The sequence below is a fragment of the Pseudomonas sp. DD1 genome, from assembly GCF_044510355.1.
Classification (GTDB): domain Bacteria; phylum Pseudomonadota; class Gammaproteobacteria; order Pseudomonadales; family Pseudomonadaceae; genus Aquipseudomonas; species Aquipseudomonas shahriarae.
The window spans coordinates 56,717-111,967 of sequence record NZ_MSAJ01000005.1 but is presented as its reverse complement, the minus strand read 5'-3'; the positions used below and the strand labels follow the sequence as shown (position 1 = coordinate 111,967).

The 55,251-nt window shown below is 60.4% G+C and carries 59 protein-coding genes (2 of these 59 only partly in view); 27 read left to right on the top strand and 32 right to left on the bottom strand.

From position 1 onward, the window contains the following. The 7 genes from modB to PSFL_RS04580 form a co-directional block, all read right to left on the bottom strand. Window positions 1–58 carry the 5' end (the start) of a molybdate ABC transporter permease subunit gene (gene modB / locus PSFL_RS04610; protein WP_057440041.1) on the bottom strand. 623 nt of this gene lie to the left of the window's left edge, so only the first 58 of its 681 coding nucleotides appear in the window; its start codon is at window positions 56–58; its stop codon lies off the left edge, out of view. Continuing rightward, the gene (modA, locus tag PSFL_RS04605) at window positions 59–811 is read right to left on the bottom strand and encodes a molybdate ABC transporter substrate-binding protein (protein WP_397469761.1); all 753 of its coding nucleotides are present in this window, start codon (window positions 809–811) and stop codon (window positions 59–61) included. Between the two features lie 110 nt (window positions 812–921). Then, entirely contained in the window at window positions 922–1,986 is a 1,065-nt protein-coding gene (locus PSFL_RS04600) for a nitronate monooxygenase family protein (protein ID WP_271043430.1), read from the bottom strand. An 83-nt stretch (window positions 1,987–2,069) separates the two neighbouring features. Next, on the bottom strand, window positions 2,070–3,146 hold the full coding sequence (ada, locus tag PSFL_RS04595) for a bifunctional DNA-binding transcriptional regulator/O6-methylguanine-DNA methyltransferase Ada (protein ID WP_397469760.1): 1,077 nt from the start codon (window positions 3,144–3,146) through the stop codon (window positions 2,070–2,072). A gap of 87 nt (window positions 3,147–3,233) precedes the next feature. Next, on the bottom strand, window positions 3,234–3,902 hold the full coding sequence (gene alkB, locus PSFL_RS04590) for a DNA oxidative demethylase AlkB (RefSeq protein WP_397469759.1): 669 nt from the start codon (window positions 3,900–3,902) through the stop codon (window positions 3,234–3,236). 31 nt (window positions 3,903–3,933) lie between these two features. After that, the gene (locus tag PSFL_RS04585; protein WP_162947682.1) at window positions 3,934–4,101 is read right to left on the bottom strand and encodes a hypothetical protein; all 168 of its coding nucleotides are present in this window, start codon (window positions 4,099–4,101) and stop codon (window positions 3,934–3,936) included. A 29-nt stretch (window positions 4,102–4,130) separates the two neighbouring features. After that, the gene (locus PSFL_RS04580) at window positions 4,131–4,433 is read right to left on the bottom strand and encodes a DUF1883 domain-containing protein (RefSeq protein ID WP_003173824.1); all 303 of its coding nucleotides are present in this window, start codon (window positions 4,431–4,433) and stop codon (window positions 4,131–4,133) included. A 213-nt stretch (window positions 4,434–4,646) separates the two neighbouring features. Here PSFL_RS04580 and PSFL_RS04575 point away from each other — a divergent pair, with 213 nt between their 5' ends. The 4 genes from PSFL_RS04575 to PSFL_RS04560 all read left to right on the top strand — a co-directional run bounded on the left by PSFL_RS04575 (window position 4,647) and on the right by PSFL_RS04560 (window position 7,054). Beyond that, entirely contained in the window at window positions 4,647–4,997 is a 351-nt protein-coding gene (locus PSFL_RS04575) for a hypothetical protein (RefSeq protein WP_057440046.1), read from the top strand. A 182-nt stretch (window positions 4,998–5,179) separates the two neighbouring features. Then, entirely contained in the window at window positions 5,180–5,830 is a 651-nt protein-coding gene (locus PSFL_RS04570) for a c-type cytochrome (RefSeq protein ID WP_397469758.1), read from the top strand. Continuing rightward, the gene (locus tag PSFL_RS04565) at window positions 5,827–6,750 is read left to right on the top strand and encodes a c-type cytochrome (protein ID WP_170060427.1); all 924 of its coding nucleotides are present in this window, start codon (window positions 5,827–5,829) and stop codon (window positions 6,748–6,750) included. The genes PSFL_RS04570 and PSFL_RS04565 overlap by 4 nt, the downstream gene beginning before the upstream one ends. 73 nt (window positions 6,751–6,823) lie before the next feature. Continuing rightward, window positions 6,824–7,054: a hypothetical protein gene (locus PSFL_RS04560; RefSeq protein ID WP_057440048.1), complete on the top strand. Its 231-nt coding sequence runs from the start codon at window positions 6,824–6,826 to the stop codon at window positions 7,052–7,054. A gap of 9 nt (window positions 7,055–7,063) precedes the next feature. Here the strand turns inward: PSFL_RS04560 and PSFL_RS04555 are convergent, their stop codons facing one another. The 11 genes from PSFL_RS04555 to PSFL_RS04505 form a co-directional block, all read right to left on the bottom strand. After that, the gene (locus PSFL_RS04555; RefSeq protein ID WP_057440049.1) at window positions 7,064–7,345 is read right to left on the bottom strand and encodes a hypothetical protein; all 282 of its coding nucleotides are present in this window, start codon (window positions 7,343–7,345) and stop codon (window positions 7,064–7,066) included. Between the two features lie 154 nt (window positions 7,346–7,499). Further along, window positions 7,500–8,453, bottom strand: coding sequence for a fimbrial protein (locus tag PSFL_RS04550; protein ID WP_397469757.1), 954 nt, complete (start codon window positions 8,451–8,453; stop codon window positions 7,500–7,502). Window positions 8,454–8,565: 112 nt separating this feature from the next. Next, window positions 8,566–9,114: a fimbrial protein gene (locus PSFL_RS04545; RefSeq protein WP_198849424.1), complete on the bottom strand. Its 549-nt coding sequence runs from the start codon at window positions 9,112–9,114 to the stop codon at window positions 8,566–8,568. An 11-nt stretch (window positions 9,115–9,125) separates the two neighbouring features. Continuing rightward, on the bottom strand, window positions 9,126–9,605 hold the full coding sequence (locus tag PSFL_RS04540; RefSeq protein WP_128593747.1) for a fimbrial protein: 480 nt from the start codon (window positions 9,603–9,605) through the stop codon (window positions 9,126–9,128). A gap of 13 nt (window positions 9,606–9,618) precedes the next feature. Further along, window positions 9,619–10,110, bottom strand: a complete 492-nt coding sequence (locus tag PSFL_RS04535; RefSeq protein WP_169990251.1) for a fimbrial protein — start codon at window positions 10,108–10,110, stop codon at window positions 9,619–9,621. Window positions 10,111–10,120: 10 nt separating this feature from the next. Further along, window positions 10,121–10,702 (bottom strand): fimbrial protein, encoded by a 582-nt coding sequence (locus tag PSFL_RS04530; protein ID WP_397469756.1) that lies wholly within the window; start codon window positions 10,700–10,702, stop codon window positions 10,121–10,123. A 25-nt stretch (window positions 10,703–10,727) separates the two neighbouring features. Beyond that, window positions 10,728–11,486: a fimbria/pilus periplasmic chaperone gene (locus tag PSFL_RS04525; RefSeq protein ID WP_169960844.1), complete on the bottom strand. Its 759-nt coding sequence runs from the start codon at window positions 11,484–11,486 to the stop codon at window positions 10,728–10,730. Further along, entirely contained in the window at window positions 11,483–14,092 is a 2,610-nt protein-coding gene (locus tag PSFL_RS04520) for an outer membrane usher protein (protein ID WP_397469755.1), read from the bottom strand. The genes PSFL_RS04525 and PSFL_RS04520 overlap by 4 nt, the downstream gene beginning before the upstream one ends. A 21-nt stretch (window positions 14,093–14,113) precedes the next feature. Next, a complete protein-coding gene (locus tag PSFL_RS04515) occupies window positions 14,114–14,674 on the bottom strand; it encodes a fimbrial protein (protein ID WP_057440056.1) in 561 nt (186 codons plus the stop codon). A gap of 50 nt (window positions 14,675–14,724) precedes the next feature. Beyond that, window positions 14,725–15,246, bottom strand: coding sequence for a fimbrial protein (locus PSFL_RS04510; protein WP_169960843.1), 522 nt, complete (start codon window positions 15,244–15,246; stop codon window positions 14,725–14,727). Between the two features lie 685 nt (window positions 15,247–15,931). Further along, window positions 15,932–16,117, bottom strand: a complete 186-nt coding sequence (locus tag PSFL_RS04505) for a hypothetical protein (protein WP_029294643.1) — start codon at window positions 16,115–16,117, stop codon at window positions 15,932–15,934. Window positions 16,118–16,426: 309 nt separating this feature from the next. Here PSFL_RS04505 and galU point away from each other — a divergent pair, with 309 nt between their 5' ends. Together galU and gorA are read left to right on the top strand one after the other, a co-directional pair. Further along, window positions 16,427–17,266 (top strand): UTP--glucose-1-phosphate uridylyltransferase GalU, encoded by an 840-nt coding sequence (galU, locus tag PSFL_RS04500; RefSeq protein ID WP_057440057.1) that lies wholly within the window; start codon window positions 16,427–16,429, stop codon window positions 17,264–17,266. Between the two features lie 100 nt (window positions 17,267–17,366). Then, a complete protein-coding gene (gene gorA / locus PSFL_RS04495) occupies window positions 17,367–18,725 on the top strand; it encodes a glutathione-disulfide reductase (protein ID WP_057959612.1) in 1,359 nt (452 codons plus the stop codon). Here gorA and PSFL_RS04490 read toward each other — a convergent pair whose 3' ends face one another. Continuing rightward, window positions 18,726–19,733: a DNA-binding protein gene (locus tag PSFL_RS04490; RefSeq protein ID WP_397469754.1), complete on the bottom strand. Its 1,008-nt coding sequence runs from the start codon at window positions 19,731–19,733 to the stop codon at window positions 18,726–18,728. Window positions 19,734–19,914: 181 nt separating this feature from the next. Between PSFL_RS04490 and PSFL_RS04485 the strand changes: the two genes are divergently transcribed. From PSFL_RS04485 to ahpF, 3 genes are all read left to right on the top strand, one after another. Next, window positions 19,915–20,847 carry a site-specific integrase gene (locus PSFL_RS04485; RefSeq protein ID WP_115128121.1) on the top strand — a complete coding sequence of 311 codons (933 nt, stop codon included), beginning with the start codon at window positions 19,915–19,917 and terminating at the stop codon, window positions 20,845–20,847. A 132-nt stretch (window positions 20,848–20,979) separates the two neighbouring features. Continuing rightward, entirely contained in the window at window positions 20,980–21,543 is a 564-nt protein-coding gene (gene ahpC, locus PSFL_RS04480) for an alkyl hydroperoxide reductase subunit C (RefSeq protein ID WP_010210361.1), read from the top strand. 125 nt (window positions 21,544–21,668) lie between these two features. After that, a complete protein-coding gene (ahpF, locus tag PSFL_RS04475) occupies window positions 21,669–23,222 on the top strand; it encodes an alkyl hydroperoxide reductase subunit F (RefSeq protein ID WP_397469753.1) in 1,554 nt (517 codons plus the stop codon). 138 nt (window positions 23,223–23,360) lie between these two features. Here ahpF and gloA read toward each other — a convergent pair whose 3' ends face one another. After that, complete coding sequence (gene gloA / locus PSFL_RS04470; protein WP_057440061.1) at window positions 23,361–23,882, bottom strand: lactoylglutathione lyase; 522 nt, start codon at window positions 23,880–23,882, stop codon at window positions 23,361–23,363. 192 nt (window positions 23,883–24,074) lie between these two features. Between gloA and PSFL_RS04465 the strand changes: the two genes are divergently transcribed. Then, on the top strand, window positions 24,075–24,611 hold the full coding sequence (locus PSFL_RS04465; RefSeq protein WP_120732894.1) for a DUF4946 domain-containing protein: 537 nt from the start codon (window positions 24,075–24,077) through the stop codon (window positions 24,609–24,611). A 202-nt stretch (window positions 24,612–24,813) separates the two neighbouring features. On the opposite strand, the gene PSFL_RS04460 is transcribed toward PSFL_RS04465, so the two are convergent. Together PSFL_RS04460 and PSFL_RS04455 are read right to left on the bottom strand one after the other, a co-directional pair. Continuing rightward, a complete protein-coding gene (locus PSFL_RS04460) occupies window positions 24,814–25,179 on the bottom strand; it encodes a histone-like nucleoid-structuring protein, MvaT/MvaU family (RefSeq protein WP_029294664.1) in 366 nt (121 codons plus the stop codon). A 197-nt stretch (window positions 25,180–25,376) separates the two neighbouring features. After that, entirely contained in the window at window positions 25,377–26,918 is a 1,542-nt protein-coding gene (locus PSFL_RS04455) for an EAL domain-containing protein (RefSeq protein WP_120732897.1), read from the bottom strand. 353 nt (window positions 26,919–27,271) lie between these two features. Between PSFL_RS04455 and PSFL_RS04450 the strand changes: the two genes are divergently transcribed. The 3 genes from PSFL_RS04450 to hppD all read left to right on the top strand — a co-directional run bounded on the left by PSFL_RS04450 (window position 27,272) and on the right by hppD (window position 29,942). Next, a complete protein-coding gene (locus PSFL_RS04450) occupies window positions 27,272–27,835 on the top strand; it encodes a fimbrial protein (protein WP_169960838.1) in 564 nt (187 codons plus the stop codon). A 27-nt stretch (window positions 27,836–27,862) separates the two neighbouring features. Then, window positions 27,863–28,570 (top strand): molecular chaperone, encoded by a 708-nt coding sequence (locus PSFL_RS04445; protein ID WP_397469752.1) that lies wholly within the window; start codon window positions 27,863–27,865, stop codon window positions 28,568–28,570. Between the two features lie 295 nt (window positions 28,571–28,865). Then, a complete protein-coding gene (gene hppD / locus PSFL_RS04440) occupies window positions 28,866–29,942 on the top strand; it encodes a 4-hydroxyphenylpyruvate dioxygenase (RefSeq protein WP_057440066.1) in 1,077 nt (358 codons plus the stop codon). Between the two features lie 49 nt (window positions 29,943–29,991). Here the strand turns inward: hppD and rarD are convergent, their stop codons facing one another. Continuing rightward, window positions 29,992–30,873, bottom strand: coding sequence for an EamA family transporter RarD (gene rarD / locus PSFL_RS04435; protein ID WP_057440120.1), 882 nt, complete (start codon window positions 30,871–30,873; stop codon window positions 29,992–29,994). A gap of 134 nt (window positions 30,874–31,007) precedes the next feature. Between rarD and PSFL_RS04430 the strand changes: the two genes are divergently transcribed. Continuing rightward, entirely contained in the window at window positions 31,008–31,484 is a 477-nt protein-coding gene (locus PSFL_RS04430) for an Lrp/AsnC family transcriptional regulator (protein ID WP_120732899.1), read from the top strand. Between the two features lie 33 nt (window positions 31,485–31,517). On the opposite strand, the gene PSFL_RS04425 is transcribed toward PSFL_RS04430, so the two are convergent. Together PSFL_RS04425 and PSFL_RS04420 are read right to left on the bottom strand one after the other, a co-directional pair. Continuing rightward, a complete protein-coding gene (locus PSFL_RS04425; RefSeq protein ID WP_169960835.1) occupies window positions 31,518–32,528 on the bottom strand; it encodes an aldo/keto reductase in 1,011 nt (336 codons plus the stop codon). A 128-nt stretch (window positions 32,529–32,656) separates the two neighbouring features. Beyond that, on the bottom strand, window positions 32,657–33,559 hold the full coding sequence (locus PSFL_RS04420) for a LysR family transcriptional regulator (protein WP_120732901.1): 903 nt from the start codon (window positions 33,557–33,559) through the stop codon (window positions 32,657–32,659). A gap of 101 nt (window positions 33,560–33,660) precedes the next feature. Here PSFL_RS04420 and PSFL_RS04415 point away from each other — a divergent pair, with 101 nt between their 5' ends. Then, window positions 33,661–34,365 (top strand): SDR family oxidoreductase, encoded by a 705-nt coding sequence (locus PSFL_RS04415; protein ID WP_169990260.1) that lies wholly within the window; start codon window positions 33,661–33,663, stop codon window positions 34,363–34,365. A 114-nt stretch (window positions 34,366–34,479) separates the two neighbouring features. On the opposite strand, the gene PSFL_RS04410 is transcribed toward PSFL_RS04415, so the two are convergent. Further along, window positions 34,480–35,790: an MFS transporter gene (locus PSFL_RS04410; protein ID WP_397469751.1), complete on the bottom strand. Its 1,311-nt coding sequence runs from the start codon at window positions 35,788–35,790 to the stop codon at window positions 34,480–34,482. A gap of 170 nt (window positions 35,791–35,960) precedes the next feature. Here PSFL_RS04410 and PSFL_RS04405 point away from each other — a divergent pair, with 170 nt between their 5' ends. From PSFL_RS04405 to PSFL_RS04395, 3 genes are all read left to right on the top strand, one after another. After that, window positions 35,961–37,061 carry a sugar diacid recognition domain-containing protein gene (locus PSFL_RS04405; RefSeq protein ID WP_120732906.1) on the top strand — a complete coding sequence of 367 codons (1,101 nt, stop codon included), beginning with the start codon at window positions 35,961–35,963 and terminating at the stop codon, window positions 37,059–37,061. Window positions 37,062–37,173: 112 nt separating this feature from the next. Next, window positions 37,174–38,322: a glycerate kinase gene (locus tag PSFL_RS04400; protein WP_397469750.1), complete on the top strand. Its 1,149-nt coding sequence runs from the start codon at window positions 37,174–37,176 to the stop codon at window positions 38,320–38,322. Between the two features lie 60 nt (window positions 38,323–38,382). After that, complete coding sequence (locus PSFL_RS04395) at window positions 38,383–38,895, top strand: GNAT family N-acetyltransferase (RefSeq protein ID WP_057440072.1); 513 nt, start codon at window positions 38,383–38,385, stop codon at window positions 38,893–38,895. Here PSFL_RS04395 and PSFL_RS04390 read toward each other — a convergent pair. Continuing rightward, entirely contained in the window at window positions 38,883–39,584 is a 702-nt protein-coding gene (locus PSFL_RS04390) for an aspartate/glutamate racemase family protein (RefSeq protein WP_057440073.1), read from the bottom strand. The genes PSFL_RS04395 and PSFL_RS04390 overlap by 13 nt on opposite strands. Window positions 39,585–39,703: 119 nt before the next feature. Here PSFL_RS04390 and PSFL_RS04385 point away from each other — a divergent pair, with 119 nt between their 5' ends. Continuing rightward, a complete protein-coding gene (locus PSFL_RS04385) occupies window positions 39,704–40,198 on the top strand; it encodes a hypothetical protein (RefSeq protein WP_397469749.1) in 495 nt (164 codons plus the stop codon). 1,002 nt (window positions 40,199–41,200) lie between these two features. Here the strand turns inward: PSFL_RS04385 and PSFL_RS04380 are convergent. Both PSFL_RS04380 and ccoN read right to left on the bottom strand, forming a co-directional pair. Further along, window positions 41,201–41,422 carry a cbb3-type cytochrome c oxidase subunit 3 gene (locus PSFL_RS04380; protein ID WP_115128136.1) on the bottom strand — a complete coding sequence of 74 codons (222 nt, stop codon included), beginning with the start codon at window positions 41,420–41,422 and terminating at the stop codon, window positions 41,201–41,203. Next, entirely contained in the window at window positions 41,422–42,849 is a 1,428-nt protein-coding gene (gene ccoN, locus PSFL_RS04375) for a cytochrome-c oxidase, cbb3-type subunit I (protein WP_057959768.1), read from the bottom strand. Before ccoN ends, PSFL_RS04380 begins: the two co-directional genes overlap by 1 nt. Window positions 42,850–43,088: 239 nt before the next feature. Between ccoN and PSFL_RS04370 the strand changes: the two genes are divergently transcribed. The 3 genes from PSFL_RS04370 to PSFL_RS04360 all read left to right on the top strand — a co-directional run bounded on the left by PSFL_RS04370 (window position 43,089) and on the right by PSFL_RS04360 (window position 46,063). Then, on the top strand, window positions 43,089–44,759 hold the full coding sequence (locus PSFL_RS04370) for a nitrite/sulfite reductase (protein ID WP_057440076.1): 1,671 nt from the start codon (window positions 43,089–43,091) through the stop codon (window positions 44,757–44,759). Further along, a complete protein-coding gene (locus PSFL_RS04365; RefSeq protein WP_057440077.1) occupies window positions 44,756–45,250 on the top strand; it encodes a DUF934 domain-containing protein in 495 nt (164 codons plus the stop codon). The genes PSFL_RS04370 and PSFL_RS04365 overlap by 4 nt, the downstream gene beginning before the upstream one ends. Before the next feature lie 141 nt (window positions 45,251–45,391). Further along, a complete protein-coding gene (locus PSFL_RS04360; RefSeq protein WP_115128137.1) occupies window positions 45,392–46,063 on the top strand; it encodes a DUF3313 domain-containing protein in 672 nt (223 codons plus the stop codon). A gap of 123 nt (window positions 46,064–46,186) precedes the next feature. Here the strand turns inward: PSFL_RS04360 and PSFL_RS04355 are convergent, their stop codons facing one another. Continuing rightward, on the bottom strand, window positions 46,187–46,549 hold the full coding sequence (locus tag PSFL_RS04355) for a response regulator (protein ID WP_057440079.1): 363 nt from the start codon (window positions 46,547–46,549) through the stop codon (window positions 46,187–46,189). Between the two features lie 223 nt (window positions 46,550–46,772). On the opposite strand from PSFL_RS04355, the gene PSFL_RS04350 reads away from it, so the two are divergent. The 5 genes from PSFL_RS04350 (at window position 46,773) to PSFL_RS04330 (ending at window position 53,349) form a co-directional block, all read left to right on the top strand. Beyond that, complete coding sequence (locus tag PSFL_RS04350) at window positions 46,773–50,273, top strand: response regulator (RefSeq protein WP_198848726.1); 3,501 nt, start codon at window positions 46,773–46,775, stop codon at window positions 50,271–50,273. A gap of 15 nt (window positions 50,274–50,288) precedes the next feature. Beyond that, window positions 50,289–51,104 carry a protein-glutamate O-methyltransferase CheR gene (locus PSFL_RS04345; RefSeq protein ID WP_057440081.1) on the top strand — a complete coding sequence of 272 codons (816 nt, stop codon included), beginning with the start codon at window positions 50,289–50,291 and terminating at the stop codon, window positions 51,102–51,104. After that, a complete protein-coding gene (locus PSFL_RS04340) occupies window positions 51,101–51,706 on the top strand; it encodes a chemotaxis protein CheB (RefSeq protein WP_057440082.1) in 606 nt (201 codons plus the stop codon). The genes PSFL_RS04345 and PSFL_RS04340 overlap by 4 nt, the downstream gene beginning before the upstream one ends. Further along, window positions 51,700–52,893, top strand: a complete 1,194-nt coding sequence (locus PSFL_RS04335; RefSeq protein WP_057440083.1) for a hybrid sensor histidine kinase/response regulator — start codon at window positions 51,700–51,702, stop codon at window positions 52,891–52,893. Before PSFL_RS04340 ends, PSFL_RS04335 begins: the two co-directional genes overlap by 7 nt. A gap of 78 nt (window positions 52,894–52,971) precedes the next feature. After that, window positions 52,972–53,349, top strand: a complete 378-nt coding sequence (locus tag PSFL_RS04330; protein ID WP_057440084.1) for a response regulator — start codon at window positions 52,972–52,974, stop codon at window positions 53,347–53,349. 130 nt (window positions 53,350–53,479) lie between these two features. Here PSFL_RS04330 and PSFL_RS04325 read toward each other — a convergent pair whose 3' ends face one another. Beyond that, entirely contained in the window at window positions 53,480–55,150 is a 1,671-nt protein-coding gene (locus PSFL_RS04325; RefSeq protein ID WP_170045617.1) for a response regulator, read from the bottom strand. Continuing rightward, window positions 55,147–55,251 carry the 3' portion of an ATPase domain-containing protein gene (locus tag PSFL_RS04320; protein WP_057440121.1) on the bottom strand. The gene runs 1,398 nt beyond the window's last position, so 105 of the gene's 1,503 nt are visible here — the last part of the coding sequence; its start codon lies beyond the right edge, outside the window; it ends in the stop codon at window positions 55,147–55,149. The genes PSFL_RS04325 and PSFL_RS04320 overlap by 4 nt, the downstream gene beginning before the upstream one ends.

The window sequence follows — 55,251 nt, the reverse complement described above, 5'->3', positions numbered from 1 at the left end:
GCGACGCCAGTTTCAGGGTCAACCAGATCGCAGAAAAATCGGCACTCGATAGGGGCATTTACAGTTGATAACCGTAGGATTTGATAACCGCGGCAGCTTTTGGCCCCTTGAGGTAGTCAACCAGCGCCTTGGCGGCCGGGTTGTCCTTTCCTTTATTGAGGATCACCGCGTCCTGTTTGATCGGGTCATGCATCTGGCCAGGAACGATCCACGCCGAGCCGCTGCTGACTTTGCCGTCTTTATAGATCTGCGACAAGGCGACAAAGCCCAACTCGGCATTGCCGGTGGACACAAACTGATAGGCCTGGGTGATGTTCTGGCCTTCGACCAGCTTGCTCTTGACCTGGTCGGTCAGGCCCAGTTTGGCCAGCACCTGGGTGGCTGCGAGGCCGTAGGGGGCGGCTTTCGGGTTGGCGATGGATAGGTGCTGGTATTGGTTTTTCTGCAGCACATCGCCCTTGGCATCCACATAACCTTCCTTGGCCGACCACAGCGCCAGGGTGCCGACGGCATAGGTGAAGCGCGAGCCCTTGACGGTGTCGCCTTCGCTCTCGAGCTTTTGCGGGGTGCTGTCGTCGGCACTGAGAAATACTTCAAACGGCGCGCCGTTCTTGATCTGGGCGTAGAACTGCCCGGTAGCCCCGTAGGCGGCGACCAGGGTGTGCCCGGTGTCTTGTTTGAAGTCGGCGGCGATGGCCTGTATAGGGGCGGTGAAGTTGGCGGCGACGGCTACCTGGACTTCATCGGCGTGGGCCGAGCCCAGGGTGAAGAGGGCAAGCAGGGTGGCCAGGCCTGGGGCGCGAATCATCATGCAGCAGCTCCTTGGGGTGCCGACGTGGCGGCTTGTTATAGGTAATCGCTATGTATGGGAATATATAGCGCTTCGCCATCGTCGGTACAGTGCAAAGTTGTCTCAGGGGCTCAGCGCTTGTTGAGCTGCGCCAGGGCCTGCCGGGCCAGGTTCAGCGTCAGCTCGCGGGTCGACAGGTCCTGCCCCAGGCGCAGCGCCTGGCCGGCCCACAGGCTACTGAAGTCGGCTTCATCCAGGGCGCGCAAAGGCATCAAGGCACCGCCGGCCAATGGAAACGCCGGCGCCGCTGGGTTGATCGGCCCCAGTTCGCGCATCACCCGATTGACGATCCCCCGCGCCGGGCGCCCGGTGAACAGGTTGGTCAGGGCCGTTTCGCTGGCCTGGGCGCTGTGCAATGCCTGATGGTGGGCGGGGGTGATAGTGGCTTCGGGCGTGAACAGATAGGCCGTGCCGATCTGCACCGCCGAGGCGCCAAGGGCGAACGCGGCAACCATGCCCCGTGCATCGCCAATCCCACCGGCCGCGATCACCGGCACACTGACCGCATCGACGATCTGCGGCACCAGGGCCATTGTGCCAATCTGGCTGGTGAGGCGATCGCTGAGAAACATCCCGCGATGCCCACCGGCTTCATAGCCCATGGCAATGATTGCATCGCAGCCGTGCTGCTCCAGCCAGATCGCTTCTTCGACGGTGGTGGCCGATGACAGCACTTTTGCCCCGGTGGCCTTGACCCGGTCCAGCAGGGCTTTTTCCGGCAGGCCGAAGTGGAAACTGACTACCTCGGGGCGGAACTCTTCCACCACTTCGCAACTGGCAGTGTCGAATGGGGCGCGGTTGGAGACCGGGGTCGGTGCGTCAAAATCGGCCCCCAGTTCACGGTAGTAGGGCTCCAGCATCGCCTTCCACTGACGGTCACGTTCGGGGGCAGGGACTGGTGGCTGATGGCAGAAGAAATTCACGTTCAACGGTCGGGCACTGGCCTGGCGAATGGTGCTCAGCGCCTGGCGCAGTTGCTCGAGACTCAAGGTGGCCGCCGGCATGGAGCCGAGGGCGCCGGCCTGGCTTGCGGCAATCACCATCTGCGGGCTGGTGCTGCCGGCCATGGGGGCCTGGATGATCGGCAGGTCAATGCCCAAGAGGTCAATAATCCGCGTATCTGGCCAGGTGCTCATGGTTCGCTTCTCCAGTGGTGGAACGCCCGGGGAGGGCTGCCCGGCATTTTTAACAGGGGCGGCCAGGGCAAGGCCAGTCTGTATTATTCACTGGACGCTGGCGCCTGTTCATGCACGGTGCGGCGTTCGCGCTGGAGCAATTGCTGCTTGCGCTCCACCCCCCAGCGGTAGCCCGAAAGATGACCATCGCTGCGTACCACGCGGTGACAGGGAATCGCCACGGCCAGGCGATTGGCGCCGCACGCCTGGGCCACGGCGCGAAAGGCGCTGGGCGCGCCGATGCGTTGGGCAATCTCGGCATAGCTGGCAGTGCTGCCTAACGGAATGTCGCGCAGCGCCTGCCAGACACGCTCCTGGAACGCGGTGCCGCGCAGGTCCAGGGGCAGGTTCAGGCCCAGGGCGGGCGCTTCGATAAAACCCACCACCTGGGCAATCAACTGTTCAAAACCGGGGTCGGCGCCGATTAGATTGGCCTGCGGGAACTGGTCCTGCAGGTCGCGCGCCAGTTGGTCCGGGTTGTCGCACAGGAGGATCGCGCAGACCCCGCGATTGCTTTGCGCCACCAGAATCGCCCCCAGGGAGCACTCGCCGATGGCAAAGTGGATATCGTTATGGATGCCGCCGGCCTTGTAGTCGCTGGGTGTCATGCCGAGCAACTGGTCGGCAGACGCATAGAAGCGGCTGTTGGAGTTGAAGCCTGCGTCGTACAGCGCGTCGGTCACCGACTGGTTGTCCTGCAGGTGAGCCCTGACCTTGCGTGAACGATGGGCCCGCGCATAGCCCCGCGGCGTCAGCCCGGTCAGGGTCTTGAATACCCGGTGGAAATGGAAGGGGCTCAGGCCGGCGCCGTTGGCCAGGTCTTCCAGGGCGGGCAGGGTCTCGGCCTGTTCGATATGGCGGCAGGCGGCGGCGACTAGGTGCGCATGGCGTTGCGCGACCTGGGTCTGATCGGCCGAGGTGCGTTTATTGGGGCGGTACCCGGCGGCTTCGGCTTGCTGCGGGGTGTCGAAGAACTCGACGTTCTTGCGCAGCGGCTGGCGTGCGCTGCTGCTGGGACGGCAATACACCCCGGTGGTCTTGACCCCATAGACGAAGGTCAGATCGGCCGTAGCGTCACGGGCAACAATGGCCGCCCAGCGCAGATCATCTTCAGTGCTCATGGCAATAGCTCGGCAATGGATCAGTGGCCAGGATAATCACCGGGGAGGGGCCGCACACTCCGTTGCTTGCGGTTGAATTCACCGGGGTCAGCCGGCCGTGCGAAACGTCAGGTTGATCCGTTGTGGCCCCATGCGCGGGTGCGCGCCTTCCTTGATCGGCAGCACCCCATGAAAACGCAGGCGGTCAACGCCGCCCCAGACCGCCACGTCGCCATGGAACAGTGAGATCTTCTGCGTCTTGTCACTGCGTTGATGGCCGCCAAACAGAAACACCGCCGGCAGGCCCAGGGACAGCGAGACCACCGGGGCGCTGTAGTCGCGCTCGTTTTTATCCTGGTGCAGGGACATCCTCGCACCCGGCACATAGCGGTTGATCAGGCAGGCGTCCGGCGCAAAACCGTCGAAACCCGCTGCGCTGGCCGCGTTGATCGCCAGTTCGCGCAACACCGCCGGCATGCTCGGCCAGGGCTGCTGGCGCTCGGGGTCGAGGGGGCTGTAGCGATAGCCCTGGGGGCTGGTGGTCCAGCCCAGTGCGCCGCAACTGCTCAGGGCCGCCGACATGGTAAAACCACCGGGGGTGACCATATGCCGGAGCGGGGACTGGACCAGGACGGCACGCAGCTCGGGCAAGACACGTTCAAGCCAGGGCAGGGCATAGCCCCTGAGGACGCAGGATTGTTCGCCGATTTGCTCGCGACGGGCCGGTTGCTGCAAGGCCTCGTCGCTGAACAGGTCGCCGGTGGAATGAGGGTCCATGTTGCACAATCACTCCGCTGCTGGGGATGGTTTACAGGGCCTTGCTCACGGTGATCTCAGTGATTTCGTCACTGGCATCGTGGATTTTCGCCAAGGCCGCCTGGGCTTCTTCGGTGCTGGCCGACTGCAGTTGGGCAAATTCAAAACGGCGTTCGCCGTTGAGCTTGTACTTGATGACGTATTTGGTGGTCTGGTTCACGGGCATTCCTGTGGTGTAAGGCTGCGCAATCAGCTGAGTTTGGTGCTGGTGCGGCGAACAATGCGGATTTTATGGGACAAGGCCGGCTTGCGGGTAACGCTGATGGCACGGCGTGTCACCACATCCAGGGTGATGTTCCAGAACCCGGTGCTTGGCGCGGTGATCTTGGCCGGGAATTTGTCGAACGCGCCACCGTGATACGTGTGGCGACCACCATTTTTGAAGCTGCGGAAATTCGCATCGCTCATCAGGCGGATATTGCAGGTCTGCGAGCATTCAATGACGACAATGTCCCCTTCGTTCAAGTGTTCGCGCTGGTGGATGAATTTCATGGGGGGTGTCTCCAGAAGGGCTTTTTCTGAAAAATCAGAACGATACGTGGGTTAAGATGGAGTTTATCAGCCCCAGCACGTTTATTATCGGGTCGTCGTCGGCGTCTTCGACAATTTAAAACAGTTATTTACCGATATATCAGGGATAAATCCTACGTTGGCGGGAGAAAAATACCATCTTCGCTGTCGTAGGGTCTTTATCGGAGGTTTTGTATGAAGTGGAGTGTATTGGTTCTGGCCCTGGCAATAGGTGGATGTGCTTCGGTTTCAGACATCAAGCAGACACCGCCAACCCTGGCGGTTATCTCCGGGAAAAAACCGCAGGAATACGCGGCGTGTGTGGTGCAGAAACTGTCGGCGACCCGTCGCCCGTCGCAGATCGAGCCGCTCAAGGAAGGTGTGCGGGTAATTGTGCCGCAGAAATTTTCGGCTGACCCATCGGCCATTTTCGAGATTGAAGACCGCTCCAGTGGTAGCAGCATCAAGCTCTACGAGAGCATGTCCAATGTGCCGATTCGTCCGGGTGATGTGAAGAAAGCTGCGGAAGACTGCATTTCCGGCTGAGTCCACCTCACCGCTCATACGCGATCAACTCCGATCAAGAAGCCTGGCCTGCGCTTGCAGTGCCGGGCTTTTTATTGCCTGAAATTTCTTACCCAGCGGTTGTGACTGTCAGCCCATTACCCTACCATTTGTAGGCTTATGCATTGTAGGTCTAAGCATATAACTATAAAAATGGAGTCGTGATGATGTCTGTGGAGAGAGTGTTGATGGGTGGCGCCCTGCTGCTCATGCTCGGCAGCGCGCAGGCGCTGGAGGGCAAAAAGGTGTTCAATGAAGGTGGCGCGCAGCCTGGCGCGGCGGCTTGCATGGCGTGCCATGGCGCCGATGGCCTGGGGCTGGCGGCTGCGGGGTTTCCACGGCTGGCGGGGTTGCCGGCGGCTTACCTGAGCAAACAACTGCATGACTTTCAGAGTGGTGCGCGCAGCAACCCGGTGATGACGTCGCTGGCCAAGGCGCTTACCAATGAAGAAATCGCCGCAGTGACCCAGACGCTGGCGGCGATGCCGGCGCCGGCCGTGCAAACCGGCCATCGCAGCATGGCCCCGACCAATCCCACCGAAAAACTGGCACTGCAGGGGGCCTGGGAGCGGCAGATTCCTGCGTGCGTCAGTTGCCATGGCCCTGCAGGTGTCGGCGTGGGCGAGGCGTTCCCGCCGCTGTCCGGGCAATCTGCCGCCTACCTGGCCGCCCAGCTCAATGCCTGGCGCAGTGGCACCCGGCACAATGATCCCAATGACCTGATGGGCCATGTGGCCAAATCCCTCACGGATGACGAAGTGCAGGGGATTGCCGGTTATTTCGCCTCCTTGCCTGGCCAGGAGGTCAAGCCATGAAGAACCTGTCATTTGCACCCGTGCTGGTCGCGTTGATCAGTGTGCCAGCGTTGGCCGCACCGATAGCCATGGAAGATCAGTCGCAACTGCAGGTGCCGGCTGCGGTGCCTGCCACCACGGCGTTCCAGCCACCTCAGGCAAGCGAGTTGCCCGACAATGCCTACGGCAAGTTGGTGATGCAGGGTTATGCGTTGTTCGTCGATACCAAGCGCCTGGCGCCGCAGTTTGTCGGCAACGGTCTCAATTGCAGCAACTGCCACCTGGATCAGGGGCGCCTGGCCAACTCCTCGCCGCTGTGGGGGGCTTACCCGATGTACCCGGCCTATCGAAAAAAGAATGACAAGGTCAACTCCTTCGCCGAACGCCTGCAGGGTTGCTTCCAGTTCAGCATGGACGGCGGCACGCCACCGGCAGCCGACAGCCCTGAGATTGCCGCGCTGTCGACCTACGCTTACTGGCTGGCGAGCAAGGCGCCGCTGGGCGTGGAGTTGCCTGGGCGTGGTTACCCTGATGTGCCACAACCGGCCAAAGGCTACAACCTGGCGCAAGGGGCCGAGGTGTACAAGGCACAGTGTGCGGTGTGCCATGGCGGCGAGGGGCAGGGGCAGAAGGTCGGTGATAGCTACGTGATGCCACCGTTGTGGGGCAAGGACTCCTATAACTGGGGCGCCGGTATGCACCGGATCAACACGGCGGCCTCCTTTATCAAGCACAACATGCCGCTGGGCAAGGGCGGTAGCTTGAGCGACCAGCAGGCCTGGGACGTGGCGGCCTACGTCAACCGCCATGAGCGCCCCCAGGATCCGCGCCTGGTGGACGGCTCGGTGGAGAAGACCCGCGTCAAGTTCCACGCCAATGATGGCGTGAATCTGTACGGGCAAACGGTTGATGGCGTACTGATTGGCCAAGGCATCCGTTAAACTATCCGCCGACCACAAAAAATGCCGCTCAAACCCCGGGGTTTGAGCGGCATTGTCATTCTGGAAAGCAATTATGAAACGTGAACGCGTCAGAGAGCGGCATGCAGAGGGTCACATCTCTGCGACCCATGTGATTCAAAATCCGGCCAATTCGGGGGAGTGGATTGTATTTTTCAAGAAAAGCGGCGGGCGCAGCTTTTTCCTGGTGGATGACCAGGACGAGGTCGAATCCTTTGCGAAACTGGATGACCTGATCGACACCATTCGTAGCCTGGGCATCAAGTTCGCCGAGATTCACATGTAACCGCCCGGGTTACTTGCAGACCACCACCACACTGCGGCCCTTGAAATTGCCCACGTCCACGCCCAGGGTCTTGTCGCTGTCCTGCAAGGCCGGCGTGCCTTCGGTACCGACGATGCGGTAACCGGTGCCTGCGCAGGATGCATCGGCTTTTTCGTAGCAACTGGCCCAAGAGTTGGCCTCGCCCGAGCAGTCGATGGTCAGGCCTTGTTCGCCATTTTTCAGATAGATATCAGATGTGGTGGTGCAGCCGGCAAGCGCCAGTACCGAGATCAGTGCCAGGATTTTGTTCATGAGTGGGTCGTCGTCGAGGGTGTTGGAGGGGCGCTGACACTGTCGTGGGGCGTTGGCGCGAGAGTATAGCGAACTGCCACTTAATGCGCAGTCTCAGAAACAAAGTCTGCGACTGCGCCCCCGCGATGTGTCCGGCCCTGGCCTTCTGCGTGTGTCATGGCACACCCATCACGAGTACACCGCTGCCGCTGACGGGGCCTGGGGTGGGCAGGGAGCCGGCTCGCCGGACGAGGGTAAACGTCACATCGTCGCCGCCCACGCTATTGGTAATACTGGACAGGAAGGCGCCGCCGACCTGGACGGCCGTTGCGCTCCTTACGAGTGCCGTGCCGACATCCGGGTTGGTCATCAGCAGTAGCCTGGAGTCGAACGATGACGGCGTACCTTTGTAGGTAATGGTGATCGGCGTGGTGATCCCCGGGTCCGGGCACGCGTAGGTGAGTCGGCGGTCACGGCGAACGGTGGTTGTCAGCGGGTCGGTGCCGATTGCCCTTTGGTGCACATCGCCGAAGTCGATCTCGATCGGGTTGTTATTGTTGATCGTGCAGGTTGACGGGGAAATGGTGAAGTCGTTGGCGGCGGTATAAGTGACCGTGAGTTGCGGTCGGGTGCCGTCGAAATTGTTCGAGCTGGTGAGGCGCAACAGGCCGAGGGTGTCTCCTGTGCGCACATCAATCGGATTGGAGGGATCGTTACGCACCAGAATATAGGGGGTGATATTGATCGGGTAGCCGATCCCGTTGTTGGGCATGGTGGCCACGCGGATACCCGCCGGAACCGGCGTATCGAGGAAGCTGCCATTGATGCGCAAACCGCTCCTTTCCCGGGTGAATTTGGGGCCGGACGTCCAGGGCGTTCCCGAGGCATTCCCGGTTGCCCAGTAATCCTCCCCCCAAACGGGGCCTGCGCCGGCGGTAAACCGACATTCGAGCCGGGCGCCCTCCATCAGAATCCTCACGCGATCTGTATCGAGCCGTACGTCTACGGGGACGGTCAGGTGGGTCACCCGCGCCCACTCCCCACCATTGATCCGACAATCGACAGCCAGCGCGGCCGAACTAACGCTAATCAGCAGGAGAAGCACCATGGCTTCATATAGTCGTTTCATCTTGATCTCTCGTTGCTTCTCTACGCAGGCGCTGTCCAGCGAACAATCAGTCGCTGTAAACCTGGTTGGCCTGAAAGCCTATGGGTATCAATCGGTTTTTTGAGCCTACGAATTACGGGTAGTCCAGGGTAAAAGTAGAGGTCGCGGTGTAGGCGCCATGGCCAATGCTCTGGTCCCTGATGGCATTCGGCTCACCCTGGACATAGGCTTTGAGCTCAATAACGTTGCTGCCATTACGCAACACCTGTTCGTCGCTGACTGTATTCAGAGGCAATGGCTTTTGGCTCGGTGTCTCGATACCGATGCCAATGCCTGAGGCACCACTCCCTGCGTCCAGCGCGAGCAATCCGGGCAGCGCCGGGTTTTCCCTGCCGCCGAACGTGATGGTGACCGTGTTGCTGATCGTGGTGTTGCAATCTTCCAGGTGCAGCTTGAAACCCCGACCTTGGGAGCGGGTGTTGATGTAGAGATGCTTGCTGGTCAGGTCCCAGAGCTCCAATGTGATGGCCTCGTCGCCTGGACGGATAGTGCAGGCCTCTTCCACCAGGTTGCCCTTCAAGCGCAGGTTGTCCGCCGCTTGCCCCTCGGGGGGCAGGCCGGTGGTCAGCAGTAAGGCCAGCCCTGCACTTGGCCAGCCCTTGTAAATCGTTTCGTGTCCCATGGACGGATCTCCTACTCGTATTCGGCCAGCAACGTAGCCACCGCCGTAAACTGTGCAGGGGACAGCGTGGTGCCTGGCTGTTTGACGGGAACAACCTCCAATGCCGGCGGTGACGACAGGCTGATGTCCAGCGGTGTGTTGAGTGGAAACGGCTGGTCATTCTGGAAAATCCGGATCCCCAGTGCAGGCACATTGGTTTGCAATGCGGCGCCGTCAAACCCTGTCGCCGTGCCCCTGATACTCAACTTAAGCTCCCACGGCAGCGTGGCGGGGGCACAACTGATGGTGTAGCCGAGCCCGCGACGGTACTTCACTCCGTCGACCCGCTTGACCCCGACATCCCCAAAATCGACTTCAATGCTATTGCCTGCGTTGATCGTGCAGGGCGGCGGCTCGTTCAGCGTGCCGCTGAATGTCAGGTTGGCCAGCGCATTGCTGCAAAGGCCGATGGAACACAAGGCGAGCAATGCTCGCTGCTGGCAACGGGTCATTGATCGCTCCTTTTCATTGGTACTCGATGACAAGGGTGGCGGCGGCATCAAACACCCCTCCTGTCAGACTGCTGCCCGCGCGTTTGACAGGCACGGCCTGCACGATCGGAAAGTTTGGATAGGTAAACCTCACAGCCGTATTCAGCGGCCAGTCGGCGTCATTCACGAACAGCTTTACCCCAAGGTCGGCCTTGCGGGTGCCGAGCACGCGACTGTCAAACGCCGCTCCGGTGCCCTTGAGTTCCAGGGTCATCGCGTTGCTGAAGGGCGAGTCGCATATCACGGTGTAAGGCACGCTTCGACGATAATTGACCCCGTCAACCCGTGATGTCAGGAGGTTATTGCCAAACGGCACATCGAGCGTGCTCCCACTGTTGATGACACACGGCGGCGGGGCGATGATTTGTGCCCGGATGATCAGATTGGTATCGGCCGACACTGCTTGGCCTGCCGCCCACACCAGGGCGCCGGTAAGAATGGCCTGCGCGCCGATTGACTTAGCCATTGTTTTGCCCTTAGTCATAATTGAGCCTGAAATCCACTACGGCGCGAAATGCCCCGCTGGTCAGTGGTGCAGAGGTGCGCGTAGGCTGAACATTCCAGGTCCGGGTGCTGCTGCCCAATGCCAGAAACAGTGGTTCGCCCCTGGAGCCCAGCCGTACATCCCGCCCCACGTCATCGGTCAGGCGCAGGCCCATCCCGGTGATGCCTTGTACTTTGACCAGCCGCGGATCATCGTCATCGGCAGGGGCGACAAACGTCACCGACAGCACTGGTTGAAAGGCACTCCACGCCAGGTTCCCCGTACGTTCGCTACGGATGCTGCCGGCGGTGCGCTGGCAATCGGTAAAATGCAGCTGGAATGCCACAGTTGTTGCCTGGTCGCCCGGCCGCTGCAATTGGCTGGTGGACACGGCGCCCAGGTCAATCGTCTGGTGCAGTGACGTCATCTCCAGGCTGCAAGGGGTCTCATGCATGGCCCCGTTAATGTTCAGCAGCCCATTCATGCCCTCGATATCATCCTCGGCGTGTGCGCCCCCCACCAAGGCAAAGGCCAACAACAGGCCGCCCAAGACCTTCCCATTGTGCGATTTCATGATGTTCTCCCGCGGCAGGCGCTACTCATTTGGGCGGTGGGGTTTGTGAGCTGACCTTGCAGGTTTCACCACTGCAAGTGAAAGCCAGCAGTGGGCGACCACCGTAGTCGTTGACGTAGGAGAAGTAGGGCGTAGTACCGAGTGTGTCGGCCGATGGCCCCAGCGTCAGCGCGCCTTTGGGCGGTACCATCACCGGCTCGAAGCCCGGTACGGTTTTGCCGTCCCTGCTGCTGCGCGCATCCACCAGGGTCACGTAGTAAGGCGTTGGGTTATTCACCTGATAACTGGCGCCTATGCGGGTCAGGGTCAGCTTTTCCTGCCAGGGGGTGGATAGGTCTTGCTGGCTCGGCGCAATGGCCTGCGGCCGGTAGAACAGTTTGATTCGGGTCTGCAGGGCGATTTGCAGGGTATTGGATTTATCACTGCGCGGCGGGATCTCCCTCAAATTGAAGTAGTAGACCGTCTCGCGATCCTGCGGCAGCATTTTTGCCGCCGGCAATGCCTGGACTTTCACCTGGCTCTGTTTCCCCGGCTCCAAGCGCTGAACCGGCGGTAACACGATCAGGGGAGTGGTGATTTTCGTGCCCGCTTCATCCTCGATCCAGCCCTGGGCCAAATACGGCAATTGGGTGTTGTTATTGGTGATGTTCACGCTGGTGGCCTGTTTGCCACCATCGAAAATCACTCGGGTGCGGTCCAGGCCGATTGCGGCATTTACACTCGGGCTCAAGCCCATTGCCAGCAGGGCGAAGGCCGGAAGAGGGAGGCGCGTCTTGAGCGTCATGAGGATGTGTTCTCCGTATCGGTAGGCTGCCCGCTCAGTACCGGCGGCACGGGCAAGGATTGATCAGTGGCGGTCTTGCGGCAGCTCAATTGCAGGGCATCGGTCAAGCCATCAGCAGGCAAAACGACAGGGAGCGTGAGGATGCACTGCTCGGCACCTCCCCAACTGACGGCCATCTGCCCGCCGGCCTGTATACCGCTCAGATAGACATGGCCGTCGTCATTCACAATCCCGGTATCCTGCTGTTTCATGTTCTTGACCTGCGCGCCGAACGGCGGTGAGTTGCCATCTTCCAGGCGAAGAACCGCCATGGCTTTCTCGCCGGCAATCACGTCCAGTGAGCGGTAGCCGATAGCCCCTTCGGTCAGTGTCAGTTGCGTCACCGATTGAGTGGCTTCGACATTGTTCGGCAGGCTCTCCAGGTCGACGCTGGCCGCCGTACGCTGATAGCTGCTGATATCCGAGATAACCGCCTTGCCAAAGGCATTGCTGCGGCTTGGGCTGCCGTAACCCCGCACAGGCACATCCGGTACGCCGCCGGTGTCGACCATCAGGCGGGTTCCGCCCGTGCTGTTGGTCCGGTGCAGCGCAGCGCCGTGAGACGTAAGCGTGCCACCGCCGCGCGCAGACACACCGAGGCTGCTGTTACCGGATTGTTGGCTGGCGCTGAGGTCGATATCGGCCTGATCGCCCATGTGGGTCAGATAGCCGCTGGCAGAGCTATCGCTTGCACGGAGTTGGTAGCTATTGCGCGCATCAAGGCGATCACTGAAGCGCGACGAAAAACTGTTATCGCCCGCGGCCCGGTAGGCATCCAGCGATAGCGTGCCGGTGCGCCCCAGCGGCAGGCTGACCGTCAGCGCCGCACCGTTATCCTTGTAGCTGTATTCCAGGGTGCGAAAGATGTTCAGGGACAGGCTCATGTTTTTCACGGTGCCCACATTGAAATAACGTGACACGGACATGTTCCAGCGCTGCGTGTGTGGCCGGTCCCAATAGGTTTGTTTGTTGTAACTGGCGTAGACCGTGGCCCCAAGGTCGCGAAACTGCTTATTCACCGTGGCCGTATAAAGGGCCTTGCTCCCGCCGATAGGCTTCCAGTCATCAATGCGTTCACCGTCCTCGTTGTACCCCCCGCGCCCGCCGAGTTCGCCGTTCAAACCGTAATGCCGAGCGTTGAGGTATTCACTCATGCTCAGGAAGCCCTTCTCGGAAAACCGGTAGCCGGCGAAGGTTATCTGGCTGTCGTACTGCTCAAAGTGCTTGGAGTATTGGAGGCGGTAGGATTTACCCGCGAGCCGCTCATTCCAGACGGTTGCCTGGGACTGGGTGACATCCAGCGACAGGGCCCCGAACGCGAGCAGGTCACGCCCAGCGCCGACGGACAGCGCATGGTAGTTGTTATCCGTGATCCCGCCGCCGAACAGCGACCAGCCATTGCTGACCCCCCAGGAGAACTCGCCGGTCCCGAAAAAATCACCGTCACCGTTGTACTGGAGGTTGGACGGTCGTCCCGTTGCCAGCTTGTAGCGAACCTGGCCGGGGCGTGTCAGGTAGGGAACACCCGCCGTATCTAGCTGGAAGCTGTGGACCGAGCCGTCCTGTTCTTCCACCCGCACATCCAGCGAGCCGGACACGGCATCGTTAAGATCCTGAATGCGAAAGGGGCCTGCCGCGACCAGGGTTTCATACAGCACACGGCCTTGCTGGCTGACGACGACTTTTGCATTGGTTTTCGCCACTCCGACGACTTCCGGAGCGTAGCCACGCAAGTTGGGGGGCAGTTGGTTTTCATCCGAACTGAGTGCGGCGCCGGTAAAGCGGAAACTGTCGAACAGGTCCGAATACAGGTAGTTCTCTCCCACCACGAGGCGCGACTTCAGCGCAGGAATTGCGCGATAGGCGTAGTAGCGCGTCCAGTCCAGTTTCTGGTCCTTGGCTTCGCCCTCACGGCGTCTCTCGAAACGCCCCTGCCAGTCGGCCCTGAGGCGCCAGGCCCCGGCATTCGCGCCGAGCGTTCCGTTCCCACTCAGGTTGTTGCGGTTGCCGCGATTGTTTTGATAGTTGGACTGCGCGGTGATGCTGTAATCCGCCAACAGCCCCGGCACACCTTCATCCCAGCGCGAGGGCGGGTCCCAATTGATGTCGCTGTATTCGAGATAAGCCTGGGGGAGGTTGATAGTCAGCGTCGAGGTGGCCAGATCCCCACTCACTTCCATGCCCGGCAGCCCTTGGATATCCAGGCACTGCCCGTTATTCCACCAGGTGAGTTTTGCCGCGCCGGACGCCTTGAGGCCAAGCTGCTCGACGAGATCGGGGGACAAACAGGCCTGGCTGCCCTTGGGATCATTATCGGGGGGATAGAACACCACCGACTGCTCAGCAATAGGCTGGGCATTGACCTGCACCACCATTGAGTAGGTGCCGGGCAGAATAAACCCGCTGCGCGCAAATCGGGACAAGTCAATATTGGTGCGATCATTCAGATCAAGAACATCCGTATTGAACTCGATATCCCCGCTGGCCATTGCAGTTCCAGCCAGTGACATCAACCCGCTAAATAGGCCTGGACGCAGCGAATATTTGACCTTCGACGTATTCAACATGAAAAAGCGACTCATCAATGTTCAAAAATATTCCAGCTTGAACCGCACGGCGGCACCGTGAGCGCCAGGCATCAGCGGCAGCCCGTTGCCGACCAGGCGCAGCGTGTAGTGCAGTGTCATGTCGCCTTCTGCCAACGGCAGCAACGGCATCGGTTCACCCGGAATGCTCTCCTGGCCGGCCGCATCCCAAATGTGCAGGGCGACCCCCTGTGAACCACCAAAGGCAGCAAAGGAGCGACCGTCTCTATCGCGGGCACCGTCAAAGGTCACTTGCAGGTGCTGCCAATCCGGCAGGTTCACATCCGGGCGTGACGGGTCAGGGCGGGTCAAGGAGCAATTGACCAGGCGCAACTGGAAGGGGTGAGGTTCACCTATCGCACTGCGCAGCAGCCGGCCTATGGGCTCGGGTGGCATCTCGATGGTTTGATCGGCACTGACCAGTTCCAGCCCGCAAGCGGAGTCAATGACTTCTCCTCCCAGGGTGACTAACCCCTCACCTTGCGCCGCCGCATTCGCGAAAACGCAAGGGCTGATGAGCACCGTCAATGAAGAGGCAATGGCGAAACTCAGGAATGTTTTCACCTGTATCTCCCGTCAGAATCCCCCGCCACCCGAAGTGGCGGGGGCCGTACTTACTGATAGGCCAGGGTGAAATTGGTCACCGCGCTGAAATCACCAGGCACGATCGTGCCGGTGGCGGCACCTTGTACATAGGCACCAAACTCCAGGGTGTTGTTACCGACGGCAATGGCTTGCGGGGTCGTTGCGACACCCAGCTCAATGGGCTGGCTACCATGGGTCATCATGATGCCGATACCGCCCGCGCTACCCACTGTGCCCAACCCGCCCGGGACAACGCTTGAGGGCGCGCCCGTGAATGTAGTCGTCACCGTATTATCAGTCAGGCCTGCCAGGTCGCAGCCTTCAAGTTCAATCAGAACGCGCCGGGCTTCAGATTTCCCCCCTGTCTGCAATTGATGTTTGGCGATCGCGCCAAGATGAACAGTTTGATCTACGGAGTCAGGCTTAATAGAACAAGCACCCGAGTGGACCGACCCTTCGAACGTAACTGTCCCATCTGCCGCATGAGCGGCAGAGATCGCGCCAGCAAATAGTCCGATAGTTAGCAGTGCAGTTTTAAAATTATTTTTCATTTGCAGATACCTACAGAGTAAGTGTTGTTGAGAAGTCCGGCCGCAACTGTGCGTAGGACCTATTAAAAAGCGGTTATGAAGTGTGCAGTTAAGTGTCCAGGTTTCAGTGCTTTGGATTTCTCCTCTTCTCTTGAGGTATCGAAAGCTTGCGATTGAGTTCGCCGCTTTATAGGCGCAGTCCAGGGTCGTGCGGCAAGCCGGAACGGTCCGGCCAGTCGGCTCTTTGCCTCAGCGGAGGCTCGCAGAAAACTCAGCCCGGGTGCGGTTGAGTTGGTGTTCAGCGAAGTCCTGATTTTCCAACTATTTGTATTGCGCTTCGGGAGAACATTCGAGGCGGGGCAATTATTAGGCTACTAGTTTTAGTAAGGAAGTCGTCCGGTTCCCTTGCTTGCGTAGTCTTTTAGTGGTGGGGCATATAGGAAAGTTATGGCCGTTTTCCAATAATCGAGAAATGACCGTAAGACGTGGACTACATTTGGTTTAGCGAGGGGGCGAGTTGCTATAAAAATAGGTTGGCAAGTGTTTGGAGGCAATAGTGTATGTTGAGGAGAGCGAACTAATTTTCCCTCTCCTGAGTGAGTGCGTCGGCTCTGCCAGGGCGCAGATACAGGCAATGCAATGGGATGGCTGTTGTCAAACAAAAAAGCCCCGATCATCGGGGCTTTTTATGTGCAATCGTAGGGGCTTATTTCCCCTTTGGCCTTTTGCTCGATGCGTGACCGGCTTCGTCCACAAACACTTCGGCTACTGCAATAGCCTGGCTCTCGGTGGCGAATGCCCCGGCGACGCTGTCTCCGTGAAAATTGATCAGGTGCCAGCCGTCTGCTCGCTTAGTGATCAGGTAGCCGTTTACGCCTTTGGGTTCTGACATCGATTAACAATCTCGTGGTCTGGTTCAAGCGGGCTATGATAACGCCAAACGCGCAGGGCAAGCGCAAGTTGTTGCAGGTCAGTGCTCTGCACCCAAAAGCGTGCTAAAACAACCGAAGGCCTTTTAAGTAGCGGGGCACGGTTGGTTTGAGCTTGCCGTTGGTAGGGCCAATTGCAGGATCGGTGGAACTAACGCCGACATTTTTTCTCTATGTTGACATCGCAACGCCAGCAGCGCCCATTGTAAGGTGGCTGCGGCCTGATTAGACTGCGCCGAATTTCGTACGCACAGCCCTTATTAAGGACTTTTATGATCAAGAAATGCTTGTTCCCAGCAGCCGGTTACGGTACTCGCTTCCTGCCAGCGACCAAGGCCATGCCTAAAGAAATGCTGCCGGTGGTAAACAAGCCACTGATCCAGTACGGCGTCGAAGAGGCACTGGATGCCGGCCTCAACGAAATCTCCATCGTCACCGGCCGTGGCAAGCGCGCACTGGAAGACCACTTCGATATCAGCTACGAGCTGGAAAACCAGATCAAGGGCACTGACAAGGAAAAATACCTGGTCGGTATCCGCAAGCTGCTCGACGAGTGCTCGTTCTCCTACACCCGTCAAACCCAGATGAAAGGCCTTGGCCACGCGATCCTTACCGGTCGCCCACTGATCGGTGACGAACCGTTTGCCGTGGTCCTGGCGGACGACCTGTGCGTCAACCTGGAAGGCGACGGCGTCTTGACCCAGATGGTCAAGCTCTACCAGAAGTACCGCTGCACCATCGTTGCGGTGCAGGAAGTCGACCCTGCGGAAACCAACAAGTACGGGGTGATCGCCGGTGATGACATCGGTGATGGCCTGATCCGCGTTCGCGACATGGTCGAGAAGCCGGCGCCGGAAGATGCCCCGTCGAACCTGGCAATCATTGGTCGCTACATCCTGACCCCGGATATCTTCAAGCTGATCGAAGAAACCGAGCCAGGCAAGGGCGGCGAAATCCAGATTACCGATGCTTTGCTGAAACAGGCCAAAGACGGTTGCGTGATTGCCTACAAGTTCAAGGGCCGTCGTTTTGACTGCGGTGGCGCTGAAGGCTACATCGAGGCGACCAACTTCTGCTACGAGCACTTCTACAAGACTGGCAAGGCTTACTGATTAAGCATTGCCTGTTGAGTCTCAAGAAAGCCACCTTCGGGTGGCTTTCTGGTTTTTTGGGCGCAAGCGGGTATCCTGATGCCCTGCCGAGGAGAGTGAAATGGCCTACGATTTTGATCTTTATGTGATTGGCGCCGGTTCCGGTGGTGTACGGGCGGCGCGGTTCGCCGCAGGTTTTGGCGCGAAGGTGGCCGTGGCGGAAAGCCGCTACCTGGGCGGTACCTGTGTCAACGTTGGCTGCGTGCCGAAAAAACTGTTGGTGTATGGCGCGCACTTTGCCGAAGACTTCGAACAAGCCAGCGGCTTTGGCTGGTCCTTGGGCGAAGCGAACTTTGATTGGGCGACATTGATCGCCAACAAGGATCGCGAGATCAATCGCCTCAACGGTATTTACCGTAACTTGCTGGTTAACAGCGGGGTGACCCTGCACGAAGGCCATGCGCGTCTGACCGGCCCCCACGAGGTCGAGATCAACGGCGAGCGCTTCACGGCCAAGCACATCTTGATCGCCACGGGCGGTTGGCCGCAGATCCCCGAGATTCCGGGGCATGAGCATGCCATTGGTTCCAATGAGGCGTTCTTCCTGAAGCAACTGCCCAAGCGCGTACTGGTGGTGGGTGGTGGTTATATCGCGGTGGAATTTGCCGGGATTTTCCATGGTCTGGGCGCGCAGACGTCGTTGCTGTATCGCGGCGATCTGTTCCTGCGTGGCTTTGATGGCGCGGTGCGCAAGCACTTGCAGGAAGAGCTGACCAAGCGTGGCCTGGACCTGCAATTCAACGCCGATATCGCACGTATCGACAAGCAGGCCGATGGCAGCCTCAAGGCCACCCTGAAAGACGGTCGTGTATTGGAAGCCGATTGCGTGTTCTACGCCACGGGCCGGCGCCCGATGTTGGATAACCTGGGCCTGGAGCACACCGGGGTCAAGCTGGACAAGCGTGGCTTTGTCGAGGTTGACGATCTGTACCAGACCGCCGAGTCGTCGATCCTGGCCATTGGGGACGTGATTGGTCGCGTGCAACTGACGCCCGTGGCATTGGCTGAAGGCATGGCGGTGGCGCGGCGTCTATTCAAGCCTGAGCAGTACCGCCCGGTGGATTACGCGATGATCCCCACGGCAGTGTTCAGCTTGCCGAATATCGGTACCGTGGGCCTGAGCGAAGAGCAGGCGCGGGCCGATGGGCATAACGTGCAGGTTTTCGAAAGCCGCTTCCGGCCGATGAAACTGACCCTGACGGAGTGCCAGGAGCGCACGCTGATGAAGCTGGTGGTCGATGCCGATACCGACAAGGTGCTGGGTTGCCACATGGTCGGGCCGGATGCGGGCGAGATTGTCCAGGGCCTGGCGATCGCCCTCAAGGCGGGGGCGACCAAGCAGCATTTCGACGAGACCATCGGCGTGCACCCGACGGCGGCGGAAGAGTTTGTCACCATGCGCACGCCTGTCGCTGGCTGATCAGGTATTCCCTGTTGCCTCTGGCGCCGTTGCAACGACGGCGGCCAGGCGCAGCGCCTCAATGGTGGCCTGGGCCTTGAGCAGCTCCAGTTCCAGGGTTTTGCGGCTGTGCTGCTGCTCGGCCAGGGCCTCCTGCCGTGCCTGGTTGTCCAGCACGGCAACCCGCAGACGCTCCTGGAGCAGGGTGCGCTCGCTATCAATCAGGCTTACCTGTTCGCTCAGCTTGAGTTGCTGGGCCTGATCCTTGCGGCTTTGCTCTTGCAGAGTCGCCAACTCCTTCGCCGTGACCCGGTGCTCAATCAATAGCCGTTCATTGTCACGGTGCAACTGGGTGATTTCGTCCTGGCGCACCATGGCGCTCTGCTGGGCCTGACGCAGTTCGGCCTGCAGTTGCTGCAGTTGGCCTTCGTGGCGGCGTTGTTCCTGTTCGCGTTGGTCTTTGATCGCAGTGCGGTAGTGCTCAAGGGCGTCGCGGGCGTGCAGGTGTTTGTCTTCCAGCGAGCGAATCTGTTCGTCCTTGTCCGCGAGTCGTAGCTCGTAGTCGCTGCACGCCTGGCTGAGTCCGGCGTTACGGGTTTGCTCGGTTTGCAGGCTGGTGCTGGCGGTCTGCAGGGCTGCGCTTTCTTCCGCCAGGGCGGCGGCCTGAATATCAAATTGCTGCTGGAGCTGGTTGTGGGCTGCGGTCAGTGCCTCTACCTGGGTGAGCAGGGCGGTTTTCTGCTGCTCGAACTGCGCCAGGGCCTGGTCGATGGGTTCCTGAGCCTTCTCTTTCAAGCGCTGGGCCAGGCGTGCGACCAGCTCGCCAAGCTCATCGTCGATGGGCGCCTCGGTAATGGCGAGGCGGGTTTCGCTCTCGTCCAGCTCCTTTAAATAGCGGTGGATGGTGGTTTTCGAGCCGGTATTGCCCATTTCGATGCGTACCGCATCAATGCTGGGGTTTTCGCCGCGGGCGAGGATTGCCAGGCGTGCCGTTTGAACTACTGCTTTATTGATGCCGCCGCGAGCCATGGGGTCTCCGTCGATTTAGTACTGTGGTATGTATTATGTAAATACATACTGTATCACGAATAAAAATGCCTTTAAATTGATGATTTTACAGATGGGATATTGGCGTATTATCCCGTGTGATGACCCATTTGACGCAGATTCACCCCCTATGCCCGTACACCAACCCCTTGGCGATAGCGCTATGAGTGAACTTGATCGTTACCTGAACGCCGCCACCCGCGATAACACTCGCCGCAGCTATCGCGCCGCCATCGAGCACTTTGAAGTGAGTTGGGGTGGCTTCCTGCCCGCCACCAGCGACAGCGTGGCCCGTTATCTGGTGGCTTACGCCGGGGTGTTGTCGGTCAATACCCTGAAATTGCGCTTGTCGGCGCTGGCGCAATGGCATTCCAGCCAGGGTTTCCCGGACCCGACCAAAGCGCCGGTGGTGCGCAAGGTGCTCAAGGGCATCCGCGCGGTGCACCCGGCCCAGGAAAAACAGGCCGAGCCCTTGCAGCTCCAGCACCTGGAGCAGGTGGTCAATTGGCTTGAGCGCGAAGCTGAGCAGGCGCGGACAGAGGGCGATCGGCCGCGCTGGCTGCGCGCCAAGCGCGACGCGGCCTTGATCCTGCTGGGCTTCTGGCGTGGTTTTCGCAGTGATGACCTGTGTCGGCTGCAGATCGAGCATGTGCAGGCGGTGCCAGGCGCGGGTATCACCCTGTACTTGCCGCGCAGCAAGAGTGACCGCGAGAACCTCGGCCAGACCTATCAGACCCCGGCACTGCTGCGCTTGTGCCCGGTGCAGGCCTATACCGAATGGCTGAGTGCCTCGGCCCTGGTGCGCGGCCCGGTGTTTCGCGGGATCGATCGCTGGGGCAACCTGGGCGAGGAGGGGTTGCACGCCAATAGCGTGATCCCTCTGCTACGCCAGGCCCTCGGGCGCGCGGGCATTGCTGCCGAGCAGTACACCAGCCACTCCTTGCGCCGGGGCTTCGCCACCTGGGCCCATCGCAGCGGTTGGGATTTGAAGTCGTTGATGAGTTACGTCGGCTGGAAGGACATGAAGTCCGCCATGCGCTATGTTGAAGCGACGCCCTTTCTTGGCATGACTCAGGCCCGCGATCCGCTGCTTTAAGATTTCTTCTATTAATACAGTTGGTTGATAGCCAAAACCAATCGGCGGCATCAGGTTTGGCAATGAGCCATCGGCGATGAGACTGGGTAGGATTCACCCATCAACTTACTAACCCCTGACGGAGAGTCAACGATGCCTATCATCAACAGCCAAGTAAAACCGTTCAAAGCCACCGCTTACAAAAACGGCAACTTCGTAGACGTGTCGGACGCTGACCTGAAAGGCAAGTGGTCTGTCGTGTTCTTCTACCCAGCCGACTTCACCTTCGTCTGCCCAACCGAACTGGAAGACCTGGCTGACAACTACGCCGAATTCCAGAAGCTGGGCGTCGAGATCTACAGCGTGTCCACCGACACCCACTTTGCCCACGCTGCCTGGCACAACACTTCGCCAGCCATCGGCAAAATCCAGTACACCATGATCGGCGACCCAACCCTGACCATCTCCCGCAACTTCGACGTGCTGATCGAAGAAGCTGGCCTGGCAGACCGTGGCACCTTCGTGATCAACCCTGAAGGCCAGATCAAGATCGTTGAACTGAACGACGGCGGTGTTGGCCGTGACGCTTCCGAGCTGCTGCGCAAAATCAAGGCCGCCCAGTACGTCGCTGCCCACCCAGGCGAAGTGTGCCCAGCCAAGTGGAAAGAAGGCGAGGCTACCCTGGCTCCGTCCCTGGACCTGGTCGGCAAGATCTAAGTCTGTGAAGTATCAAGGGCGGATTGCCGCACCTTAAGTAAGCCGCACCGCCCTCAAAAACGCCCGGGCGAGATTCGCTCGGGCGTTTTTTTTACCGAATTGATTTGAAATAGGAAATCGCCCGTATGTTGGACGCCAATCTTAAAGCTCAGTTGAAGTCATACCTGGAGCGGGTCACCCAGCCGATCGAGATCGTTGCCTCCCTCGACGACGGTGCGAAATCCCAGGAAATGCTTGCTCTTTTGCAGGACGTAACCAGCCTCACCACGCTGATTACCCTGAAAACCGATGGCAATGATGGGCGCAAGCCGTCGTTCTCCATCAACCGCCCGGGTGCCGATATCAGCCTGCGTTTTGCCGGCATCCCCATGGGTCATGAATTCACTTCGTTGGTGCTGGCCCTGCTGCAAGTCGGTGGCCACCCGTCGAAGGCCAGTGTCGAAGTGATTGAACAGATTCGCAGCCTTAAAGGTGAGTTCAACTTCGAGACTTACTTCTCGCTGTCCTGCCAGAACTGCCCGGACGTGGTCCAGGCGCTGAACCTGATGGCCGTGCTCAACCCCAACATCCGCCACGTGGCCATTGATGGCGCACTGTTCCAGGCGGAAGTCGACGAGCGCCAGGTCATGGCGGTGCCCAGCGTCTACCTCAACGGCGTGAACTTCGGCCAGGGCCGCATGGGGCTGGAAGAAATCCTCGCCAAGCTCGACACCAGCGGTATCGAAAAGGCCGCCGAGAAAATCAGCGCCAAGGACGCGTTCGATGTGCTGGTCGTCGGTGGTGGTCCGGCCGGTTCTGCCGCCGCGATCTACGCCGCGCGTAAAGGTATTCGTACCGGTGTGGCCGCCGAACGTTTTGGTGGGCAAGTACTGGACACCATGTCCATCGAGAACTTTATCTCGGTGCAGGAAACCGAAGGCCCGAAACTCGCCAGCGCCCTGGAAGCCCACGTGCGTCAGTACGACGTGGACATCATGAACCTGCAGCGCGCCAGCAGCCTGATCCCGGCGAAAAATCCCGGTGAGTTGCATGAAATTCGCTTTGAAAGCGGTGCGACCCTCAAGTCCAAGACTGTGGTCCTGGCCACCGGTGCCCGCTGGCGCGAAATGGGGGTGCCGGGCGAGCAGGAATACAAGGCCAAGGGTGTGTGCTTCTGCCCGCACTGCGATGGTCCGCTGTTCAAGGGCAAGCGCGTGGCAGTGATCGGTGGCGGTAACTCCGGCGTTGAAGCAGCCATCGACCTGGCCGGTATTGTCAGCCACGTGACCTTGCTGGAGTTCGACAGCAAGTTGCGCGCCGACGCCGTATTGCAGCGCAAGCTCTACAGCCTGCCGAACGTTGACGTGATCACCAGTGCGCTGACCAGTGAAGTCAAAGGTGATGGCCAGAAGGTTACTGGCCTGGCGTACAAAGACCGTGATACCGGCGAGTTCAAGACCGTCGACCTGGAAGGTATCTTTGTACAGATCGGCCTGTTGCCTAACACCGATTGGCTCAAGGGCACCGTGGAGCTGTCGCCCCGTGGCGAGATCATTGTCGATGCCCGTGGCGAGACCTCACTGCCCGGCGTGTTTGCCGCCGGTGACGTCACCACCGTGCCGTACAAGCAGATCGTGATTGCGGTGGGCGAGGGCGCCAAGGCTTCCCTGAGTGCTTTTGATTACCTGATCCGAGCGTAAGGCCCGATACTAAAAAACCCATGAGTGATCATGGGTTTTTTGTGGGTGTTGCTTTTGTGGGAGCTGGCCTGCGAGGCAGGCGACTCGGCGTGACCGTTACGCCACGGTGATACGCTCCTACAGGGGCAACAAACCGGTTTACAGCGGCGCTGGCTGAATGATCTCAACCCAGTACGCATCCGGATCCTTGATAAACGCCAGGCTTTTCATCCGCCCATCGGTCAGGCGCTTCTGGAAATCACAGCCCAAGGCTTCAAAGCGCTCGCAGGCCGCGACGATATCCGGCACCGAAATGCAGATATGGCCAAACCCGCGCGGGTCGGTGTTGCCATTGTGGTAGGCGAAGTCGGCATCGTTTTCGGTGCCGTGGTTGTGGGTCAGTTCCAGGATGCCCGGGATCGACTTCATCCACTGGGTGCGCGCGGCGGCATCGGCTGGAATCTGCGCCTTGTCGACCAGGGCGAGGAAGTACAGGCTGAATTCGGCTTCCGGGAAGTCGCGTTTTTCAACCAGAGAAAAGCCCAGGACGCGGGTATAGAAGTCCAGGGACTTAGTGATGTCCTTGACCCGCAGCATGGTGTGGTTGAACACGAAGTTCGAAGTGGCGGTGTCGGGTTGGGCGGTGACGCCCGGGAAGGTGTTCAATTCGTGCAGGCTCATGGGCCCTCCAGAAAAAATGGGGCAGACGCAGCTCGTGATTTGAGCGGTCCCTTGGCGTGCGGCAGATCCGTGTAGCCGGATCATGATACGCAAGCTGCACCGGCCGCGCCAAATGAAAAACGCACCCGGGCCTTGCGGCCATCCCCTGGGCGGGCTCAAACTTTGCGGCTTGAACTTCGAGTGTTTTTTGCAATGAGCCGATTGAACAAACCATTGTTGGCCGCCTTGTGGCTTGTCTTGGGCAGCACCGTTGCACTGGCGGCAGACCCCGAGATTCATTGGCCCAGCGGCTGGCAGGTGGAGGAGGTGGTGGCGGATGCCGATGCGCCAGCCACGCCGTCACCGGTGTCGCGCCAGCGCGCGATCAAGAACGATGAGAACGGCGAGACGCTGATGGTCATGGAGTTGACGGGTACGCCGATCGAGCCTGGGCATGTGGTCAATCTGCAAGGGGTGTTGCTGGAGATGCGCAAGTCCATCCAGAAGGACTTTGCCCGCAGTGGTTATCAAAGTGTCTGCAACAAGATTCACTCAAGCACCTTAAGTCATCTTGAGGCGCTGGAAACTACCTGCGTGATTACCGAGAACGGTCGGCATGTGCTCTCGCAAACACTGGTGGGTGCTGTCGATACGAATAAGGCCTATGTTTTTTCATATGCCGGGCAAGCCGCTGCCTATGAGTCGAGCAAGGAAGAAGTCAGCTCGGTACGTGCAAGCCTGAAACTTTGATCGGCGATGGCTAGATGCCTGACATGGCACATTGACAGAAAAACCCATAACTACAGGACTGCGGTGTACAGCGGCTGTTCGGCGAATGTCTTCGAAGTGGAGTGTATTTCAAAGTTCACTTTCGCACGCGGCAGCGTTTGAAATCGAGGCGCAAAAACAAAAAAGCCCCGCATCAGCGGGGCTTTTTATTAGTGCGCCTGTATTAGCCGCGCAGCCAGGAATCTACAGTGGCAGCGCCATACTGTTCTTTCCAGGCCTTCAAGCCGCGGTGGTTGCCGCCCTTGGTTTCAATCAGTTCACCCGTGTGCGGGTTGTGATACACCTTGACCACGCGTGCGCGGCGGGTTTTGGGGGCGGCTGCCACTTGGATCCCCGACTTGCCTGGGTTTGGATCAAGGATGGAGATGATGTCGCGCAGGCTCTTGCCGTAGGTTTTCATCAGCCCTTGAAGCTTTTCTTCAAATTCGATTTCTTTCTTCAGGCCAGCGTCGTTCTTCAGGGATTCCAGCTGGGCAAGCTGTTCTTGAAGGGCTTTTTCTGCGGCACGAAATTCGGCGAGTCTGGACAAAATATTTACTCCAATAGTGTATTTGGCTGATACCCACTGCAAACAAAGCTATAAGCCAAGAGCCTCAGCATGACTCGGTAAAAGTGGTTCTCCTGCCGATTCGGCGCAGGCAGGAAAAATTGTAGTAGTTAATGCGCCACGAGTAAATCACGTCTTTTGTATAAATAACAATTTTTCATCTGATGCTAGATGGATATTCAATCGCGCCGCAAAGATTTAATGAATGCGTCAAAAGGCTCCGGGCGACCAAACAGGTAGCCCTGCAAGAAGTCCACACCTTGCGCGGCCAGATAGTCACATTGCTCTTGGGTTTCCACGCCTTCGGCGACGATGCCTAAATCAAGCTTGCCGGATAACTCAATGATGCTGTCGAGTATATGCCGCGATAACGCATCGGCTCCGATCATGGCCACAAAGCTTTGATCAATCTTCAAGTAGTCAACATTGAAGTTACGCAAATAACCCAAGCTGGAGTGGCCGGTGCCGAAGTCATCAATGGCGATCATCACGCCCAGTTCGTGCAGGGCCTGGAACAGCTGGCGGGTGACCTCGGTGGGTTCGATCAGTTCGCGCTCGGTCAACTCCAGCGTCAACAGTACCTGGCCCGGCTTGAAGGCGGCGAGGAACTCCTGGCAGTCCTGCACCAACACCAGGTCCTGGCAATGCCGGGCGGTGATATTGATCCCCACATGGAAATTGCTGCCCAGGCGATCGGCATGGGGCGCCAGTTGTGTGGCGACCTGGCGCATCAAGGCGCGGGTCATGGGCACGATCAGCCCGGAGTGTTCGGCCAGGGGGATAAACAGGTCGGGGCGCACCAGGCCTTCCTTGGGGTGCTGCCAGCGCATCAGGACTTCACAGCCGGCCCATTGAAGGTTATCGCCACGAACCACCGGTTGGTAATACGGCACGAACTCATTGGCGCCCAACGCCCGCTGCAGTTCGTGGGTGGGGGCGGAGGAGCGTTTTTGCACCCAGTGCGCCAGCACGCCGGCCAGCACGCCGAAAAACACCAGCAGGCTGAACAGCGCCGGGTAGCGCGCTTCCATATACCGCCAGACTTCCCCTTCGGGCATGCCGGCTTCCACGCTGTACGCGTAGCGCTGGGAGGCGAGGTGCTGGTGGGCCACGGGAAACTCCGGCGGCGCACTGTTTTTGACTTTTCCGTCGCTGCCCAACCAATTGGGGCCGACCTGCAACACCAGGTCCGCGTAGCGGCTGATCAGGCGCAGGGCATTGGTCAGGTGGTAACCGTCAATCGAAGCAAACGCAGCCTGGTCGCCCTCCACCAGCCGGTACACCAACAGGGCGGTATCGGGGGTGACCGGGTTGCCATTCATCAGCCACAGGCGACCCTCGACGTAGTCGTCAGGATTGACCGCAGACACGTGGGTGTCACCAAACAGCGAGGTGCAATAAATGGACTTTTTCCACGACAAGGTGGTTGCGCGTACAAAGGGGCGCCGTGTGACTTGCTCGCGCAGCGCCAGTTGCACCGCGTTGTCACAGGCCTTGCCCGCCAGCGGCAGCAGTTCCTGGGCGGCACGGGCGGTGTTGTCGAGCATCAGGTCGAATTGGCGCACGGCCTCGGTCGCCGTCTGCGACGTGCTGTGCTCCAGGGTGCGTTTTGCCTGGAGGTGCAGGATGGCCACTCCCAGCAGAATCGGCAGCAGGCCGCACAGGACCGTGATCAAGGAGCGGGCGGCGCGCTTGCGCGGACCTTTGAGGGTAAGTGGCATTTACGCAGCCTGTAGCAAAGTGAGGGAAGGGCCTGGTAGCGGCTACAGGCAGTACGTCTGAAGTAACAATGATAGTTGGTCTATGGCATTAGCAAAGCGTAGACCTAACGACTTGGCTAGTTGTGCGTGTTTTTTAATCTTGCCAAACTTTGCAACATATTTTGACGAGAAAAAATTGTTTGGTCTATTGCGTTGTTGCTTGGATCAGTGCCTGTCAGAAAAAACTTCAGTCTCGTGAAGAGGCTGCCATTCAAGAACCAACAGTTTTGGTGCATTGAGCTCGAACTCGGCGGGCGGGCTTGTGCCTGCGCGTCGTCTGACCGGGGCTCGCCTTAACCCTTAGGAACACGTGTATGAAAAACCATGTCCTGGCGATTGCCTTGCTGCTTGCTTGCGGGCTTGCCGTACCGTTGGCCACTGCCGCCGATGGCACCATCACCCTGACCGGAGAAATCACCGGCACCACCTGCACGATCAGTGGCGGGACCGGTGGTTTCGCGGGCTCCGGTGCGAACTTTCCGGTGGTCCTGGACAAAGTGCAAGCCAGCGCCCTGTCGACGGAGGGGGCAACCGCCAGCGCCAAGCCATTCTTTATTTATGTGGGCGGCGGCGCCAGTTGTGCGGATGCGACCAAGGTGGCTGTGTTGTATGAAAGCACCAGCCCGGCGATCAATCCGGCCACCGGCAACTTGCGCAACATGGCCCCCAAAACCGCTGCCGCCAAAGTAGAGGTGCAAATTCTCGACGGCGCCACCCAGAAGCCGATGGACTTGCGTACCGGCCATGCTTCGAGCACGGCTACGGTTACCGGCGGCCTGGCAACCTTGCCCTTTGCGGCACGTTACATCGCCACGGGCGGGGCGGCGGGGGTAGGGCTGGTGACTACGGCGGTGCAGTACTCGGTGATCTTTCCCTGATCGCCCGATAGACCGAGGGCCCGGGCCATGGGTTGCGTAGCACGCCTGCACGTAGCGCTCTGCCTGTGCCTGGTCTTCGGGCAGGCACAGGCCGGGGTGATCATCAGTGGCACCCGGCAGATTTACCCTGAGCCGCGCAGGGAAATCACCGTGCAGGTGAGCAACGATGACGCACATGCCGCGCGCCTGGTGCAGGTGTGGCTGGATGGCGGTGATGCACGGCTGACTGCCGAGCACAGTGAGGTGCCGTTCACCCTCAGCCCGCCGGTGTTTCGCCTGGATCCGGGCAAGAGCCAGGCCATACGCCTGGCGTATACCCAGGAACCGCTGCCCAGGGACAGGGAATCGCTATTCTGGCTCAACGTGCTGGAGGTGCCGCCCGCGACCCGCCAGCCGGAAGCATTCGCGGCTGCAGAGCGCCAGAACCAGTTGCGTTTCGCCTTTCGCATTCGCACCAAGGTGTTTTTCCGGCCCCAGGGCTTGTCGGGTAGCCCCGAGGATGCGCCGGGGCAACTGATCTGGACGCTGCACACCGGCAAACCGGCGGTCCTGCGTGTCTTCAACCCGTCGCCTTTCCATGTGACGTTCCATGACGTCGCGTTGGTTGTGGGCGGGCAGGTGGTCCCCAGCGATCAGCAGGGCATGGTTGCCCCCCACGCCAGCCTGGATCTTGCCCTGCCACCCCTGATGCAACCCGCGCCCGTTGATCCTGCCGGGCATCTATCTGGGCAATAAACCCCTTGCGCCCGCCTGGGCATAGGGATTTGATAAGGAATACGGACAAAGCTGTTTACGCTGTGTAGAATCGGTTTACGCATACAAGAATAAGCGCCTGTTTCCATGCAGGCCTCGTCCGTCAGAGACGCCCGTAAGAGAATGACTCAACCATGAAGCTACTCGGGTTCCAACTCATCTACGGTGACTTCCTCGCCCGCAGCGTGCGGGGCATTTCCTGTGCGCCACCTGCTCACCTCATCCTTGCTGGCAATTAATTTACTTAATTCTAAAAAAGATGATGAGGCGCCAAATCATGGCAGATCTATACGAAAACCCAATGGGCCTGATGGGCTTTGAATTTATCGAATTCGCATCGCCGACTCCGGGCACCCTGGAGCCGATCTTCGAGATCATGGGCTTCACCAAGGTGGCAACCCACCGCTCGAAAAACGTGCACCTGTACCGCCAGGGCGCGATCAACCTGATCCTCAACAACGAACCCCACAGCATCGCTTCGTACTTTGCCGCCGAGCACGGTCCGTCGGTGTGTGGCATGGCGTTCCGCGTCAAGGATTCGCAACAGGCCTATACCCGTGCCCTGGAGCTGGGTGCCCAGCCGATCCATATCGAAACCGGCCCGATGGAACTGAACCTACCGGCCATCAAGGGCATCGGCGGCTCGCCGCTGTACCTGATCGACCGTTTCGGTGAAGGCAACTCGATCTACGATATCGACTTCGTGTTTATCGAAGGCGTGGACCGCAACCCAGTGGGCGCCGGCTTGAAGGTCATCGACCACCTGACCCACAACGTCTATCGCGGGCGTATGGTCTATTGGGCCAACTTCTACGAGAAGCTGTTCAACTTCCGCGAAGCGCGCTACTTCGACATCAAGGGCGAATACACCGGCCTGACCTCCAAGGCCATGAGCGCCCCGGATGGCATGATCCGCATCCCGTTGAACGAAGAGTCGTCCAAAGGCGCCGGCCAGATCGAAGAGTTCCTGATGCAGTTCAACGGCGAGGGCATCCAGCACGTGGCCTTCCTCACCGACGACCTGATCAAGACCTGGGACGCGTTGAAGAAGATCGGCATGCGCTTCATGACCGCGCCGCCGGACACCTACTACGAGATGCTCGAAGGCCGCCTGCCAAACCACGGCGAACCGGTGGAGCAGTTGCAGTCGCGGGGTATCTTGCTGGACGGTTCGTCCGTGGCCGGCGACAAGCGCCTGCTGTTGCAGATATTCTCGGAAACCCTGATGGGCCCGGTGTTCTTCGAATTCATCCAGCGCAAGGGTGATGACGGTTTCGGCGAAGGTAACTTCAAGGCCCTGTTCGAGTCGATCGAGCGTGACCAGGTTCGTCGTGGTGTGTTGACCACCGACTGATCCTAGCCCCCTGTAGGAGCCGGCTTGCCGGCTCCTACACCTTTCCCGTTCAAGCCCGGCGCTGACGCACCAGATGCTTGAACCCTTCGAACACCAGCACCATCACCGCCAGCCAGATCGGGATATAGGTCAGCCATTCACCCGGCCCGATGCTTTCCCCCAGCAGCAACGCCACCCCCAGCAACAGCACCGGTTCCACATAGCTGAGCAGGCCGAACAGGCTGAACGCCAACAGGCGGCTGGCGATGATGTAGCACACCAGCGCCGAAGCACTGATCAGCCCGAGCATCGGGATCAATCCATACAGCCCTTTGTGTGCATCCAGCACGGCGAAGCCCTGTTCGCCACTTTGGACAAACCACAAGGCCACCGGCAGCATCAGCGCCATATCCAGCCACAGGCCGCCCAACTGATCGGTGCCCAGGCGTTTGCGCAGCACGAAGTAGATCGGGTAACCGATGATCACCAGCAGCGTCGCCCAGGAAAAACCACCCACCTGGTACAACTCGTTAAGCACGCCAATCGCCGCAAACACCACTGCGATCAGCTGCAGCCGCGAGAGTTTTTCGCCATACACCAGGCGCCCGGTCAGGACCATGGTCAGCGGTAGCAGGAAGTAGCCCAGGGACACATCCAGGCTGCGGCCATTGAGCGGCGCCCACATAAACAGCCACAGTTGCACCCCCAGCAGCACCGACGACAGCACAATCCCACCGATCAGCCGTGGCTTGCCCGCAAGCAATCGCAGCAATTGCCACACCTGACGCCACTCGCCGCTGACCACCATAAATACCGTCATGCACGGCACGGTCAGCAGCATGCGCCAGCCGAAAATTTCCAGGCCACTCAAGGGGGCAAGCAGTGATGTGAAGTAATACATCACGGCAAACAACACCGAGGCCGCTACCGATAAAACAACGCCTTTAGACACGCAGTCCTCGCCAAACCGATTCAAACAAAAGAGGGGGGGAATTTCAGGTGGGAATATATTGCTTTTGAGGTGAGACGTTTGCTCTGTTTTACGGCATCTTATGGGAAATTTTCTCACCTCCAAGGTTCGCCAGCATGCCCGTCAGCCCCCAGCCGCCCCTGGATGATTTCGACCGCGCGATTCTCAAGCACCTGCAACGCGACAACACCACCGCGCTGCGGGTGATTGGCGAACAGGTCAACCTGTCGACCGCCGCCGTGCAGCGGCGCATCAAGCGCATGGAGCAGAGCGGGGCGATCAGCGCGAATACGGCGGTGGTCAATCAGGATGCAGTAGGCAAGCCGATCACGATCCTGGTGGAGGTGCACGCCGAACGCACCCACATCGAGGACCTCGATGTGCTCAAGGTGCAGATGTCGATCCCCGAGGTGCAGCAGTGCTATTACGTCACCGGCGATGCGGACTTTATGCTGGTGATTGTGGTGGAGACCATGAAGGCCTACGAAACCCTGGCCCGCACGCTGTTCTACGAGAACCGCAATATCAAATGGTTTCGCAGCATTGTGGTAATGGACCGGGTCAAGGTCAGCCTGGATGTGCCGCTGGGCTGATGTGGGAGCAGGCAAGCCAGCTCCCACAGGGGCTCAGGGGCGGTGGATGCGCCCGGAAACAAAATGCCCAACATCATTGAACCCCGGTGTCGACGCATGCCCCGGCGTCACCAGTGAGTCAATAAACGCCTCATCCTCAGCACTGATCTTCACATCGAGCGCCCCGGTGTAGGCATCCCACTGCGCCTCGGTGCGCGGCCCGACAATCGCCGAGCTGACGGCCTGGTTGTTCAAAACCCAGGCAATCGCAAACTCGACAATCCCCACGCCACGGCCTTGGGTGTATTGCTGGATCTGCTGGGCAATGCGCAGCGATTCCACGCGCCATTCGGTTTCCAGGATGCGTTTGTCCTGGCGCGCAGCGCGGCTGCCGGCTTCGGGGCTGATATCCGGCGCGTACTTGCCACTGAGCACCCCGCGGGCCAGCGGGCTGTAGGGCACCACGCCCAGGCCATAGGCGGCTGCGGCGGTGATCTGCTCCACCTCGGCCTGGCGGTTGACGATGTTGTACAGCGGCTGGCTGATGATCGGCCGGTCGACCCCCAGGCGTTCGGCCACGCGCACCACTTCGGCGATGCGCCAGCCGCGGTAGTTGGACAGCCCCCAGTAACGGACCTTGCCCTGGCGGATCAGGTCGCCGATCGCCGAAATCGTGACGTCCAGTGGGGTGTCGTGGTCTTCGCGGTGCAGGTAGTAGATGTCCAGGTAGTCGGTGTCGAGCCGGGTGAGGCTGGCTTCCAGCGCGTTGAAAATGCGCTTGCGGTTCAGGCCGCTGCGGTTGGGCAGGCCATCCGGCGGGCCGAAGCCGACTTTGGAGGCGACGACCCAATCGGCGCGATGGCGGCTGATGGCTTCACCGACGATTTCCTCGGAGCGCCCGCCGGTGTAGACGTCGGCGCTGTCGATAAAGTTGATGCCCTGATCCCAGGCCTTGTCGATGATACGCAGCGAGTCTTCGGTGTTGGTCTGTTCGCCAAACATCATGGTGCCCAGGGTCAAGGCGCTGACCTTGAGCCCTGACTGGCCCAGTGTGCGGTAAATCATGGTGAACTCCTCAAAAGCGCAGACGGTTGCTATGCAATACCAGAGAGCAAGGCTCTAGAACAAGCCCGACGTGGGTGGCTCGGTGCCTACCACCGCGTTGGCCACAGCGTTTTTGTGCCGTGTTCCGCTTATTCGGCGAGCAGTTCGCCAGCGCGCGCCTGCAAGAAGCGATGCAGCACTTTGACCCGCTCCGACACTTGCAGGCGATGGGGGCACATCAGGTTGAAGGGCGTGGGCTCGCCTTGCCATTCGCCGAACAACGGCACCAGGCGTCCGGCCTTGATATCGCCGGCTACATCCAGGTTGGCCTTGTAGGCAATACCGTGGCCGGCCAGGGCCCAGCGCCGCACGATTTCCCCGTCATCACTGAGGTAGTCGCCGCCCACTTCGACCTCTTCCAGCAACGTGCCCTGGCGAAAATACCAAGTGCTGTTGGCCCGGCCCTGGCGCATGTAGCGCAGGGTGCTGTGCTGCGTCAGCTCGGCCGGTACCTGGGGTGTGCCGTGGCGTGCCAGGTACGCCGGGCTGGCGCAGGCGATACGGCGGTGATCGGCGACCACCGGCAGCGCCACCAGGCTGGAATCCCTTGGCACGCCAAAGCGCAGGGCGATGTCCACGGTTTCGCGGAACAGGTCGGCGTTGCTGTCGTTAAGCAGCAATTGCAGGCGGATATTCGGGTGTTCGCGCTTGAACTGGTCCAGCCAACCGAGCAGTACATTGCGTCCGAAATCCGAGGGCGCGGACAGTTGCAGCAAGCCGCTGAGGCTCTGGCCGTGTTGCTTGATCGCCTGTTCTCCCTCAGCCAGTGCTTCCAGGGCCACCCGCACGCTGTCCAGGTAGCGCCGGCCTTCTTCGGTGAGGCGCATGCTGCGGGTGGAGCGGGCCAGCAAGCGCATGCCCAGGCGAGTTTCCAAGCGTTTGAGGGCAATGCTGGCGGCGGCCGGGGTCAGGCTAAGGCTGCGAGCGGCCGCCGAGAGGCTGCCACTGTCGGCGGTGCGCACAAACACTTCCAGGTCGAGGATTGAGCTCATTTGTAAAAATCCTTTAAAGATCCTGTCGTTTTACTGGGATTTTTCCACGATTGCCAAGCTGGGAAGATGAACACTCATTTTTTCAGGACGAGGCAGTTCCCATGACATCTCCCCTCAAGGGCCAAACCGTGGTGGTGATTGGCGGTAGCAGCGGCATTGGTGCCGAAGTCGCCCGACAGGCGGCATCCCGTGGCGCGCACGTGGTACTGGCCGGGCGCCGCCTGTCGTCGACGGTCGACAATGGCGTGCGCAGCGAGCCGGTGGACGTCACCGACAGCGCCGCCCTGCAGCGCCTGTTCGAAGCGGTGGGGCGTTTTGATCACTTGGTCTTCACCTCGGGCCCGGCGGTACAGGCCAAGCACCTGCAGGACACCGACCTGCAACTGGCCCAGGACAACTTCAATGTGAAGCTCTGGGGCGCCTTGCGCGCAATACAGCAGGCGCTGCCTTTTCTCGACGAGCGCGGCAGCATCGTCCTCACCTCGGGGCAGCTCGGGCGCAAGCTGGTGCCGGGGCAATTTATCAAGGTCGGCATCAATGCCGCGACCGAAGCGTTGGGCAAGCAGTTGGCCAAGGAACTGGCGCCACGGCGGGTCAACGTGGTCAGCCCAGGGGTGATCGACACGCCGGCATACGCGGGGATGCCTGAGGAACAGCGTCAGGGCATGTTCGCCAAGGCGGGTGGGGCGTTGCCAGTAGGGCGTGTGGGGCAGGCGGAGGAGGTGGCGGCGGGTTATTTGATGGCCATGGAAAATGGTTTTATGACCGGCAGCGTGATCGACATCGACGGCGGCGGTTTGCTGTAAACACCGAACCCAATGTGGGAGCGGGCTTGCCCGCGATGGCGGCGTGTCAGTCAATATATAGGACTGATCCACCGCTATCGCGGGCAAGCCCGCTCCCACATTTTTTGTGCCGTGTCAGGCCTTCAGGGTACGGGTCATGCGCAACGCCAGCACACTACCCGCGACGATCACCGCCGCCAGCAGGTACAGCGCCAGGTCGGTGGAACCGGTGGCGTCTTTCACAAACCCCACCACATACGGGCTCAAGAAGCCCGCCATCTGGCCCATGGAGTTGATCAAAGCCAGGCCGCCCGCGGCCGCGCCGGCGCTGAGCATGGCGGTAGGCACCGGCCAGAACATCGGCAGGCCGGTGAGGGCGCCCATGGTGGCGATGGTCAGGCCGAGAATCGCAATGGCTGGGGTGGTGGCGAAGTTCACCGCGATGATCAGGCCCACAGCGCCCATCAGCATCGGCACCACCAGGTGCCAGCGGCGCTCTTTGCGCAGGTCGGCGGAGCGGCCCACCAGCAACATGAACACCGCCGCCAGCAGATAAGGGATCGCACTCAGCCAGCCGATCACCAGGTTATCGCTAAAGCCCATGTTCTTGATGATCGACGGCAGCCAGAAGTTGATGGCGTACACGCCGCTCTGGATGCAGAAGTAGATCAGGCCGAACGCCCAGATCGCCGGGTTCTTGAATACTTCCAGCAGCGAATCAGTGGTGGTCTTGGGCTTGTTGGCCAGGTCGGTGGCCTGGTCGGCCTCGAGCACTGCGCGCTCATGGGCGGTCAGCCATTTGGCGTTGGCGAAGCTGTCGCTGAGCAGGAAGTAGGCGAGGGCGCCGAGGATGACCGTTGGAACACCTTGCAGCAGGAACATCCACTGCCAGCCCGCGAGGCCACCCTGGCCCGCCGCGAAGTGGTTGAGGATCCAGCCGGAGAATGGGCTGCCGAGCAGGCCGGACACCGGGATTGCCGACATGAATAGGGCCATGATCCGCCCACGGCGGAAGGTCGGGAACCACTGCGAGAGGTACAGCACCACGCCCGGGAAAAAGCCCGCTTCAGCGGCACCGGTAAACAGGCGCAAGGTGTAGAAGTGCGTCGGTGTGGTCACAAACAGCAGGCAGGTGGACAGGGTGCCCCAGGTGATCATCATCAGCGCAATCCAGCGCCGTGGACCGAACTTGGTCAACGCCAGGTTGCTCGGCACGCCGCACAGCACGTAGCCGATAAAGAAGATCCCGGCCCCGAGGCCGTACACGGTCTCGTTGAACTTCAAGGCGTCGAGCATCTGCAACTTGGCGAAGCCGACGTTGACGCGGTCCAGGTAGTTGAACAGGTAGCAGATGAAAATGAAGGGGATCAAGCGCAGGGTGATGCGCTTGTAGACGGCGTTTTTGTCGTCATCGTTGGCCAGGGTAGCGGCGGCGCTCTGTGACATGGCGTTCTCTCTTTATTATGATTTTTCGCGATGCGCGGGTAACGTTGATCGCCCCAAGAGTCTCGGTCACGGGACGGTGCCATGTCTTTGTGCCCCCGCACAGCGATCCATCCATTGCGCTGTGCCTTTGAACAATCGCGTAATGCAGCGCTTTCAAGGAATTTAGCCCCATGTTCGAACTCGATCATGACTTGGCGCAGGATATCGTCAATCGCACGATGGCCATTTTGCCCTATAACGTCAACGTCATGGACAGCCAGGGCCTGATCCTCGGCAGCGGCGAACCGGAGCGCATCAACACCCGCCATGAAGGCGCGCAGTTGGTCCTGGCCAACGGCCGCGTGGTGGAAATCGATAGCCAGACCGCCAAGCACCTCAAGGGTGTGGCGCCGGGGATCAACCTGCCGCTGCTGCATGATCAGCGCCTGATCGGCGTGCTGGGCATCAGTGGTGAACCGCAGTTGCTGCGCACCTATGCCGAACTGGTGCGCATGACCGCCGAGATGCTGGTCAGCCAGCGCCATCAACAGGCGGAGCAGCAATGGCGACGTCAACGTTGTGATGATCTTCTGGCGTTGCTGCTGGCCGACAGCGGCGAATCGCCGCGCCTGGTGGATGAGGCCCAGCAACTGGGGCTCAAGCCGCAGTTGCCGCGCACTCCCTATCTGTTTGAACTGGGCCCGGGGCAGACCGCCGAAGCCCTGGCAGCCTGGCTGGCCTCCCGATACCCGGACAGTTGGTGTGTCAGCTCTGCAGAGTTTTCGTTGCTATGGTGCCGCCCGGCGGCGGTGCCGATGGACAACCCGCGCCTGCTGGAAAAACTCGAGGCCTCGGGCTGGAACATCCTGCGGGTCGCCGTGGGTGGCCAGGCCGATGGGTTGGCAGGCTTGCGCCGCTGTTATCGGCGGGTGGCGGACTTGCTCGCCTATGGCCGCGACGTACTGCCCCAGTCACGCCTGCTGACCCTCAACCGCTATCGATTGCCGGTGATGCTCTGGCGCCATCGCAACGACGACGCCCTCGACGAACTGCTCAACCCGTTACGCAAGGTCCTGGCCAAGGACGCCAACGGCCAACTGCAGGCGACGCTGCGCAGTTGGTGCGAACACGACGGGCAAAGCCAAGCGTGCGCCGACGCCCTGGGCATCCACCGCAACAGCCTGCGCTACCGCATGGAGCGCATTGCCGAATTGAGCGGTGTCGATCCCCTGACCTTGGATGGCATGCTCGCGCTGTACCTGGGGGTGCAACTGCTGCCGCAAACCGTGTAGGAGGTGCTTTTGTAGAAATGAACAACAAACCCCAGCCACGCTTGTGCATTGGACAGGCGTCATTGCCGGTGCCAACTGGCAGCATGGGCGTCATAAAAACCGGAGAAAGCCCATGAAAGTCATCATCGCCCCCGACTCGTTCAAGGACAGCCTGAGTGCCGAAGGCGTGGCCAAGGCCATTGCCCAAGGGTTGGCTCAAGTCTGGCCGGATGCCGAACTGATCCAGTGCCCGATGGCGGACGGTGGTGAAGGCACGGTGGAGTCGGTGCTCGCGGCCTGCCACGGGCAATTGCGCAGTTGTATCGTGCAAGGCCCGTTGGGCGGCACCGTTGAGGCGCACTGGGGCTGGTTGGCTGAAAGTGCCACGGCAATCATCGAAATGGCCGAAGCCAGCGGCCTGCAACGGGTCCCGCCGGGGCAGCGTGATGCCTGCTCCAGCAGCACCTTCGGTACGGGTGAGCTGGTCCGCGCCGCCCTGGACGCCGGGGCCCAGCGGATCATCCTGGCGATCGGCGGCAGCGCCACCAATGACGGCGGCGCCGGAGCCATGCAGGCCCTGGGCGTGCAACTGCTCGACGCCCAAGGCACACCCCTTGCGCGCGGCGGCCTGGCCCTGGCGCAGCTGGCGCGGATCAAGCTTGAGCAGTTGGACCCGCGCCTGGCCCAGGTGCGTTTCGACATCGCCGCCGACGTCAACAACCCCCTGTGCGGCCCCCACGGCGCCTCAGCGATTTTCGGCCCGCAAAAAGGCGCCAACCCACACCAAGTCGAGCAATTGGACCAGGCCCTCGGACACTTTGCCGACCACTGCGCCGAGGTGCTGCCCCGAGACGTGCGCGACGAGCCGGGCAGCGGCGCGGCCGGTGGTCTGGGCTTTGCCGCCAAGGCCTTCCTCGGCGCGCAGTTTCGCCCGGGTGTGGAGGTGGTCGCCGAACTGGTGGGCCTGAAACACGCCGTGCGCGGCGCCGACCTGGTGATCACCGGCGAAGGCCGCTTCGACGCCCAGACCCTGCGCGGCAAAACCCCGTTTGGCGTGGCGCGGGTGGCCAAGCTGCACGGTGTTCCGGTGATCGTGATCGCCGGCACGCTGGGCGAGGGCTACGAGCAGATGTACGCCCATGGCGTCGACGCCGCGTTTGCTTTGCCTGGCGGGCCGATGAGCCTGGAGCAGGCCTGTAGCGAAGCACCGCGGTTGCTGCGTGAGCGGGCGGCGGATATTGCGCGGGTGTGGCGCTTGGGCGCGCAACGTAGCCGCGGATGACAGCGCTTGCTGTCGCCGCCTACACTGCTCGGCCACTTGTCTTTCAAAGGATGAAACACAATGCCTACACCTGATTCCACGATCGTGATCCAGCGCTTTGCCGAAAGCCATCTCGAAGGCATGCGTGCGCTCTACAACGACCCGGCCGTGTGCCGTCAGGTGCTGCAGATGCCATTCCAGTCGCTGGAGGTGTGGCGCAAGCGCCTGGCCGATACCAATGAGCGACTGCTCAGGCTGGTGGCGGTGCAGGCGGGCGAGGTCATTGGTAACTGCACCCTGGAGCAATATGCGCGCAGTCGGCAAAGCCATGTCGGTGGCATCGGCATGGGGGTGGCCGTGGCCTGGCAGGGCAAGGGCGTGGGCAGCCAACTGCTGGGCGCGGCGCTGGAGGTGGCCGACAACTGGATGAACCTGCACCGGGTGGAACTGACGGTGTATGTCGACAACGAGCCGGCCCAGGCGTTGTACCGCAAATTCGGTTTCGAGACTGAAGGCCGGCTGCGCGATTACGCCGTGCGTGACGGCGTATTTGTCGACGCCCTGAGCATGGCCCGCCTGCGTCAGACCGCCTGATCGCCCAGGGCAAACGCCACCGCAGCCTGTGCATGCAGCTCGGTGGTGTCGAGCAACGGCAGGTGGCTGTGCTCGGGTTTGATCAGCAGGCCAATTTCGGTACACCCCAGGATAATCGCCTGGGCACCACGGGCTGCAAGGTTGGCAATGGCCTGCTGGTAAACCTGGCGTGAGGCTTCGCTGATCACCCCGACGCACAACTCTTCATAAATGATCCGGTGCACGGCGTGGCGTTCTGCTGCGTCGGGCACCAGCACGTTCAAGCCCTGGGTTGCCAGGCGTGCCTTGAGAAAATCCTGTTCCATGGTAAACGCGGTACCCAGCAGGCCGACGGTCAGGGTATCGGCCTTGACCGCCGCTGCGCCGGCCGCATCGGCAATATGCAGAAACGGCAGCGATACGGCGGCTTCGATCTGCGGCGCCAGCAGATGCATGGTGTTGGTACACAGCACGATGCAGTCGGCGCCACCGGCTTGCAGGCGGCGCGCGGCGTCTTGCAGGATCAGCGCCGCGTCATCCCAGCGCCCGGCGTGCTGGGCCTGTTCCACCGGGCCGAAGTCGACGCTGTACAGCAGGATTTGTGCCGAGCGCAGCGGCCCCAACCGGTCGCGTACCTGCTGGTTGATGATCCGGTAATACTCGGCGCTGGACTCCCAGCTCATGCCGCCGATTAGGCCGATGGTGCGCATGCAAAGCTCCTCAAGCGAATAGGCGAAAGCCACACCTTACCCAACCAGTGAGCGTTAGTCATACGCGGCGCTGCTGCATCTGCCATGATCGTTGTTTGCAGTCCCCGAGGAACACCGCAATGGACGATGTACAGCAATTGGGCGAGATGCTTCGTCACTACGCCGACAGCGAAGCGCACAAGCGCCAGCAGTTCGAGGTGCAGTCAGCCCGCTGGACCCAGAAAATCACTGAGCTGTACGGCGAGATCGAGCAGTGGTTGGCGCCGGTCAAGCGTGATGGTTTGCTGGAGGTGCAGCGTGAGGCTTATGTGGCGTCTGGCCCAAGCGTGCCGGTGGAGACGTCGACCTTCAAGACCGAGAAACTGACCATTCATATTGCAGGCAAACCGGTGGAGTTTGTGCCGGATGTGATGGGGGGGGGTGGGTTGATTTCGTTGTCGGTCATGGGGCTGACTGCTGCTCGCTACGGCAGTATTTCGCTGGTGTTGTTGCCGGGGAATGATGATTGGCTGTGGAAGAAAACCAATGGCCTGAAAGACCCGGACACGTTCACCTTTGATGCCAATTTTCTGGCCTTGCAGTTGCAGAGCCTGATTCCGCGCGAACGGGGCTGATCCCCGGGCAAATGTGGGAGCGGGCTTGCCCGCGGTAGCGGGGTGTCAGGCAAGTATTCCTAACCTGATATACCGCCATCGCGGCATGAGTATTTAAACCACTCTTTTCTGGGTTTGTGTACATATCCGTTGCTGCGGTCACGGCGGCTATTGGTTCCGCTCTTACAGCGGGTCACTTTTGGAAAAGAGCCCCAAAAGTAACCAAAAGGGCTCTTGCCCCACCACTCGGCACCTCGCCCAGGCTCGGTGTGCCCGTCATCCGACATTGATTTGGGGGGTAACCCGGCGTCCTGCCGGGTTACCCCCCAAATCAATATCGGATGACGGCCAGCGTGGTTTAACGGGGCGTCTAAGATCAAAATCACAAGCAAAGCGAGGCGGCCTGACAGCCGACCTGATCGTCGAAGCGTGCGCATATACCTGTGGGAGCTGGCTTGTCGGATCGCCGCATCGCTGCGATGGCGCCGGCACTGCTAGCCTTTATGTTGTCTGACACACCGCTATCGCAGCCTCGCAGGGCGAGACAGCTCCCACAGGGGAATGGAGCTTCGCGCCCCGGCTTTGGCATTGCTGTTGCTGTTGCTCTGCTGTTGCTCTGCTTTTGATCTGGCTTTTGATCTTGATCTTAGGTGCCCCGTTAAACCACGATGGCCGCAGGCAGGTATTGCGCAGTGGGCACCCCGGCATGGATGCCGGGGTAGCCGCGACACGGCCATGGATGGCCGATCGCGGCGGGCCCACGGAGCAATGCCTGACTGCGGGCATGCCGAGCCTAGGCGAGGCACCGAGTGGTGGGGCAAGAGCCCTTTTGGTTACTTTTGGGGCTCTTTTCCAAAAGTGACCCGCTGTAAGAGCGGAACCAATAGCCGCCGTGACCGCAGCAACGGATATGTACTCATTCCCAATAACCAAAAAAGAGCGAGCTGTGTAGACACCTATGGCCATCGCGGGCAAGCCCGCTCCCACACAAGCCCGCTCCCACAAAAAGCCCAACACCGAGCTTTAGAGCTCTACATTACCCCAGCCCGGCTTGGCCTCTTCAGGCGCCACCGCCTTGACCTGCTTGCCCGTCGCCAGCTCCACCCGCCGCGCCACTTCCGGGTCGTCGGCAAACGGTATCAGGCTCGCCTCATCCAGCTCGGTTCCCGATTGCCCGCGCAGGCAGTACTCCACGGCGCCATACAGGCAGATCACCGCCGCCAGGTTGAAAATGACCTCCCACATCAGGCGATCTGCGCATCACTGTGCGCCACCTTCAAGTCAGCCACCCGTACGGTACGCCAGGTGTTGTAGGCCATCAGCAGCATGCCGCCCAGGAAGAACACCCCACCGGCAAACCGCACCACAAACCCCGGGTGGCTGGCCTGCAAGGCCTCGACGAACGAGTAGGTGAGGGTGCCGTCGTCGTTGACCGCCCGCCACATCAGGCCCTGGGTGATGCCATTGACCCACATCGAGGCGATGTACAGCACGGTGCCGATGGTTGCCAGCCAGAAATGCAGGTTGATCAGCGGCACGCTGTACATCTGCTCGCGGCCGAAGATTTTCGGGATCATGTGGTACAGCGAGCCAAAGGTGATCATCGCCACCCAGCCCAGGGCACCCGCGTGGACGTGGCCGATGGTCCAGTCGGTGTAGTGGGACAGTGCGTTGACCGTCTTGATCGCCATCATCGGCCCCTCAAAGGTCGACATGCCGTAGAACGCCAACGACAACACCAGAAACCGCAGGATCGGGTCGGTGCGCAATTTATGCCAGGCACCCGACAGGGTCATCATGCCGTTGATCATCCCGCCCCAGCTGGGCGCCAGCAGGATCAGTGACATGGCCATGCCTAACGACTGCGCCCAGTCTGGCAGCGCGGTGTAGTGCAGGTGGTGGGGGCCGGCCCAAATGTACAGGGTGATCAGCGCCCAGAAGTGCACGATGGACAGGCGATAGGAATACACCGGCCGCCCGACTTGCTTGGGCACGAAGTAATACATCATCCCCAGGAACCCGGTGGTCAGGAAGAACCCTACCGCGTTATGCCCGTACCACCACTGCACCATGGCGTCGGTGGCGCCGGAATACACCGGGTAGGACTTGAACCAGTCCACCGGGATGGAAAGGTGGTTGACCACGTGCAGCATAGCGATCACCACGATAAACGCGCCGAAAAACCAGTTGCCGACGTAGATGTGCTGGGTCTTGCGTTGTACCACGGTGGTGAAGAACACGATGGCGTAGGCCACCCACACCACAGTCATCCACACCGCGCCGGAGAATTCGATCTCGGCGTATTCCTTGGTGGTGGTGTAGCCCAGGGGCAGGGTGATCAGCATGATCACGATCACCGATTGCCAACCCCAGAACGTAAAGGCGGCGAGCCAGTCGCTGTACAGGCGCACCTGGCAGGTACGTTGGACCGCGTAGTAGCTGGCGGCAAATTGCGCGCTGCCGGCAAAGCCGAAAATCACCAGGCTGGTGTGCAGCGGCCTTAACCGGCCGAACGTGGTCCAGGGCAGGTCCAGGTTCATATCCGGCCATACCAGTTGCGAGGCGATCCACACGCCCATGGCCATGCCGATAACGCCCCAAACCACGGTGGCGATGACGAATTGACGGACAACCTTATAGTTATAGGCCTGCCCGGTTGATGCTGTGCTCATGGTCAGTCTTCCACGGTTTCAAGTCCCGGGCACTGTAGGAAATCCATGAAAAACAAAACAGGCTCAGAAAAACTACATTAATACGGATCAGAATATATCCCTTAAAACATGGGGTATTCCGTGGCTGATATGGTTTTTTAGTTTTTAGCTGAATCTGTGACGTCTTGAGCTGTAGGTGCATAGTCGCCCCCATAGAAACCGCTGCCGTCGAGCGCGGTCAGCCATGATGAGGTAGCGAGATGTATCGGTACGATGAGTACGACCGGGCTCTGGTCTTCGAGCGTGTGGCGCAGTTTCGTGATCAGGTCGAACGGTTTGTCGCTGGCGACTTGAGCGAAGAGGAATTCCTGCCGCTGCGCCTGCAAAACGGCCTGTACCTGCAAAAGCATGCCTATATGCTGCGGGTGGCGATTCCCTACGGCACCCTCGGTGCGCAGCAGTTGCGCACCCTGGCGAGCATTGCCCGGGATTACGACCGCGGCTACGGCCACTTCACCACGCGCCAGAACATGCAGTTCAACTGGATCGAGTTGCAGCAGGTCCCCGACATCCTCCAGCGCCTGGCCGAAGTCGACATGCATGCGATTCAGACCTCGGGCAACTGCGTGCGCAACATCACCACCGAAGCCTTTGCCGGGGTGGCCGCCGACGAACTGCTGGACCCTCGCCCGCTCGCAGAGATCCTGCGGCAATGGTCGACCATCAACCCCGAATTCCTGTTTTTGCCGCGCAAGTTCAAGATCGCCATCTGCTCGGCGCGCCAGGACCGGGCGGCGATCATGATGCATGACATCGGCCTTTATCTATATCAGGACGCCGACGGCCAGATGCTGTTGCGCGTGCTGGTGGGCGGTGGCCTCGGGCGCACGCCGATCCTCGGCTTGCAGATTCGCGATGGCTTGCCCTGGCAGCATCTGCTGTCGTATGTCGAAGCGGTCCTGCGCGTGTACAACCGCCATGGCCGGCGGGATAACAAATACAAGGCGCGGATCAAGATCCTGGTCAAGGCCCTGGGTATCGAGGCGTTTTCCCGGGAAGTGGAGGAGGAGTGGCAGCACCTGCGCGATGGCCCGGCGCAATTAACCGAGGATGAGTACCAGCGCGTGGCCTCGGCCTTTGTACCACCGGACTATCAGGCCCTGCCCGATACCGACCTGGACTTTGGCACGCACATGGCCGACAGCCCGGCGTTCGCGCGCTGGGTGACACGCAATGTGCAGCCCCACAAAGTACCCGGCTATAGCAGTGTGGTGCTGTCCACCAAGCCGGGGATCGCCGCGCCGCCGGGCGACGTGAGTGCCGCGCAGATGGACGCCGTGGCGCAGTGGGCCGAACAGTTCGGCTTCGGTGAAATCCGCATCGCCCATGAACAGAACATCGTGCTGCCGGATGTGCCCAAGGCGCAGTTGCATGCCTTGTGGACCCTGGCCTGCGAGCAGGGCCTGGGCAGCGCCAATGTCGGCTTGCTGACCGATATCATCGCCTGCCCGGGCGGCGATTTCTGTGCCCTGGCCAACGCCAAGTCGATCCCTATCGCCCAGGCGATCCAGCAGCGCTTCGACAACCTCGACTACCTGCATGACCTGGGCGATATCAGCCTGAATATCTCCGGCTGCATCAATGCCTGTGGGCATCACCATATCGGCAATATCGGCATCCTGGGGGTCGATAAAAATGGCAGCGAGTGGTACCAGATCACCCTGGGCGGTGCCCAGGGCAAGGCCAGCGCGCTGGGCAAGGTGATTGGCCCATCGTTCAGTGCGGCACAAATCCCGGATGTGATCTCCCGCCTGATCGCCACCTACGTCCGCTACCGGGAGAGTGACGAGCCCTTTATCGACACCGTGCAACGCATCGGCCTGGAGCCGTTCAAGGAGCGGGTGTATGGCAGCGTGGTGCAACCGGCATGAACAATCTGTTGAGCCTGGAACAGGGCGTGGCGCGCATCAAGCACGATGACCCCTGGACCCTGGTGCGCGATGCACAAGTGCCGCTGCCCGAGGGTGCACTGATTCTGCCGCTGGCCCTGTGGCTGAGCCGGCGCATTGCGCCAGACCCGCCACAGGACGCGGTGTGGCTCGGCCCGGATGATGAAGTGGAACACCTGCAGCCGTGGCTGGATGTGCTGCCGCTGATTGCCCTGGACTTCCCCAGCTTTCGCGATGGCCGAGCCTACAGCCAGGCCTACCTGCTGCGCACCCGCCTGGGCTGGCAGGGTGAGTTGCGGGCGGTGGGGGATGTGCTGCGCGACCAGCTCAGCCATATGCGCCAGTGTGGCTTCGATGGGTTCGCCGTGCGCGAGGACAAGTCGGCCGCTGACGCGCTCAAGGGCCTGGCGGGCATGAGTGTGAGCTATGGCCGCTCGGTGATTGAGCCGCGGCCGCTGTTTCGGCGGCGCTGACGTTAAGCAGGAGCGCCCAACTGCGGGGCAAATCGAAGCTGCGAAATAACCCGCACTGGGGGGCTGGAGGCAGGTTATTTCTGAGGAATTGGCTATACCTGTAACTTCACGTTTCGGCGATAAACGCCAAGGAGTTGCGCCATGAAGCTAGGGCTGATGATCAGTGCGTTGTGTATTGCCTCACTCGGGGTGGCCGGTTGCGCGAGTAAAGTCCCACAGCCGGACGAGTATTCGGGGTTTCTTTCGGACTACAGCCAGTTGAAGGAAGCCAAGTCGCCATCGGGCGTAGAGGTGATGCGCTGGGTCGATCCCAAGCTGAATCTGAAGCGCTACACCTCGGTGTATATCGAACCGACCCAGTTTTTCCCCAAGCCCCAAGCCACGGCGCAAATCCCCGAAGACACCTTGCGCAGCATCAACGAGTACTACAACCAGGCGCTAAAGCGTGAGCTGGTCAAGTCATTGCCACTGGCCAGCGCTCCGGGCCCCGGGGTGATCGTGGTACGGGCGGCGATCACGGCGGTCAGTCGCAAGACTGAAGGCCTCAAGCCCTATGAATTCATTCCGGTGGCCCTGGTGGCAGCAGCGGTGAGTACCGGCACAGGGATTCGCGACCAGGAAACCACCTTGGGCACCGAGGCGCAGTTTCTCGATGGTGACAGTGGGCGGGTGCTTGCCCAGGTTGTGCGCAAAGGCACTGGCAAGCCGCTGGACAACGATAGCCAGGTCATGAAAGCGGCTGACGTGAAGGGGGTGATAGACGGCTGGGCGGCTGATTTGCACCAGTCCTACTCGAAGTTCAAGGCCAAATAGCGAGCGCGAACAGTGGCTTGTGGTGAGCGGGCTGGCCCCAGTCTCGTTTCAGGGTCGCTTCGCGCCCCAGCGGGAGCAAGCCCCCTCGCCACAACAAGGCTGCCTACGGACACCTGGGTGCGATCAGCCGCCCACCAGCATGCCTTTGACTTTGTCGCGCAGTTGCTCAATGGAGAACGGCTTGGCAATCATCTGCACACCGCCAGGCAACTCGATGTTTTCGGCATAGCCACTGGCAAGCAGGATGGGCAGGGCTGGGCGCAATGTGCGGGTTTTTACCGCCAGTTCCTTGCCATTCATGCCCGGCAGGCCCCAGTCGGTCATCATCAGGTCGATCACATGGGCGCTGTCTTCCAAGAACGCCAGCGCCGCTTCGGCGTCTGCAGCCTCAAGCACCTTGAACTCCAATTCTTCGAGGACATCGACGATCAACATGCGCACGATGGCGTCGTCTTCGACGACAAGGATGGTGGAGGCTGCGGACATAGTGAGGGTTCCCAGATAGTGGAGGTACAGGTCTTGAGCAGTTGAAAGACCATCCTCTAGTGAGTTGCGTCGATCCCGGCAAGTTCCCGAAACAGGGCGGGCATTGTGCCGATAATCAGGCTTGATGTCCTGGCTGTGTCGTTGAAATACGGCAGAAACATAGCCCTTGTGGTCGATTTTGGGGCAAACTTCCGGTTTTTCCGCACTTGGCCAAGGCACGCCCATGACTCCCGCTTCGTCAGTCGATGAAAACAGCTTCCGCAAACTCCTGAGCCGCAACGTGGCTTTGCCGTTGGGTGTGGGCGTGCTCAGCGCGGTGTTTTTCGTGTGCCTGATCACCTATCTGTTGTCGGTGATCCAGTGGGTGGAGCACACGGACCGGGTGATCAATAACCTTAATGAGACCGCAAAACTGACGGTGGATCAGGAAACCGGCATGCGCGGGTTCCTGATTACCGGCGACGAGCATTTCCTCGACCCCTACGAGGTGGCCAAGCCGCGGATCATTTCCGATCTGCGCAATTTGCAGTCGTTGGTTGCGGATAACCCCCAGCAAGTGGATCGTCTCAAGCGCCTGGAGTCATTGCAGCTGGAGTGGAACAACTACGCCCAGACGATGATCGACATGCAACGGCAAAACGGCGACTACCGTGGCGCGGTGAAGGCCGGGCGGGGTAAGCGTCTGACCGACGAGATCCGCAAGGAATACGACGCAGCGATTGCCATGGAGCAGCAGTTCCGGCTCGAGCGTAATGAGGACGTGACCCGCACCACGGTATTCAGTGTGGCGATTTACTTGCTGTTCGTGTTGGGCTTGAGCGGCTTCCTGGCCTATGTCGGAAGGAAGAATCTATTAGCTCTTTCAGACAGTTACAGTGCCAACCTGGCCTCGCAGATGAAGATTGCCAAGCGCCTGGAACAGCAGGCCTGGCTGCGCAATGGCCAGACCGAGCTGGCCGAACAGGTGCTTGGCCAACTGACCCTGAACCTGCTGGGGCGCAATATCCTGCAGTTCTGTGCCCAATACATGGGCTCGGTGGTGGCCGCGCTGTATGTGCGTGAGGAGCACGGTGGCCTCAAGCGCGTGGCGACGTATGGCTTCTCCCGTGAACAGGAGCAGCAGGAGCAGGCGATCTACCGCGACGAGGGCATCGTCGGCCAGGCTGCCCAGCAGCATCGCTTGATTCGCCTGGATGATGTGCCGGTGGACTACTTCAAGGTCAGCTCCGGCCTGGGCGATGGCGCACCGCGCAGCGTACTGGTGGTGCCGACCAGCGATGATGATCGGGTCAACGGGGTGATCGAGCTGGGCTTTCTGCGCGCACTGGACGAGCGCGATGTGGAGTTGCTGGAACTGATCGCCGGCAATATCGGCACGTCCATCGAGGCGGCGCGCTATCGCCAGCGCCTCCAGGAAGTGCTGGCCGAGACCCAGCAGCTCAATGAAGAGCTGCAAGTGCAGCAGGAAGAGCTCAAGACCGCCAACGAGGAGCTGGAAGAGCAGTCGCGCATCCTCAAGGAGTCCCAGACCCACCTGGAAACCCAGCAGGCCGAGCTGGAACAGACCAACGAACAGTTGGCCGATCAGGCCCAGATCCTCGCCGACCAGCGCGACGCCATGGACCGCAAGAACGTCGAGCTCAATCGCGTGCAGGTCGAGCTGGAGGAGCGCGCCGATGAGTTGCAGCGCTCGAGCAAGTACAAGTCCGAATTCCTGGCCAATATGTCCCATGAGCTGCGTACGCCGCTCAACAGCTCGCTGATCCTGGCCAAGTTGCTGGCGGAGAACTCCGAGGAAAACCTCAGTGCCGAACAGGTCAAGTTTGCCGAGTCGATCTACTCGGCGGGTAACGACCTGCTCAACCTGATCAACGACATCCTGGATATCGCCAAGGTCGAGGCCGGCAAGCTCGATATGCGCCCCGAGAACACCAGCGTGGCGCGCCTGGCCGAGGGCTTGCGCGGGATGTTCGAGCCGTTGGCCAGCGACCGCAAGCTGGGTTTCCAGGTGGAGGTCCAGGCCGGCGCGCCACTGATGCTGTTCACTGACCGCCAGCGTCTGGAACAGATCCTCAAGAACCTGCTGTCCAATGCGGTCAAGTTCACCGAGAAGGGCCAGGTCAGCCTGACCATTTCCCGTCAGCCGGGGGAGGGTATCGCCTTTACCGTGCGCGACTCCGGGATCGGCATCGCCCTGGACCAGCAGGAAAGCATCTTCGAGGCGTTCCGCCAGGCTGATGGCACCACCAACCGTCGTTATGGCGGTACGGGCCTGGGGCTGTCGATTTCCCGTGACCTGGCCACCTTGCTTGGCGGCTATATCAATGTCACCAGTGAGCCGGGCCAGGGCAGTATCTTCACCCTGGTGCTGCCGGAGCAGTATGTGGAGCGCGACGAAGACGCGCCGGCTATCGAGCAGCCGCGGGCCGTGACGGTTGCTCCCGCACCCGTGGCGCCAGTGAAGATTTCGCCGCTGCCGATGGCTGACGAAGCATTGATACCGCGTTTTGCCGACGACCGCGAGCTGGCACCGTTCGCCACCCGTTGCATCCTGGTGGTGGAAGATGAGCCGAACTTTGCGCGGATCCTCTTCGACCTGGCCCATGAACTGGGCTACCACTGCCTGGTGGCCCATGGTGCGGACGAGGGCTACAACCTCGCCGAGCAGTACCTGCCCGACGCGATCCTGCTGGACATGCGCCTGCCGGACCACTCCGGGCTCACCGTGCTGCAACGCCTCAAGGAGCACGCCGAGACCCGCCACATCCCGGTGCATGTGATTTCCGTGGAGGATCGCGTGGAGGCCGCCATGCATATGGGCGCCATCGGCTATGCCGTCAAGCCCACCACCCGCGAAGAGCTCAAGGACGTGTTTGCACGCCTGGAGGCCAAGCTGACGCAGAAGGTCAAACGCATCCTGCTGGTGGAAGACGACGACTTGCAGCGCGAGAGCATCGCCCGCCTGATCGGCGATGAAGACATTGAAATCACCGCCGTCGGCTTCGCCCAGGAAGCATTGGACCTGCTGCGCAGCACGGTCTACGACTGCATGATCATCGACCTCAAGCTGCCGGACATGCTCGGTAACGAGTTGCTCAAGCGCATGGCCACCGAGGATATCTGTTCGTTCCCGCCGGTGATCGTCTACACCGGGCGCAACCTGACCCGGGACGAAGAGGCTGAGCTGCGCAAGTATTCGCGCTCGATCATCATCAAGGGCGCACGTTCACCTGAACGGTTGCTGGATGAAGTGACACTCTTTTTGCACAAAGTCGAATCCCAGCTGTCCCAGGAGCGGCAGAAGATGCTCAAGACCGCCCGCAGTCGCGACAAGGTCTTCGAGGGGCGCAAGGTGCTGCTGGTGGACGACGATGTACGCAACATCTTCGCCCTCACCAGCGCCCTGGAGCACAAGGGCGCGATTGTGGTCATTGGCCGTAACGGCCGTGAGGCCATCGAGAGACTCAATGAGGTCGAGGACATCGACCTGGTGTTGATGGACGTGATGATGCCGGAGATGGACGGCTACGAAGCCACCGCCCTGATCCGCCAGGATCCACGCTGGCGCAAGCTGCCGATCATCGCGGTGACGGCCAAGGCGATGAAAGACGACCAGGAACGCTGCCTCGCGGCGGGCTCCAACGATTACCTGGCCAAGCCCATTGACCTGGACCGCCTGTTCTCGCTGATCCGGGTGTGGTTGCCCAAGATGGAACGCATTTAAGTGGAAATACACTAAGTGGATCGAAGTACTGATATTGAACTGCGCTTGCTGATCGAGGCGATTTACCTCAAGTACAGCTATGACTTTCGCGACTACTCAGGGGCTTCGGTCAAGCGCCGTGTGGCCCATGCCTTGCGCCAGTTCGACTGCAAGACCATTTCGGCCTTGCAGGAGCGGGTGTTGCACGATCCCACGGCCTTTATGCAGTTGCTGCAGTTCCTGACCATTCCGGTCAGCGAGATGTTTCGTGATCCGTCGCACTTCCTGGCAATTCGCCAGGAAGTGGTGCCACTGCTCAAGACCTATCCGTCGATCAAGATCTGGATCGCCGGTTGCAGCACGGGGGAGGAGGTGTACTCCATGGCTATCCTGCTGCGTGAGGAGGGGCTGCTCGAACGCACGATCATCTATGCCACTGATATCAACCCCAGCTCCCTGGAAAAGGCCAAGCAGGGGATCTTCTCCCTGGAGAGTGTGCGAGCCTATACCCACAACTACCAGCAGGCGGGCGGGCAGCGGTCGTTTGCCGATTACTATACGGCGGCCTACGATTACGCAATCTTCGACAAGACTCTGCGCGAGAACGTAACGTTCGCCGACCACAGCCTGGCGACGGATAGCGTATTCTCAGAAACGCAATTAATTTCATGTCGTAACGTACTGATTTATTTCAATAAAAAGTTGCAGGATAGGGCCTTTGGATTGTTTCATGAGTCACTGTGTCATCGTGGCTTCCTGGTGCTGGGCAGTAAGGAAACCCTGGACTTCTCCGCCTACAGCAAACAGTTCGAACCCCTGGTCAAGCAAGAACGGATCTACCGCAAATCATGAATGAAGCAGCTGCCAGCCCGGCCTTGGTGTCGGGTGTCCAAGCCATTGTCGTTGGCGCTTCCGCCGGCGGGGTCGAGGCGTTGCTGAGTGTTTTCGGGGCCTTGGCGCCCGGGTTCAACCTACCGATCATCGCCGTGCTGCACTTGCCGGATGAGCGTCGCAGCCAGTTGGCAGAAGTCTTTGATCGGCGTCTGGCAATACCGGTAGTAGAAGCCCGGGACAAGGAAACGATCCAGCCCGGCACCCTGTATTTTGCCACCCCTGGCTACCACCTGTCGGTGGAGCATGACCACAGCCTGTCCTTGAGCCAGGAAGAGCGCGTGCATCACTCCCGCCCGGCCATTGATTATCTGTTCGAGTCGGCCGCCGACGTCTATGGCCCGAACCTGCTGGCGATCCTGCTGACCGGCGCCAACCAGGATGGCGCGCGCGGCCTGGCCCAGGTCAAGCAGCTCGGCGGTACCACCGTCATCCAGGACCCTGCGGAGGCCCGGGTGGCCGTAATGCCCATGGCGGCCCTGGCGCTGCATACCCCTGACCATATTCTCACCTTGAGCCGCATTGGCGATTTGCTGGCTTCCCTGGAACCCTCCTCATGCTAAGTACTATCCAGGCCAAACTGCTGATCGTCGACGATCTGCCGGAAAACCTGCTGGCCCTTGAAGCGCTGATCAAGCGCGAGGACCGTCATGTCTACAAGGCATTGAGTGCCGACGAAGCTTTGTCGCTGCTGTTGGAGCACGAGTTCGCCATGGCCATTCTCGACGTGCAGATGCCCGGCATGAATGGCTTCGAACTGGCCGAAATGATGCGCGGCACCGAAAAGACCAAGAACATTCCCATCGTGTTTGTCAGCGCCGCCGGTCGTGAGCTCAACTACGCCTTCAAAGGCTATGAGAGCGGTGCGGTGGACTTCCTGCACAAGCCGCTGGACATCCATGCGGTCAAGAGCAAGGTCAATGTGTTCGTCGACCTGTATCGCCAGAGCAAGGCCATGAAGCTGCAGGTCGAAGCCCTGGAGCACAGTCGCCGCGAGCAGGAACTGTTGCTCAACCGCCTGCAGGCGACCCAGGCGGAACTGGAGCAGGCGGTGCGCATGCGCGATGACTTCATGTCGATCGTCGCCCACGAGGTGCGCACGCCCCTCAACGGCCTGATCCTGGAAACCCAGCTGCGCAAGATGCACCTGGCTCGGGATAACGCGGCCGCCTTTACCCTGGACAAGATGCACGCCATGGTCGACCGCGATGAGCGGCAGATCCAGAGCCTGATCCGCTTGATCGAAGACATGCTCGACGTCTCGCGGATCCGCACCGGCAAATTGTCGATCCGCCCGGGGCATTTCGACCTGGCGCAGTTGGTGCGCAACCTGCTGGAGAACTTTGCCCCACAAGTGGCAGCGGCCGAGTCGTCGGTGCAACTGGATGCGCCGCAGCCGGTGGAGGGCAAGTGGGATGAGTTTCGTATTGAGCAGGTGGTCTCCAACTTGCTGACCAATGCCCTGCGCTACGGCGCCAAGAGCCCGGTGACGGTGCGGGTGTACGCCGAACATGACGAGGCCAGGGTGGAAGTACGGGATCACGGCATCGGCATCAGCGAAGACAATCAGAAGCGGATTTTCCAGCAGTTCGAGCGGGTGTCCGCCAACCATGCGGTGGCAGGGCTGGGCCTGGGGCTGTTTATCTCTGAGCAGATCGTTGCGGCCCACGGCGGCACGATTGAAGTCGAGAGCCGGATAGGCGAGGGCGCATTGTTCCGTGTGTGCCTGCCTTTAGCGGGCGCGGCGTGAAATCAATCGTCAGCCAGACGCAACCTCTGCGTGACCCAAGGGTCGTATCAGCAGCAATTGACCGGACAAAGGCTTCCCATGAGTGAAGATGCGCAAGATGTTGTACTGATCGTCGAGGACGACGAGTCGATCATGTTCGTATTGGGCGAGTACCTTTCGGGCCTGGGGTACCGGGTACTGAAGGCCATCAACGGCGAGCAGGCCTTTGAAATCCTCGCTTCCAAGCCCCACCTGGACTTGATGGTGACTGACTATCGCCTGCCTGGCGGAATTTCCGGGGTGCAGATTGCCGAGCCCGCGATCAAGCTGCGGCCGGAGCTGAAGGTGATCTTTATCAGTGGTTATCCGCAGGAGATCCTCGACTGCAATAGCCCGATTACGCGCAATGCACCGATCCTGGCCAAGCCGTTTGATCTTGATACGTTGCAGGAGCATATCCAACGGTTGTTGGCGTGAAGTAAAAAACCAGCACTGGCTTGCCGATAATCAGCATGCAGCCGTCTTCACCAAGGCCCGCGTGCTACGCGCACCTGCTGCCTGATCGCTGTGCGATGCGGGAGCCTGGCTCCCGCTGTGCTCATCCGTGTCACGTCGCAATCATCTCCCGCACCTTCGCCGTCAGCAGGTCGAAGGTAAAGGGCTTGGTGATCAACTGCATGCCCGGATCCAGGAACCCCCCGCGCACCGCCGCATGCTCGGCATACCCGGTAATGAACAACACCTTCAAGTCCGGGCGAATCTGCCTGCAGATCTCTGCCAACTGGCGACCGTTCATCCCCGGCAACCCTACATCACTGATCAATAGATCAATGCGCTGGCTGGATTCGATAATCGGTAGCGCACTGTCAGCATCCGCGGCTTCGACAAAGGCATAGCCCAGCTCACTCAGCACCTGGCTCACCAGCACCCGTACCGCCGGGTCATCCTCGACGATCAGCACGGTTTCACCGGCGTTGGCGAATGGCGGCAGGGTCGAGTCGAGGGGGACATCGGCGGTGACTTCACCGACAAAGCGCGGCAGGAACAGGCTCACCGTGGTGCCTTTGCCGACCTCGCTGTGGAGGATCACATGGCCATGGGACTGGCGGGCGAAGCCGTAGATCATCGACAAACCCAGGCCGGTGCCCTGGCCGATGGGCTTGGTGGTGAAGAAGGGGTCGAAGGCTCGGTTGATGACGTTTTCCGGCATGCCGCAGCCGGTGTCACTGACACTCAGCTCCACGTAGTCGCCGGGGGTTAAAGTGCCGTAGGCGGCGGTAAACACGTTGTCGAGGTGGCGATTACGGGTTTCCACCACCAGCCGACCACCATCAGGCATCGCGTCCCGGGCATTCAGGGCCAGATTGAGCAGGGCGCTTTCCAGTTGATTGGGGTCGGCTTCGGCGGTCCACAGCTGCCCGCTCAACTGCATGTCGAGCACGATGCTTTCATTGAGGCTGCGTTGCAGCAGTTCGCCCATGGAGGTCACCAGTTGGTTGATCTCCACCGGCTTGGAATCCAGCGACTGGCGGCGGGAAAACGCCAGCAGGCGGTGGGTCAGGCCGGCGGCGCGGTTGGCCGAGGTCACACCCAGGTCGATCAGGCTGTCGAGGTCATCCAGGCGGCCCCGGGCCAGGCGCCGGCGCAGCAGCTCCAGGCTGCCGATAATCCCGGTGAGCATGTTATTGAAGTCGTGGGCGATGCCGCCGGTCAATTGACCGACGGCTTCCATTTTTTGTGACTGGCGCAAGGCTTCTTCGTTGCTGCGCAATTGCGCAGTGCGTTCTTCGACTTGTTGTTCAAGGGTTTCCAGGGTGCTTTGCAGGCGCAGTTCGCTCTGGCTCAGGTCGATCAGGCGGTCGCGGGCTTCGTACTGTCGTCGCCGCCCGCGCAGGGCGGTGGTCACCAGACTGATCAGGGTCACCGGGTGAAACGGCCGCTCCAGCAAGGTGATGTTGCCCAGCCTGGCACTCAAGTGCGATGAGGCGTTCTGTTCGGTGCCACCATGGTGGGTCAGCAGTACGATGGGCAGGTCCGACCAGGCTGGCTGCTGTTGCAGATACTCCAGCAGCGGCTCCAGCCCGACTCCGTGCAACGCTTCGGCGGCGATGATCAGCAGGCCCGCGCCTTGTTCCAGTTCATCGCAGAGCGATAACAGGTTGGGGGCTGCAATGCCGCTGAAACCTGCTTCGTTGAGCATCATCAGCGCCAGCGTGCTGTCCCGTCCCAAGGGCGCGAGAATGATCGCGCGCTCGGAAATGGCCGGCAGGCTGCTCACAAGCGCTCATCCTTGAGCAGCGGGTTGCCGGCACCCATGTAGGTGGGGACGCCGCGCAGCACGCCCTGGAAGGCTTCAATGGGCTCGCCGATAGTCATGCC

Bases quoted from the DNA above. Each gene is read 5' to 3' on its own strand.
- PSFL_RS04535 (WP_169990251.1), bottom strand. From the start codon at position 10,110: ATGGCTAAGTCAATCGGCGCGCAGGCCATTCTTACCGGCGCCCTGGTG.
- PSFL_RS04405 (WP_120732906.1), top strand. From the start codon at position 35,961: ATGTTCGAACTCGATCATGACTTGGCGCAGGATATCGTCAATCGCACG.
- PSFL_RS04360 (WP_115128137.1), top strand. From the start codon at position 45,392: ATGAAGCTAGGGCTGATGATCAGTGCGTTGTGTATTGCCTCACTCGGG.
- gorA (WP_057959612.1), top strand. From the start codon at position 17,367: ATGGCCTACGATTTTGATCTTTATGTGATTGGCGCCGGTTCCGGTGGT.
- PSFL_RS04530 (WP_397469756.1), bottom strand. From the start codon at position 10,702: ATGAAATCGCACAATGGGAAGGTCTTGGGCGGCCTGTTGTTGGCCTTT.
- PSFL_RS04335 (WP_057440083.1), top strand. From the start codon at position 51,700: ATGCTAAGTACTATCCAGGCCAAACTGCTGATCGTCGACGATCTGCCG.
- PSFL_RS04560 (WP_057440048.1), top strand. From the start codon at position 6,824: ATGAAACGTGAACGCGTCAGAGAGCGGCATGCAGAGGGTCACATCTCT.
- modA (WP_397469761.1), bottom strand. From the start codon at position 811: ATGATGATTCGCGCCCCAGGCCTGGCCACCCTGCTTGCCCTCTTCACC.
- PSFL_RS04390 (WP_057440073.1), bottom strand. From the start codon at position 39,584: ATGCGCACCATCGGCCTAATCGGCGGCATGAGCTGGGAGTCCAGCGCC.
- PSFL_RS04380 (WP_115128136.1), bottom strand. From the start codon at position 41,422: ATGTGGGAGGTCATTTTCAACCTGGCGGCGGTGATCTGCCTGTATGGC.
- PSFL_RS04355 (WP_057440079.1), bottom strand. From the start codon at position 46,549: ATGTCCGCAGCCTCCACCATCCTTGTCGTCGAAGACGACGCCATCGTG.
- PSFL_RS04485 (WP_115128121.1), top strand. From the start codon at position 19,915: ATGAGTGAACTTGATCGTTACCTGAACGCCGCCACCCGCGATAACACT.
- PSFL_RS04510 (WP_169960843.1), bottom strand. From the start codon at position 15,246: ATGAAAAATAATTTTAAAACTGCACTGCTAACTATCGGACTATTTGCT.
- PSFL_RS04540 (WP_128593747.1), bottom strand. From the start codon at position 9,605: ATGACCCGTTGCCAGCAGCGAGCATTGCTCGCCTTGTGTTCCATCGGC.
- PSFL_RS04415 (WP_169990260.1), top strand. From the start codon at position 33,661: ATGACATCTCCCCTCAAGGGCCAAACCGTGGTGGTGATTGGCGGTAGC.
- PSFL_RS04575 (WP_057440046.1), top strand. From the start codon at position 4,647: ATGAAGTGGAGTGTATTGGTTCTGGCCCTGGCAATAGGTGGATGTGCT.
- PSFL_RS04580 (WP_003173824.1), bottom strand. From the start codon at position 4,433: ATGAAATTCATCCACCAGCGCGAACACTTGAACGAAGGGGACATTGTC.
- PSFL_RS04520 (WP_397469755.1), bottom strand. From the start codon at position 14,092: ATGTTGAATACGTCGAAGGTCAAATATTCGCTGCGTCCAGGCCTATTT.
- PSFL_RS04370 (WP_057440076.1), top strand. From the start codon at position 43,089: ATGTATCGGTACGATGAGTACGACCGGGCTCTGGTCTTCGAGCGTGTG.
- PSFL_RS04445 (WP_397469752.1), top strand. From the start codon at position 27,863: ATGGGTTGCGTAGCACGCCTGCACGTAGCGCTCTGCCTGTGCCTGGTC.
- PSFL_RS04425 (WP_169960835.1), bottom strand. From the start codon at position 32,528: ATGATTTACCGCACACTGGGCCAGTCAGGGCTCAAGGTCAGCGCCTTG.
- PSFL_RS04410 (WP_397469751.1), bottom strand. From the start codon at position 35,790: ATGTCACAGAGCGCCGCCGCTACCCTGGCCAACGATGACGACAAAAAC.
- alkB (WP_397469759.1), bottom strand. From the start codon at position 3,902: ATGGACCCTCATTCCACCGGCGACCTGTTCAGCGACGAGGCCTTGCAG.
- PSFL_RS04365 (WP_057440077.1), top strand. From the start codon at position 44,756: ATGAACAATCTGTTGAGCCTGGAACAGGGCGTGGCGCGCATCAAGCAC.
- PSFL_RS04430 (WP_120732899.1), top strand. From the start codon at position 31,008: ATGCCCGTCAGCCCCCAGCCGCCCCTGGATGATTTCGACCGCGCGATT.
- ada (WP_397469760.1), bottom strand. From the start codon at position 3,146: ATGAGCACTGAAGATGATCTGCGCTGGGCGGCCATTGTTGCCCGTGAC.
- PSFL_RS04395 (WP_057440072.1), top strand. From the start codon at position 38,383: ATGCCTACACCTGATTCCACGATCGTGATCCAGCGCTTTGCCGAAAGC.
- PSFL_RS04455 (WP_120732897.1), bottom strand. From the start codon at position 26,918: ATGCCACTTACCCTCAAAGGTCCGCGCAAGCGCGCCGCCCGCTCCTTG.
- PSFL_RS04565 (WP_170060427.1), top strand. From the start codon at position 5,827: ATGAAGAACCTGTCATTTGCACCCGTGCTGGTCGCGTTGATCAGTGTG.
- ahpF (WP_397469753.1), top strand. From the start codon at position 21,669: ATGTTGGACGCCAATCTTAAAGCTCAGTTGAAGTCATACCTGGAGCGG.
- PSFL_RS04330 (WP_057440084.1), top strand. From the start codon at position 52,972: ATGAGTGAAGATGCGCAAGATGTTGTACTGATCGTCGAGGACGACGAG.
- galU (WP_057440057.1), top strand. From the start codon at position 16,427: ATGATCAAGAAATGCTTGTTCCCAGCAGCCGGTTACGGTACTCGCTTC.
- ahpC (WP_010210361.1), top strand. From the start codon at position 20,980: ATGCCTATCATCAACAGCCAAGTAAAACCGTTCAAAGCCACCGCTTAC.
- PSFL_RS04350 (WP_198848726.1), top strand. From the start codon at position 46,773: ATGACTCCCGCTTCGTCAGTCGATGAAAACAGCTTCCGCAAACTCCTG.
- PSFL_RS04400 (WP_397469750.1), top strand. From the start codon at position 37,174: ATGAAAGTCATCATCGCCCCCGACTCGTTCAAGGACAGCCTGAGTGCC.
- PSFL_RS04465 (WP_120732894.1), top strand. From the start codon at position 24,075: ATGAGCCGATTGAACAAACCATTGTTGGCCGCCTTGTGGCTTGTCTTG.
- PSFL_RS04600 (WP_271043430.1), bottom strand. From the start codon at position 1,986: ATGAGCACCTGGCCAGATACGCGGATTATTGACCTCTTGGGCATTGAC.
- gloA (WP_057440061.1), bottom strand. From the start codon at position 23,882: ATGAGCCTGCACGAATTGAACACCTTCCCGGGCGTCACCGCCCAACCC.
- hppD (WP_057440066.1), top strand. From the start codon at position 28,866: ATGGCAGATCTATACGAAAACCCAATGGGCCTGATGGGCTTTGAATTT.
- PSFL_RS04385 (WP_397469749.1), top strand. From the start codon at position 39,704: ATGGACGATGTACAGCAATTGGGCGAGATGCTTCGTCACTACGCCGAC.
- PSFL_RS04505 (WP_029294643.1), bottom strand. From the start codon at position 16,117: ATGTCAGAACCCAAAGGCGTAAACGGCTACCTGATCACTAAGCGAGCA.
- PSFL_RS04570 (WP_397469758.1), top strand. From the start codon at position 5,180: ATGATGTCTGTGGAGAGAGTGTTGATGGGTGGCGCCCTGCTGCTCATG.
- PSFL_RS04490 (WP_397469754.1), bottom strand. From the start codon at position 19,733: ATGGCTCGCGGCGGCATCAATAAAGCAGTAGTTCAAACGGCACGCCTG.
- PSFL_RS04555 (WP_057440049.1), bottom strand. From the start codon at position 7,345: ATGAACAAAATCCTGGCACTGATCTCGGTACTGGCGCTTGCCGGCTGC.
- PSFL_RS04545 (WP_198849424.1), bottom strand. From the start codon at position 9,114: ATGGGACACGAAACGATTTACAAGGGCTGGCCAAGTGCAGGGCTGGCC.
- PSFL_RS04550 (WP_397469757.1), bottom strand. From the start codon at position 8,453: ATGAAACGACTATATGAAGCCATGGTGCTTCTCCTGCTGATTAGCGTT.
- PSFL_RS04525 (WP_169960844.1), bottom strand. From the start codon at position 11,486: ATGACGCTCAAGACGCGCCTCCCTCTTCCGGCCTTCGCCCTGCTGGCA.
- PSFL_RS04340 (WP_057440082.1), top strand. From the start codon at position 51,101: ATGAATGAAGCAGCTGCCAGCCCGGCCTTGGTGTCGGGTGTCCAAGCC.
- PSFL_RS04420 (WP_120732901.1), bottom strand. From the start codon at position 33,559: ATGAGCTCAATCCTCGACCTGGAAGTGTTTGTGCGCACCGCCGACAGT.
- PSFL_RS04450 (WP_169960838.1), top strand. From the start codon at position 27,272: ATGAAAAACCATGTCCTGGCGATTGCCTTGCTGCTTGCTTGCGGGCTT.
- ccoN (WP_057959768.1), bottom strand. From the start codon at position 42,849: ATGAGCACAGCATCAACCGGGCAGGCCTATAACTATAAGGTTGTCCGT.